Source organism: Streptomyces sp. DSM 110735 (genome assembly GCF_016482685.1).
In the GTDB taxonomy this organism is placed as follows: domain Bacteria; phylum Actinomycetota; class Actinomycetes; order Streptomycetales; family Streptomycetaceae; genus Streptomyces.
In genome coordinates, this window is the sequence record NZ_JACYHF010000005.1 from 345,452 (window position 1) to 391,701 (window position 46,250).

Below are 46,250 nucleotides of genomic sequence, written 5' to 3' on the forward strand. Positions count from 1 at the left end.
CAGCCGCCGGACGGTCGCCCGGGTGACCACGGTGAGCCGGGGATGGCCGAGCAGCGGCCGGAGATAGCCGTGCCAGGAGTTCCAGCGCCGCCCGTCACGGACGTTCATGCTGACCGGTCCCGCGCCGAGCGGCTCGGGAACGTTGATGTCGTCCAGGTACGGCATGCCGTAGGACAGGCAACTGTCGATCAGGGCGCCCGCGACGGGATGCAGGTCCCTGGCCCGCTCCACCCGGAGGGGTCCGCCCGCGCCGCGATGGGCGCTCGGTCCGTCCTCCCAGTCCTCGGACCCGGTGAAGTACGGCAGGACCGAGGCGTAGTCCCAGCCGGGGTTGCCCGCCGCCGCCCAGCCGTCGTAGTCCGCCGCCCGGCCACGCGCCCACACCAGCGCGTTGACGGCACCGGAGCCGCCGACGACCTTCCCCCGGGCCAGCGGCAGCGGGCGGTTCCCGGCGTGCGGGTTCGGGGCGTACCGGTAGTTCCAGTCGTAGTCCGAGCCGAAGTTCTCCACCCACCGCCGCGGACAGGTGAGGCTCGGGGCGTCGTCGCGCCCTCCGCCCGCCTCCAGGACCAGGACGCGTCCCTGGGTCCGGCCCAGCAGACGCGCCGCGACGACACAGCCCGCGGAACCGGCGCCCACCACGATGTGGTCGTACTCCCGCGCCCTCCTGCTCGCGCCCCCGGTCATGAGCCCAGCACCATCGTGAAGGCGGCGCGGTTCGCGCGCGCGCCGGACCGGTCGACGCTGATGAACTTGGACTCGGTGTAGGCGTCGAGGGCGCCCGGACCGCCCTCGCGTCCCAGACCGCTCTCCTTCATCCCGCCGAACGGATAGGCGGTCGGCGTCACGTGCCAGTCGTTGACGAACACCATCCCGGCGTCGATCCGCCGGGCGACGTCGAGCGCCCGCTCCTCGTCCCTGCCCCACACCCCGGCGGACAGCCCGTACGAGGTGTCGTTGGCGAGCGCGACCGCGTCCTCGACCGAGTCGTAGGCGAGGACCGTCAGGACCGGTCCGAACACCTCCTCGCGGGCGATGCGGGAGTCGTTCGTGACACCGGCGACGACGGTCGGCTCGATCCAGTTCCCCGTCCCGAACCGCTCGCCCTCGGGGACACCCCCGCCGCAGACGACGGTCGCGCCGTCGGCACGTGCCTTCTCGACGCGGGCCAGGACGTCGTCCCGCTGCTCCCGCGTGATCATGGGTCCGAGATCGGTCGCCGGGTCGAGCGGGTCACCCACGCGCAGGGAGCCCGCGCGGGCGGCGAGCGCGCTCAGGAAGTCGGCTTCGCGCTCCCGTGGCACCAGGAGGCGGCTGCCCGCCTCGCACGCCTGCCCGTTGTTGGCCATGACCGCGTACAGCGCGCCGTCCACCGCGAGATCGAGACCGGCGTCCGGCAGGACGATGTTCGGTCCCTTGCCGCCCAGCTCCAGCGTCACCCGCCGTACCGTGTCGGCGCTCTGCCGCAGGATCTCCTTGCCCACCTCGGTGGAGCCGGTGAAGGCGGTCTTGCGGACGCCCGGGTGCCCGCTGAGATGAGCGCCCACCGGTACGCCGTCCCCCGTGACCACGTTGAGCACACCGGGCGGCAGACCCGCCGCCTCGAACTCCCGGGCCAGCTCCAGAGCCAGCAGCGGGGTGTGCTCGTCCGGCTTGAGGACCACGGTGTTCCCGGCAGCCAGCGCGGGACCGACCTTCAGCGCCGTCACGGTCAGCGGAAGATTCCACGGCACGATCGCCGCGACCACACCGAGAGGTTCCCGGCGCAGAATTCCGGTGCTCTGGAACGGGTGCATGGCGGGACCGGGGATTTCGAAGGCGTACGACTCCGCCAGGTCCGCGAAATACCGCAGGTGCGCGATGCTCAGACCGAGATGCAGAATGCGGCTGGTGCGGATCGTCGCGCCGTTCTCCCGTGTCTGGAGGACGGCGAGTTCCTCCTGGCGGCGCTCCAGCGCGTCCGCGACCGTACGGATGATCCGGGCGCGTCGCTCGGGCGGAGTCCGGCGCCAGGAACCGTCCGCGTGCGCGGCGGAGGCGGCGGCGACCGCCCGGTCGACGTCGTCCGTGGTGCCGCGCGCGACGGTCGCCACCGGCTCGCCGGTGGCGGGGTCGGTGATCGTGCGATGATCCGCGCTGTCGGTCCATTCGCCATTCACGTACAGCGAATAGTAGGGAATCTTCATTTCTCCTCGCTTTCACGGGTCGGATGCGAATTCGCGGACCGGATTCGCGGACCGGATTCGCGGACCGGACCGGTCGGAAAAGGGAATCGCGATCAGCGTAGGTTTCACCCGCGTACACGGAACACCCAGTAAGCTGGGGAATCGGCCGCATGTCAGGGCGGGTGGATCATGAACGCTTCCCGGCTCCACCGGAGCCTTCGGAAACTGGCGGGACAGGGGCTGGGATCGTCCGCGTACCGGCACGAGTCCGCGGACCGGATCGCCGCGGCGGTCGGCGCCGACGCGTACTGCTTCGCCGAGACCGACCCGGAGTCGCTGCTCGCCACCACCTACGCGACCGGCAACCTCGACCGGTCCGGCGCCGCCCTGCTGCACTTCAACGAACTCGGCCAGCGCGACTTCCTGAAGCTGCGCGCCCTGGCCGGTAGCCCGGACCCCGCCGGTGCCCTGTCGGCGGTGACCGGCGGTCGGCTCGACCGCAGCGCGCGCCACCGGGAGCTGCTCGCCCCGCTGGGCTTCGGTGACGAGATCCGGGCCGTCGCGCGCACCGACGGGCGGGTCTGGGGATTCCTGCACCTCTTCCGCCGGGAGGACCGGTCCGCCTTCGACCCGGACGAGGTCGGTGTGGTCGCCGCGGCGGCGCCGCTGCTGGCCGCGGGCATCCGTGACGCCGCCCTCGGCTCGCCGGGGCTCGCCCACGACGTGCCGGGTCCCGTGCTGGCGCTGCTCGACGACACCGACCGCGTCGTGGAGTCGACGCCCGGTGCCGACGAGGTGCTGGCCGCACTGCGCGACCCGGACGAACGGCGGGCGGACACCCCGGACATCGCCGTCATGATGGCCGTCCTCGCCCGGGCGCCCGCCGCGGCGTCCGCTCCGGTCACCGTCCGGGTGCGGACGAGGGCGGGGCGCTGGTTCTCGCTGCACGTGGGCACGACCACCGCGGACGGGGGTGCCCGGCGGATCGCGCTGATCCTGGAACCCGTCGCGGCTCCGCTGACACCGGAGACCTGGCGCGCCCGCTTCGGACTGTCGGCGGGGGAGGCGGAGGTGGTCGAGAAGATGCTCGCCGGACGCTCCACGGCGCAGACGGCGGCCGAGCTGATGATCTCCCCGTGGACCGTGCAGGACCGGTTCACCAGCGTTTTCGCCAAGACGGGTGTACACAGCCGCCGTGAACTGACCGGTCTGCTGCGCCCCTGACCGGGACCGGGCTCTCGCATCGGAGGGGCGCTCACACGGGAGCCGTGCGGTGTCTCGGCGGCAGCTCTCTGGGCGGACCCGGTGGAGAACGGTCCACCGGGTCCGCGAGCCGGGTGGGCGAGGGGGTGGTGCCCGTCCGGATGGTGCTGGTCCTGCGGGTGGCGCGGCTTGTGGGGAGAGGCGGAGCCTCGCCGGGTGGGGCGGCGACAACGTTGTCTAGTGGGTCCGTACATGACTTTACCGCTTCAACGGACAACGATGTCAACCCAGTTGGGGGAACCGGACCCGCCCGGTGCGGGCGGTCTTCCGTGCGGCGGGCGGCGCACGTTACTGTCCCTGCGGCTTGTGCGACCCGTGGGGCGCGACCCGTCCGCAAGGAGGAAGGGCCGCGTCATGCGTTTCCGTCCGATGTCCCTGCTGCTCGCCGCCGCGCTCGCGCTCGGCGGCGGTGCCACCCCCGCCCTCGCGGCGACCCACGCACCACCGGCTCTCGTCAACGACCCGACGCCGTACGTCGATCCGCTGATCGGCACCAGCAACGGCGGCGACACCTTCCCCGGTGCCGTCGTGCCCTTCGGCATGTTCTCCTGGAGCCCGGAGAACACCAGAGGCGACGCCACCCGCACCGCCGCGCCCGCCGGTTACCACTACGACGCCACCCGGGTCCGAGGCTTCAGCCTCACCCACATGTCCGGCACCGGCTGCGCGGGCGGCAGCGGCGACATCCCGTTCTTCCCGTACGCGGGCGAGGTCACCTCCTCCCCGGCGAGCGACACCAAGGACGCCGTCTACGCCTCGGACTTCACGCACACCGACGAGACCGCCGAACCCGGCCACTACAAGCTCGCTCTCGCCTCCGGGGTCACCGCCGACCTCACCGCGACCGCCCGCACCGGAGCGGCAGAGTTCACCTACCCCGCCGACAAGCCTGCCTCGCTGCTGGTGCGCACCGCCAACTCCGAGGTGGGGTCGGAGGATTCGACGGTCAGCATCGACCCGGACAGCCGCACGATCACCGGCTCCGTCACCTCGGGGAACTTCTGCGGCTACCTCGACCCCGAGGGACAGCGCTCCTACTACACCCTCTACTTCACCGCCCATTTCGACCGCGCCTTCAAGGCGACCGGCACCTGGCAGGACGACAAGCTCACCCCCAACTCCACCAGCGCCTCCGGCGGCACCGGCGGCTTCTCCCACGGCGGCCGTCCCGTCGCGGGCAAGGGCGCCGGAGGGTACGTCGAGTTCGCGCCCGGCGACGGACCGGTGAACGTCAAGGTCGGCATCTCCTACGTCGGCAAGGCAGCCGCCGAAGCCAACCTCCGCGCGGAGAACGGCGGTCACCGCTCCTTCGACGCCGTGAAGAACGCCGCCCGCGCCGCCTGGCGCCAGCGCCTCGGCGCCATCAGGACCGGCGGCGGCACCGACGAGGAGCGCACCACCTTCTACACCGCGCTCTACCACGCCCTGCTGCACCCCAACGTCATCAGCGACGCCGACGGCCGCTACCGGGGCAGCGACGGCAAGGTCCACCGCACCGCACCCGGGCACCGCGCCCAGTACGGCACCTTCTCCGGCTGGGACGTCTACCGCGACCAGGTCCAGTTGCTCACCCTGCTCGACCCGCGCACCGGCTCCGACATCGCCCAGTCGCTCTACGAACTCAGCGAGCAGAACGGCGGCGTCTGGGACCGCTGGCTGCACGGCGCGAGCGGCACCCACGTCATGAACGGCGACCCCTCGCCCACCGCCCTGGCCGGCATCCACGCCTTCGGCGGCACCGGCTTCGACCTCAAGGGTGCCCTGAAATCCCTGGTCAAGGCTGCCACCGTACCCACCGAGCAGGACCTGTCCGCCTCCGGCAAGCCGGTGCTCTCCGTCGGCCAGCGCCCCTCGCTCGACAAGTACCTGAAGCTGCACTACATGCCGAGCGTCTCCAACGCCTGGGGCGGCGCCGCCGAGACCCTGGAGATGTCCACCGCCGACTTCTCCCTCTCCCAACTCGCCGCAGCGGCACGGCAGAAGAGCACCGCCAGGACCTTCGCCGACCGCTCCCAGTGGTGGCAGAACAACTTCAACATCGCCGCCGACTCCACCGGCGGCTACATCGCCAACCGCAAGGCGGACGGCAGTTGGGTCACCGGCTTCACCCCGGACACCGGCAACGGCTTCGTGGAAGGCAGCGCCGCCCAGTACACCTGGATGGTCCAGCACAACCCCGCAGGGCTCTTCGCCGCGCTCGGCGGCACCGACAAGGCGCTCGCGCGTCTCGACGACTTCTTCCACACCGCCGACGGCAAGTGGGCCCTGACCGGCAACGGCGGCGCCAAGTCCGAGCTGGACAACGAGCCCTCGATCAACGTGCCGTACCTCTACGACTACGCGGGCGCCCCGTACAAGGCGCAGGAGACCGTCCGCGCCGCGATGCGGCAGCTCTGGGCGCCCACGCCCGGCGGCATCCCCGGCAACGACGACCTCGGCGCCATGTCCGCCTGGTACGTCTTCTCCGCGATGGGCATGTACCCCCAGGTCCCCTCGCGCTCCGAACTCGTCCTCGCCTCACCGCTGTTCGAGCGGATCGAGATCAACCGCCCGCACGGCAACGACATCTCCGTCCGCGCCACCGGAGCGGCGGCCGACGCGCCCTACGTCCAGTCCCTGAAGGTCAACGGCCGCACCAGCGACCAGCCTTGGCTCCCCGCCTCCTTCGTCCGCGACGGCGGGCGGCTCGACTACACCCTCGGCACCACCGCCAACCGCGCCTGGGGCGCCCACAATCCGCCGCCGTCCTTCCGGCAGGGCGAGCAGCCGTACCAGATCGGCGTCGGACCCACCACGGCCACGCTCGCACCCGGCGACAGCGCGAAGATCGGCATCCGCGCGCTGTCCCTGAGCGGCGGTACCGGACCCGAGGTGCGCTACCGGGTCGAGACCCCGGCCGGGGTCACCGCCACGCCCGCCGAGGGCACGGTCACCGGCGGCTCCCAGGAGATCACCCTGACCGCCGCCCAGGACGCCGACCAGGGCTTCTACACCGCCAAGGTCACCGTGACCTCCGGCGACACCTCCTACGAGCAGCCCGTGGCCCTCACGGTCGCCGCCCCCGGCACCCTGCTCGCCGCCTACGACAACACCGGCGTCTCCGACGACCAGGGCGACCACGACGAAGCCGACTACGACGGCGGCGGCTGGTCCTACTCCCGCCAGGCGCTCACGGCGGCCGGACTCGACGCGGGCAAGCGGTACACCACCAACGGTCTCGCCTTCACCTGGCCCGACTCGCCCGCGGGCCGCCCGGACAACGCCACCGGCGCCGGACAGACCGTCCAACTCAAGGACGGAGTGACCCGGTTGGCGTTCGTGGGCAGCGCCGTCAACGGCAACCAGCAGTCCAAGGCCACCGTCACCTACACCGACGGCAGCACCGCCACCGCCGACCTCTCCTTCACCGACTGGACCGTCGGCGGCGGAGGCGGCACCGTCCAGTACGGCAACGAGGTCGTCGCCAAGACCGCGTACCGCAATGTCGCGGGCGCCGACAAGGACCCGGTCGCCACCTACGTCTTCGCCACCAAGCCGTTCACCGCGCCCGAGGGCAAGACGGTGAAGAGCGTCAAACTCCCCGACGACACCGACCTGCACGTGTTCACCATCGCCACCGGCTGACGCGCGGCGGTTCCGCCTCCTCGGTGCGGCACGGCGGCAGTAGCATCGTCCTCCGCGCTCACACTGACACGACAAGGCGGAACCGCCCGATGGCCGACGAGGCTTTCCTCTTCCTGCTCCCCGACCGTCACCCGAGTCTCGGCGCGGCCATGGCCGCCGTCGCCCCGCTGGAATGCGACCAGACCCCGGCCGTGCGCGGCTGGATCTCCGCCCACGACGTGCCCCCGTCCTCCGAGCAGTTGAGGATTCTGCCCGCCGGTTCGGAGATCCTCATCCCCGAGGGGGCCGAGCGGCTGCCGATCCCGCTGACCGAAGAGGAGGAGGTCCGGGTCCAGCAGGAGTGTGCGCCCCGGTCGGTCACCGACATGGAGCGCGAACTGCTGGACTTCCGGGACACCGCCCAGGGCTGGGAGTCCCTGGTGCACCGGGCGCTGACCGCGGGCGTCCCGGCCCCGCGCATCGCCCGGCTGACCGGGCTCGACCCCCGGGAGATCGGCCGGATGACCGGCGTGTGACGCGTCCTCAGCGGGGGGCGGTGTCCGGCTCCGGGCTCGGCTCGGTGAGTTCGGGCTCCAGCCCCTCGCCGACGTGCGCGGGCCGCATACCGGCGTCGGACCGCCACGCCTCGAAGGCCCGGCCGGTCAGCACGACGACGGCCAGCCCGAGCAGCCAGCCGCCCAGCACGTCGCTGAACCAGTGCACGCCGAGCGCGACCCTGGTGAAGCCGACCCCGAGCACCGACAGCACCGCCACGGCCCAGCACGCCACTCGGGCTCGCGAGGGCACCAGGGGCAGCAGGACCAGCAGGAACACCGCGAACGAGGTGGTGGCGGTCATCGCGTGCCCGGACGGGAAGGAGTAGCCCGGCGCGTGCGCGACGGGGTCCTCCAGCGCCGGGCGCGCCCGCTCGACCAGCGTCTTGACCCCGAGCCCGATCAGCCCCCCGGCCACCGCCGTCACCGCCGCCCACGCGGCCAGCCGCCGCGCACCGCGCCACAGCAGCCAGCCGGTCAGCAGCGCGACACCCACGCGCAGGGTGAGCGGGTCCCAGACGTAGTCGGAGAGCACGCGCAGGGTGCTCGTCCAGGCCGGATGGTCCACGGCGACCCGGTGCAGACCGTTCGCCGCGTCGTGGTCGAGGTCGCGCAGCGGCCGCCAGCGGCCCTCCACCAGGACCAGCAGCAGCGCGAACGGCACGGCGGCGGCCGCGGCGACCCCGGCCGCCGCCAGCAGCCGGACGCCGAACCGCCGGTCAGTGGCGCGCAGGGTCGTGGGTTTCGTCGGCATCAGACCCCCGGGTCGGGTTGGATCGGTTCGGGCCGCCGCCCGCGCGCCGCCTCCAGTTGGGCCGCGAAGGAGAGCCCGAGGAACAGGGCGAGCGAGGTCAGATACGCCCACAGCAGCAGGGACATGAAGGCGCTGAGCGGACCGTAGACGGTGTCGAAGGAGCCGCTCATGTCGAGATACAGGGTGAGCGCCCAGGTCAGGGCCATCCAGAGCACCAGGTACACCGCCGCGCCGAAGGCCAGCCAGGTGTAACCCGGCTGTTTGCGTCGCGGCGAGCGGCGGAAGATCGCGCTGGCGGAGATCAGGGCGAGCAGCAGCCCGAAGGGCCAGCGCACGATGTTCCACACCGTCTGCGCGGTCGGGCCCAGCCCGTAGACCGCCCCCGCGGCCGAGGCGAGGTCGTCACCGGCGACCATGACCACGAAGCCCAGACCGAGCGGGAACCCCGCGCACAGCGCCATGACCAGGCCGCGCGCGTACTTGAGGTGGAAGGGCCGGTCGCGTTCGTTGCCGTAGATGCGGTTGGCGCCGCGCTCTATCTGGCACATCGCCGTGGTGACGTTCACGAGCGAGAAGATCGCGCCGAACCAGAGGGCGACCTCCGCGCCGTCGCCCGCCTTGCGCCGGCTGCGGTCGAGCGCGTCGTCGACCACCTCGGCGCTGGGTCCCTGGGCGATCCGGTGGATCGTCAGCTCGGCCAGCCTGCCGACGTCCTCGGTGTGCAGGCTGGCGGAGAGCCCGACGAACGCCAGGGCCAGCGGTATCACCGACAGCACCGTCTGGAGGGCGAGCGCGCGGGAATGGCTGAACCCGTCGGCGTACCGGAAGCGGAGGAACGCGTCGCGCAGCAGCGGCCAGCCGCCGTAGCGGCGCAGGGTCGTCCACGCCTCGTCGGCGGAGAGTTCGTCCCCGCTCATGTCCCGGGTCTCCGGCACCTTGGTGGCGCTGCCCATGTCAGCCCTCCCGGTTCGGGGCCAGCACGGTCAGCGCGCCCGGCACGACCTCCACCGAGAGCCGGCGTCCGGTGCCGACGGGGTCGCCGTCGATCTCGCGGGGCTCCGGGGCGTCGAAGGTGAACTCGGCCCGCCGGAAGGTACGGAACTCCGGCTGCCCGTCGCCCCCGTGCGTGTCCCGCTTGCGGCGCAGCAGCAGCGCGCTCGCGGTGCGCAGCCAGCCGCCGGGGCCCCGCGGGTCGAGGATGAGGAGGTCCAGCACGCCGTCGTCGGGGCGGGCGTCGGGGATCAGGCGCAGGCCGCCCTGGAGTTCGCCGGTGTTGCCGACGAGCACCATGCGGGCCGTACGGCGCAGCGGCTGCCCGCCGTCCAGGCGGACGCTCAGGCTCATCCGGGGACCGCGCATCGCCCTGGGGGCCGCCAGCACGTACGCGGGCCAGCCCAGCATCGCCTTGGCCCGGTCGTGCTCCGCCGCGTACTCCATCATCGCGGCGTCCAGACCGACGCCGGACATGACGGCGAAGTGGGTGACGGCAAGGCCGTCGCCCTCGACCCGGGCCAGGTCGAGGGCGCGGGGCGCGCCGCCGAGGGCCGCGTCGAGCGCCTCGGCGGGGGAGAGCGGGAGACCGAGGTTGCGGGCGAGGAGGTTGCCCGTCCCGCAGGGCACGACTGCCAGCGGGACACCGCTTCCGGCCAGTCGGTCGGCGGCGGCGCGGACGGTGCCGTCGCCGCCGCAGACCACGACCAGCGCGGCGCCCTCGTCGAGCGCCCGGGCGGTCTGGCCACCGCCGGGGTCGGCGGCCGTCGTCTCGAGGAACACCGGCTCCTGACGGCCGTGTCGGGACAGGACCTCGCGCAGCTCGTCGCGGACGCTCTCGTCGACCGTGGTGGGGTTGACGACCACCGCGACCCGGCCCGGCAGCCGTTCCGCGCGGGCGGTCCCGGGGACGGCGGGCAGCGCGGCGGGCGCCGACACGCGGCCGTCACGCAGCAGTGCGTGCCCGACGACCAGCAGGGCGAGCGCGCCGTTGATCATGCCGCCCGCCACGTCGGTCGGGTGGTGCATGCCCCGGTACAGCCGGGAGACGCCCACCACGACCGGCAGCAGGAGCAGCACCGCCGCCGCCACGCGCCGCCAGGGGCTCCGTACGCGGGACAGCACGAGGACGGCGAGACCGCCGTAGAGGGCGGTGGCCGCGCCGGTGTGGCCGGAGGTGTAGCTGGAGGTCGGCAGGGAGCCGTCGAGCCGGTGCACAGCGGGGCGTTCGCGCTCCACCGCGACGGTCACGAGCAGGAAGACCAGGGACTGGAGCGCGACCCCGAGCGCGAGGAACGACGCCTGGCGCCACAGCGGCAGCCGGGGCATCAGGACCAGCACCAGGCAGGCCGCCAGCGTCACGGCGATGACGGTGAGCGTGTTGCCCGCCTCGGACCCGATGGCGGAGAGCGTGGTCAGGGTGGGGGTCCGCAGCCGCTCCAGGCTCCGGTTGACGCCGTCCTCGACCGTCAGGGGCCACAGATGCCGGGCGGGACCGGTGATGAGCAGACCCAGGCCGATCATCAGGGCGGCCTGGCACGCGGTCAGCGCGCCGATGGACGCGACCGCCCGCCCCAGCCCGCGCGGCATCCCGGTCGCGCGCGCCGGGGCGGCCGTCGCGGTGGTGCGGGGACGGGCGCCTTCCTCGGGCAGTCCGGCGGGTCTTTCCGGTACGGCGGTCGGCATCGCGGTGCTCCTCGGCTCGGTCGGCAGGACCGGGCCGGACCGCGCGGGTCCGACCCCTCGCACTCATGCCCCCTCACCGGCGGAGCAGGCGGCACGGTGAAGGGGCGGCCCGCCGGGACCGCCCCTTCACCGCCCGGCAGAAGCCGTCAGCCCAGCAACTCCACCTCCGCCAGCGTGGATTCGCCGTCCAGCACCAGCCGGTACTTCGGGTACGACCCCGGCTTCGCGATGCTGAACGCCCGCGTCTGCCGGTCCCATGCGAACGACTCGCCCGACCGCTTGTCCAGCGTCGTCCACGTGGTGCCGTCCGTGGACCCCTGGAGCGTCCAGCCGGTCGGCGCCTTCGTGTGGTCCGCCGGTGAAGTCAGCGTGTACTGGACGCCCTTGGCGGCGGCGCCCACCGGCAGGTCCACCGAGGTGACCGTCGCGCTCGTCGCCGAGGTGTTGTCGAACAGCGCGCCGTCACCCTTCAGCACGTCCGCGCGCGGGGTCGGCACCTTGTCGTCCTGGGTGATGGAGACCGGCGCCGCGTCCTTGCCGGCGCCCCACGACGACGGCTTGTCGCCCATCGAGAACTCCAGCACCCCGCCCTTGGAGAGCAGCGAGTGGGGGAGCGAAGTGGAGTTCCAGGAGCGGCCGTTGAAGCGCACGCCCTGCACATAGACGTTGCGGTCGCTGTTGCGCGGAGCCTTGATCACCAGGGACCGCCCGTTCTCCAGATGGACGGTGACCTTCTTGAACAGCGGGGAGCCGATGGAGTATTCGCCGCTGCCCATGACCAGCGGGTAGAAGCCGAGCGAGGAGAAGAGGTACCAGGCGGACTGCTCGCCGTTGTCCTCGTCGCCGTGGTAGCCCTGCCCGATCTCGCTGCCGGTGTACAGCCGGGACAGCGCCTGGCGCACGTTCGCCTGCGCCTTCCAGGGCTCGCCCGCCGCGTCGTACATGTAGATGACGTGGTGGGCGACCTGGTTGGAGTGGCCGTACATGCCCATCCGGACGTCCCGCGCCTCGGTCATCTCGTGGATGACACCGCCGTAGGAGCCGACGAACTCCGGGGATGCCGTCTCCGGGGTGGCGAAGTAGGTGTCCAGCTTGTCGCCGAGTGCCTTGCGGCCGCCGTAGAGGTTGGCCAGCCCGCGGCTGTCCTGCGGGGCGGTGAAGGCGTAGCCCCAGCCGTTGGTCTCCGTGTAGTCGTACCCCCACACGCGCGGGTCGTACTTGGCGGAGTCCACGCGCCAGGCGCCCTTGGCGGTGCGGCCCTGGAAGAAACCTGCCTTGTCGTCGAAGAGGTTCACGTAGTCGCGGGCCCGGTTGAGGAAGTACTGGGACTCCTCGTGGTACCGCTTCTCGCCGGTCTTCTTGTAGAGCGCCTCGCCCATCTTGGCGATGCCGTAGTCGTTGACGTAGCCCTCCATCGCCCAGGAGAAGCCCTCGCCGGTGTCGGTGCTGGTGTAGCCGAGGAAGGGCGAGGTGGCCATGCCCTTGCGTCCGACACCCGAACTCGGCGGCACCACGGTCGCGTTCTTCACCGCCGCGTCGTACGCCGCCTTGGCGTCGAACTTCACGCCCTTGACGTAGGCGTCCGCGAACGCCACGTCCGAGGAGGTGCCGGTCATCAGGTCGGCGTAGCCGGGGGAGGACCAGCGGGAGGTCCAGCCGCCGTCCTTGTACTGCTGCACGAACCCGTCGACCATCTCACCCGCCTGACTGGGCGTCAGCAGCGAGTACGCCGGCCAGGTCGTCCGATAGGTGTCCCAGAAACCGTTGTTGACGTACACCTTGCCGTCCACGATCTTGGCACCGGTGTGCGTCGGGGAGTCCGGGTTCGGCATCGGGGAGAACGGCGAGGCGTACTGGTACTTCGAACCCACCTTCTCGAAACCGGAGTTGGGGTAGAGGTACAGCCGGTACATGCTGGAGTACAGCGTGGTGAGCTGGTCCGGGGTCGCGCCCTCCACCTCGACCTTGCCGAAGAGCTTGTCCCAGGTGTGCTGGGCGCGCGCCTTCACGGTGTCGAAGGAGGTGCCGTCCGGGATCTCCTGGCGCAGGTTGTCCTTCGCCTGGTCGACGCTGATCAGCGAGGTCGCCAGGCGCAGCGTCACGGTGTGGTCGGAACCGGCGTCGAACCGCAGGTATCCCTTGACCCCGCTGGAGGACCCGTCCGTCACGGGCTTGTCGAAGGTGCCGTACACGAACAGCCGCGTCGCGCCCGTGGACAGCCCCGACTTGACGTCGGAGTAGCCGGTGACGATGCCGTGTTCCTTGTCCAGGGTGAGCCCCGCCTGCTCGGTGACGTTGTCGAAGAGCACGCTCGCGTCGTCGCCCGGGTAGGTGAAGCGGAGCGAGGCGGCGTGGTCGGTCGGGGTCATCTCCGCCTTGAGACCGTTCTCGAACGTCACGCCGTAGTAGTACGGCCGCGCGGTCTCGTTCTCGTGCCGGAAGGGCAGCTCGCGCGCCTCACGCCCGGTGTCCGGGGTGCCCTTCGCGGCGGACGGCATGAGCTGGAAGGTCTGCCGGTCGCCCATCCACGGGCTCGGCTCGTGGCTCGCGCTGAACGCCTGGACGGTGGGCAGGTTGTCGTCGTTGTTGGCCCGCGCGTACTCGTACAGCCAGCTCAGCGAGGACGCGTTGGTCACCGGGGTCCAGAAGTTGAACCCGTGCGGCAGCGCGGTCGCGGGGAAGTTGTTGCCGCGCGAGAAGCTGCCGCTGGAGTTGGTGCCGCGCGTGGTCAGCGCGTAGTCGGAGAGGTGCGCCTTGGGGCGCTCGGGCGCCACCCGCTTCAGCGCCACGTCGTCGAGCCAGCCCCGGAACTTCGCCGGTCCCTTGGGGGAGTCGTAGGCCAGCAGGATCCGGTCGACGGTCTTGCCCGCCGCGACCGAACCGATCCGCGAGGCGACGTTGTTCCACTGGTTGACGTAGAGCACCTTGGCGTCGCCCTGGCCGCGCGGGGTCAGCGGGAAGCCGTGCTGGTCGCTCGCGCCCAGACCGCTCAGATAGGTGCCGTCGGTGAAGGCCAGGTCCACGGAGACGTTGGTGGCGTCGTAGTCCCGGTCGCCGTCGGCCATCGACGGGAAGATCCGGTACGACAGTCGAGTGTCGCGCCCGACCTTCACATCGACGTCGAAGACCTTGTTGTACGAGTAGGCGCGGCCGTCGGCGGTGTGCCGTCCCGCGTAGCGCAGCGCGTGCTTGCCGGTGAAGCCCGCGCCCGCCTTGGCCGTGGGCGAGCCGCTGGGACCGCGGTCGACCAGGGAGAGCATGTCGTGCGGGACCGGTCCGTCGCTCCCGCCGGTGGAGAACTGGACGTCGGCGAGCTGGAGGGCGTCGGTGGCGCCGTTGTTCTTCGTCACCTCCAGGCGGAAGTGCTGGTACTCCGCCGGGGTCGCGAGGTCGTAGGACTTGGTCTGGAAGCGCTCGGAGAAGGACTCGCCCGTGCGGGAGTCCAGGTCCTTCCAGTCCTTGCCGTCCGTCGAGCCGAGCAGTTTCCAGTCCTTGGGGTCGCGCTCGTCGTGGTCGTTGGCCGAGGTGAGCGCGTAGGTGGCGAGCTTGACCGGCTTGTCGAGGTCGAACTCGACCCAGCCGGTGGGCTGGAAGGTCAGCCACTTGGTGGTCGGGTCGACGTCGGTCAGGTTCTCCTTGACCTCGCCCGCGCCCGTGTTCTCGCCGTTGGCGCGCAGATCGGTGACGTGGTCGGTGACATTGCCCGGGATGCCGTTGCTGAAGCCGCCGTCCACCCCCGAGGAGCGTTTCGAGCCGTCCGGCGCGGTGTCCACGGTGCTGAGCCAGTCGGGCGCCGGATCACCCGCCTCGAACGAGGAGGCGAACTCCGTTTCCGTGGCCTTGGGTTGGGACGGCAGGGCGATCGCCGCCCCTTGCGCCCCCACGGCCATGACAAAGGCGGCCGTGAGGACGACCGCCGGAGTCCCTCTGTGCCGAGTTCTCCGCTGCATCTACGGATTCCCCTCCTGCGCTCACTGCGGACAACGTTGTCAACTTGCTGCGCAAGAACCAGTAGGTGGTCAAGTGGCGCGCGATGTCAAGGGTGTTGGGTGTGGCATTCAGGGGGTTGTCGCACGCATTCGGCGCGGGAGCCGGGAGGCGCCGCACCGATATTTCCGGCAGGTCTCAACTCGGAAAAGTCCCGAGGTCCCGTTGTGCTCGATCTTGCCCCGTTGGCGGGAAGTGGACTATACCTATCGGCGTTTCCCGCACGAACCAGCACTACCCGACGCGGTGCCGGGGGGAGATCCGGTTCACCGCCTGAGTGGCGAGGACTTGCGCATGGGATCACTTCCGCAGCACGGTGGACAGGGCGTCGGTGGAGAGGGCGTCGGACGGCGCGATCTGATCAGGCGTTCGGCGGCGATCGGCTTGATCGCCGCCCCCGGAATGGGACTGCTGTCGGCCTGCGCGAGCAGCGGGGGCGACACGCAGGGCAAGGCGAAGGCGGGCGAGAAGACCAAGAAGAACCCGCTCGGTGTCAACAAGACCGCGGGGATGGAATTCGTCCTCTTCGACGGCGGTTTCGGCAAGGAGTACGCCGAGGACGCGGTCAAGCTCTACGAGAAGTCCTTCCCCGGCGCCAAGGTGAAGTTCTCGGCCACCCAGAAGATCCAGTCCACGCTCCAGCCCCGCTTCAACGGCGGCACCCCGCCGGACCTCATCGACAACTCCGGCGCCGAGCAGATGGACATGGGCGGTCTGGTCGGCAAGAAGCAGCTCGCCGACCTCACCCCGCTCCTCGACGCGCCGTCGTACGACGACCCGTCGAAGAAGGTCCGCGACACCCTGCGCCCCGGCATCGTGGAGATGGGCCAGTTCGACGGCGACCCGGTCTGGATCATGTACTACGCCTACACCGTGTACGGCGTCTGGTACTCGCAGAAGGCGCTGGACTCGCTCGACGAGAAGTACCCCGAGACCTGGGACGAGATGCTCAAGGTCTGCGCCAAGGCGAAGAAGAAGGGCATCGCGGGCTGGACGTACGCGGGCAAGTACCCGTACTACATCCCCTTCTCGCTCTACCCGATGATCGGCAAGGTCGGCGGCGTCGACGTCCTGAACGCCATCGACAACCTGGAGCCGAACGCCTGGAAGCACCCCGCGGTCAAGGCGTGTTTCGAGGCGTACTACGAGCTGTACAAGAAGGGGTACGTGCTGCGCGGCACCCCGGGTCTCGACCACATCCAGTCGCAGACCGCGTGGGCCAAGGGCGAGGCGCTCTTCATCCCCAACGGCTCCTGGGTGGAGAACGAGTCGGCGAACGTCATCCCCGCCGACTTCGACCTCGCGGTGGCGGCGCCCTCCGGCATCGACAGCTCGGACAAGATGCCCTTCGGCACCACCTGGGCGTCCGGCGGTGAGCCGTTCATCGTCCCGGCGAAGGCGGCCAACCCCGAGGGCGGCATGGAGCAGTTGCGCATCATGCTCTCCGAGGCGTCCTCGAAGAACTTCACCGCCAAGGTGAAGTCGCTGACCGCGTTCAACGGCGGCACCGACGGCATCACGCTGACCCCGGGTCTGAAGTCGGCCGTCGCGGTGCTGGAGAAGGCCGGGACGAACCTGGTGAACCCGCGCATCCCCGACTGGTACGTGCAATTGGAGAAGGAGAAGATCGGCGTCGGCGGTCTGGGCGAGATGATGGCCGGCCGGATCACCCCCGCCGAGGCGATCAAGCGTATCCAGGGCTATGCCGACCAGGCTGCCAAGGACTCGTCGATCAAGCATTACAAGCACCAGTAGCGCGGCTTTCGTCATCAGCGGCGGCATCTGACCGAAAGATCGGGGTCGGCAGCAATGCAGCACGGCAAGTACCGCTTCATCGTGGGGTTTCTGGCGCTCCCGCTCGGGCTCTACGCGCTCTTCGTCGTCTGGCCGTTCATCCAGTCCATCTACTACACGTTCACGGACTGGACCGGACTGAGCCCGGAATTCAGGACGGTCGGGTTCGACAACTACCGGCGGATGCTGCACGACGACATCTTCTGGAAGTCGCTCTGGCACAGTCTGCTGTTCGCGCTGGTGCTGCCGCTGGTGACGCTCGGCATGGCGCTGTTCTTCGCCTTCATGATCAATGTGGGCGGGCGGCGGCGCAGGGGAGGACCGGCGATCTCCGGGGTCCGGGGATCGGGGTTCTACAAGATCGTCTATTTCTTTCCGCAGGTGCTCTCGATCGCCATCGTGGCCCTGCTGTTCACCTTCGCCTACAACCCCGACACCGGGATGATCAATTCATTCCTGCGGGACATCGGGCTGGGCAGCATCCAGCCGCTGTGGCTGGGCGATCCGTCCCTCGCGCTGTGGTGCGTGATGGCGGTGCTCGTGTGGTCCACGACCGGCTTCTTCGTGGTGCTCTTCTCGGCGGGCATGGCATCGATCCCCGTCGAGCTGTACGAGGCGGCGCTCCTGGACGGCGCGAGCCGCTTCGCCACCTTCTTCCGCGTCACCCTGCCGCTGCTGTGGGACACCGTGCAGTCCGGCTGGGTCTACATGGGCATCCTCGCGCTCGGCGCCGAGTCGTTCGCGGTCGTCCAGATCATGACGACCGGTCCCGGCGGTCCCGACTACTCGACCACCGTGCTGGTCCTGTACGTGTACCAGAAGGCGTTCCGGGACGGTCAGGCCGCCTACGCCACCACCATCGGCGTCGCCCTCCTCGTCGTCACCCTCGCGTTCGCCGCGATCGTGATGCGGCTGGGCCGCCGCGAGCGGCTGGAGTACTGAGAGCGATGAAGACGACCGAGCCCCCCGCCCCGCTGCCCGCCGAACGCGGCCCGGCAGTCACCAAGTCGGACACGGCCGGGGCACGGACCGGGCGCCGCAAGGAGACCGAGGGCACCGTCCTCAACGTCTTCTCCCACGGCGTGCTGGTGATCTGGGCGATCATGGTGGTGCTGCCGCTGGTGTGGGCGGTGATGACCTCGTTCAAGGACGACAACGCGATCCTCACCTCGCCCTGGTCGCTGCCGGACAAGCTGCACTTCGACAACTGGTCGCGGGCCTGGACCGAGGCCAACATGAGCGACTACTTCCTCAACACCCTTCTGGTGGTGGGGGGTTCACTCATCGGCACGATGATCCTGGGCTCGATGGCGGCCTATGTGCTGGCCCGCTTCGACTTCCCCGGGAACCGGTTCGTCTACTACCTGTTCGTCGGCGGCATGAGCTTCCCGGTGATGCTCGCGCTGGTCCCGCTGTTCTACGTCGTGAACAACATGGGTCTGCTGAACACGATCCACGGGCTGATCCTGGTCTACATCGCCTACTCGCTGCCGTTCACGGTGTTCTTCCTGACGGCGTTCTTCCGCACGCTGCCGACCTCGGTCGCGGAAGCCGCCTTCGTCGACGGCGCCTCGCACAGCCGGACCTTCTTCCAGATCATGCTGCCCATGGCCAAGCCCGGTCTGATCAGCGTCGCGATCTTCAACTTCCTCGGTCAGTGGAACCAGTACATGCTCCCGACGGTCCTGAACACCGACCCGGACAAGAAGGTGCTCACCCAGGGGCTCGTGCAGCTCGCGGTCAGCCAGGGCTACAAGGGCGACTGGTCCGGACTGTTCGCCGGGCTGGTCATGGCGATGCTGCCGGTCCTGGCCGCGTACATCGTCTTCCAGCGGCAGGTCGTCTCCGGGCTCACGGCGGGAGCGCTCAAGTAGGATCACACACGGTGTGGAGTCGATCACTCACCCGATGTCGTAGCTTCTGACGGCGATTTCCGTCAAGGACTTGACTGCGGGAACCCCTTCGGCACAGCTTGGAGTTCATAACTTGTAAGTGGCCCGGTTCCGCGGATGTGACCTGGGCCACGGGCGGCGATGGGGCCGCCCGGCCGATGGCGGGAGTGAATGGGTCGATGGAGACTCCGGGGTCGCAGTCGTCGCTGCACCGAGCCAACCTGGAAAGAGTCGTACGGGCGGTGCGGCTCGCCGGGTCGCTCACACAGGCCGAGATCGCCCGCACGACCGGTCTGTCCGCCGCGACGGTCTCCAACATCGTGCGCGAGCTGAAGGACCACGGGACCGTGGAGGTCACGCCCACGTCGGCCGGTGGCCGGCGGGCCCGCAGCGTGTCGCTGAGCGGGGACGCGGGCATCGTGATCGGCATCGACTTCGGGCACACGCACCTGCGCGTCGCGATCGGCAACCTCGCGCACCAGGTGCTCGCCGAGGAGTCCGAGCCGCTGGATGTGGACGCCTCCTCCGCGCAGGGCTTCGACCGCGCCGAGGAGCTGGTGGACCGGCTGATCGCGGCGACCGGGGTGGACCGGTCCAAGATTGCCGGGGTGGGTCTCGGCGTACCGGGACCGATCGACGTGGAGTCGGGCACGCTCGGCTCGACCTCGATCCTGCCGGGCTGGGGCGGCACCAAACCCGCCGACGAGCTGCGCGAACGCCTCGGCGTCCCGGTCCACGTGGACAACGACGCCAATCTCGGCGCCCTCGGCGAGCTGGTCTGGGGCAGCGGCAAGGGCGTGCGCGACCTGGCGTACATCAAGGTGGCCAGCGGCGTCGGTGCCGGTCTGGTGATCGACGGCAAGATCTACCGGGGTCCGGGCGGGACGGCCGGTGAGATCGGGCACATCACCATCGACGAGTCGGGTCCGGTGTGCCGCTGCGGCAACCGCGGCTGCCTGGAGACCTTCACCGCCGCGCGGTACGTCCTGCCGCTGCTCCAGCCGAGCCACGGCAGCGCGCTGACGATGGAGGGCGTCGTGCGTCTCGCGCGGGACGGAGACCCCGGCTGCCGGCGTGTGATCGCCGACGTGGGGCGGCACGTGGGCAGCGGAGTGGCCAATCTCTGCAACCTGCTGAACCCCAGCCGGGTCGTCCTGGGCGGCGATCTGGCCGAGGCGGGCGAACTCGTCCTCGGACCCATCCGGGAGGCGGTGGGACGCTATGCGATTCCCAGTGCGAGCCGTCAACTGTCTATTCTTCCAGGGGCACTTGGCGGTCGAGCCGAGGTGCTCGGCGCCCTCGCCCTCGCGCTCAGCGAAATGGGCGATTCGACCCTTCTGGACGGTTCCGCGACAGCCGCCCTGCCTGTCGTCGCGCCTGCGTTCACTTAAACAACGATTGGCACCGTTGCCATCTCGTTAAGAATTTACTTCTTGACGCCGAACGCGTGGCCGAGTTGACTTCCAGCCACCTCGGCCGCAACGACGCGGCCTCGTCAGGGAGGTTTCTGAAGTGAACACGCGTATGCGTCGTGCGGCCTTCGCCGTTGCTGCTGGTGCCATGGCCGTCTCGCTCGCCGCTTGTGGCAGCGCCAAGGAGTCCAGCGGCGGCGCCTCGAAGTCCGCGGACACCAAGAAGGGCGACGCGATCAAGGTCGGTCTGCTCCTTCCGGAGAACCAGACCGCGCGTTACGAGAAGTTCGACCGTCCGCTGATCGAGAAGAAGGTCTCGGAGCTGACGAACGGCAAGGGCAAGGTCGTCTACGCCAACGCCAAGCAGGACGCGACGCTGCAGAGCCAGCAGGTCGAGACCATGATCACCAACAAGGTGGACGTCCTGGTCATCGACGCGGTGGACGCCGCGGCCATCAAGAACTCGGTGCAGAAGGCCAAGGACGCGGGCATCCCCGTGGTGGCCTACGACCGCCTGGCGCAGGGCCCGATCTCCGCCTACACCTCGTTCGACAACGAGACCGTCGGCAAGACCCAGGGCGAGGCGCTGCTCAAGGCGCTGGGCTCCAAGGCCAAGTCCGGCAAGATCGTCATGATGAACGGCTCCTCCACCGACCCGAACGCCGCGCAGTTCAAGAAGGGCGCCCACGAGGTGCTCGACGGCAAGGTCAAGGTCGGCAAGGAGTACGACACCAAGGAGTGGAAGCCGGAGAACGCCAACTCCAACATGGAGGGCGCGATCTCCGCTCTGGGCAAGAAGAACATCATCGGCGTCTACTCCGCCAACGACGGCATGGCCGGCGGTATCATCACCGCCCTCAAGCAGGCCGGCATCAACGTCCCGGTCACCGGCCAGGACGCGGAGCTGGCGGGCGTGCAGCGCATCGTCGCCGGTTCGCAGTTCATGAGCGTCTACAAGCCGTACGCCCCGGAGGCCGCCGCCGCCGCCGAGATGGCCGTGGACCTCGCCCAGGGCAAGTCCCTCGACTCCGTCGCCAAGGACAAGGTCGACAGCCCCACCACGAAGGGTGTCCCCTCGGTCCTCGTCGCCGTCACCTCGCTGACGAAGGACAACATCAAGGACACCGTCGTCAAGGACGGCGTGTACACCATCGCCGACATCTGCACGGCTCAGTACAAGGCCGCCTGCGCCAAGGCCGGCCTGAAGTAAGCGCCGCCGCCCCGCCCGGGGGCCGGACTCCGCCGTGAGTCCCGCCCCCGGTCGGCCCGCAGGCCGCACCAGGCTCCTCCGGCGCCCCGCGCCACACACAGCCCCGCAAGCTCGTCGCGGGGCGCCGGACGGAATTCCCCCAAACTTCTGCACAACCTCCCGCCGGGTCAGGCGGCGAAGGAGTTGGTTCACGTGTCCGCTACGCCCGTGCTGGCGTTGCGCGGAGTCTCCAAGCGATTCGGTGCCGTCCAGGCGCTCACCGATGTCACGCTGGAGGTCCACGCCGGTGAGGTGGTCGCCCTGGTGGGCGACAACGGTGCCGGAAAGTCCACGCTGGTGAAGACGATCGCCGGTGTGCACCCCATCGACGAGGGCGTCATCGAGTGGGAGGGCAAGACCGTCCAGGTCAACAAGCCCCACGACGCCCAGAACCTGGGCATCGCCACGGTGTACCAGGACCTCGCGCTGTGCGACAACATCGACGTCGTCGGCAACCTCTACCTCGGCCGTGAGCTGCGCCGCACCGGCGTGCTGGACGAGGTGGAGATGGAGCGGCGCTCGCGCGAGCTGCTGGACCAGCTCTCGATCCGCATCCCCAGCGTCCGCATCCCGATCGCCTCGCTCTCCGGCGGTCAGCGGCAGGTCGTGGCCATCGCCCGCTCCATGCTCGGCGAGCCCAAGCTGGTGATCCTCGACGAGCCCACCGCCGCGCTCGGCGTCGAGCAGACCGCCCAGGTCCTCGACCTGGTCGAGCGGCTGCGGGAGCGCGGCCACGCCGTGATCCTCATCAGCCACAACATGGCCGACGTCAAGGCGGTCGCCGACAAGGTGGCCGTTCTGCGACTGGGCCGCAACAACGGCGTCTTCGAGGTCAAGTCGACCTCTCAGGAAGAGATCATCTCCGCCATCACCGGCGCCACGGACAATGCCGTCACCCGTCGTGCGGCGCGCACCAATGGGGAGAGCACGAAGTGAGCATCGACAAGACCTCCACGTCCTCGGGGGGCGCGGCCGTGGCGAACCCGGAGGCCGCTCCCGGCGCCGGTGTCGCCGTCGACCCCCGGCTGCTGGTGCGCGAGCAGGGACTCGCGGGCTACGTCGGCGAGTTCAAGCGCAAGATGAAGGCAGGCGACCTGGGCTCGATGCCCGTCGTCGTCGGACTCATCGTCATCTGGATCATCTTCCAGAGCCTGAACTCCAACTTCCTCACCGCCGGCAACCTCTCCGACATCTCCGTCGCCATGGTCGGCACGGGCATGATCGCGGTCGGCATCGTGTTCGTCCTGCTGCTCGGTGAGATCGACCTCTCGGTCGGCTCCCTCTCCGGTGTCGCGGGCGCGACCTTCGCGGTGCTGAACATCACCAACGGCATGAACGAGGTGCTGGCCTTCGTGCTGGCGATCCTCACCGGCACCGTCGCCGGTGCCGTCCAGGGCTTCTTCTTCGCCAAGATCGGTGTGCCCGCCTTCGCGGTCACCCTGGCGGGTCTGCTGTTCTGGAACGGCCTGATGCTCAAGATCCTGGGCGACAACGGCACGATCAACCTCAACAGCGACGGCCTCGTGGCCAACCTGACGAGCTACTACTTCTCCGACGTGGCCGCCGCCTACGGCCTGGCCGCCGTGGTGACCGTGCTCTTCTTCCTCAACTCCTTCCTCGGCAACAAGCGCCGCGAGGCCGCCGGTGTGCCGTCGAAGCCGCTGAGCGAGACGATCCTGCGCACCGTGCTGCTCGGCGTCCTCTCCTTCGCCGTCGCGATCGTGTTCAACCAGTACAAGGGTCTGCCCCTGGCTGTCGTGATCTTCGTCGCGATCCTCTTCGTCACCGACTTCGTGCTGCGCCGCACGGCCTACGGCCGCAAGGTGTTCGCGCTCGGCGGCAGCGTCGAGGCGTCCCGCCGTGCCGGTATCAACGTGGACCTGGTCCGCATCTCGGTGTTCGCCATCTCCGGCACCTTCGCGGCGCTTGGCGGTCTGTTCATCGCCTCCAAGATCGCCTCCGCCAACCAGGGCGCCGGTGGCGGTGACCTGCTGATGAACGCCATCGCGGCGGCCGTCATCGGTGGCACGTCCCTCTTCGGCGGTCGCGGCCGCACCTGGAACGCGCTCCTCGGCGTGCTGGTCATCGTCTCGATCCAGTACGGTCTGGCCCTCCAGGGCATCCCCTCGCCGGTGCAGTACATGATCACCGGTGGCGTCCTGCTGGCGACCGTCGTCATCGACGCCGTCACCCGCAAGACCCAGAAGTCGGCCGGCCGCGCGTAAGCGAAGCTGGCACAGGGGCCCGGCGCAACGGAGCGCCGGGCCTCTTCGGCGTCTCCGGCCCCTTCGGGACCCACGGAGCCCCTGGTGAAACAACCATGGGCACGCCCGGACACCGGCGGCCGGAGCGGAACATTAGACTCATCAAGCCCGGCAACAGCTCGATCAGCTCTTATCTGCAAGGAGGCACGGGTGCCGCTGCTGACCCGCATCACGGGACCGCGCGATCTGGACCGGCTCAGCCTGGAGGAGCTGAACCTGCTGGCAGAGGAGATCCGGACCTTCCTCGTCGAGGCCGTCTCCAAGACCGGCGGCCACCTCGGTCCCAACCTCGGTGTGGTCGAGCTGACCATCGCCATGCACCGGGTGTTCCACTCGCCCAAGGACAAGGTGCTGTGGGACACCGGCCACCAGTCCTACGTGCACAAACTGCTCACGGGCCGCCAGGACTTCTCCCGCCTGAAGATGAAGGGCGGTCTGTCCGGCTACCCCGCGCAGAGCGAGTCCGAGCACGACGTCATCGAGAACAGCCACGCCTCCACCGTGCTCGGCTGGGCCGACGGCATCGCCAAGGCCAACGAGCTGAAGCAGCGCGACAGCCACGTCGTCGCCGTCATCGGTGACGGCGCGCTGACCGGCGGCATGGCCTGGGAGGCGCTGAACAACATCGCCGAGGCCAAGGACCGCCCGCTCGTCATCGTCGTCAACGACAACGAGCGCTCCTACGCGCCCACCATCGGCGGTCTCGCCAACCACCTGGCCACCCTGCGCACCACCGACGGCTACGAGCGCTTCCTCGCCCGCACCAAGGACCTGCTCGACCGCACCCCGGTCGTCGGCCGCCCGCTCTACGACACCCTGCACGGCGCCAAGAAGGGGCTGAAGGACTTCATCGCCCCGCAGGGCATGTTCGAGGACCTGGGACTGAAGTACGTCGGCCCCATCGACGGCCACGACATCGAGGCGCTGGAGTCCGCGCTCGCCCGCGCCAAGCGGTTCGGCGGTCCGGTCATCGTGCACTGCCTCACCGAGAAGGGCCGCGGCTACCAGCCCGCCCTCCAGGACGAGGCGGACCGCTTCCACGCCGTCGGCAAGATCCACCCCGACACCGGTCTGCCGATCGCCACCTCCGGCGCCGACTGGACCTCCGTCTTCGGCGAGGAGATGGTCAAGCTCGGCGAGGAGCGCGAGGACGTCGTCGCCATCACGGCGGCCATGCTCCAGCCGGTCGGTCTGGACAAGTTCGCCAAGCGCTTCCCCGACCGCGTCTACGACGTCGGCATCGCCGAGCAGCACGGCGCCGTCTCGGCCGCCGGTCTCGCCCACGGCGGCGTGCACCCCGTCTTCGCGGTCTACGCCACGTTCCTCAACCGCGCCTTCGACCAGGTCCTGATGGACGTGGCCCTGCACAAGTGCGGGGTCACCTTCGTCCTAGACCGCGCGGGCGTCACCGGCACCGACGGCGCCTCCCACAACGGCATGTGGGACATGTCCATCCTCCAGGTCGTCCCCGGGCTGCGGCTCGCCGCGCCGCGCGACGCCGACCAGGTGCGCGCCCAGTTGCGCGAGGCCGTCGCCGTCGAGGACGCCCCCACCGTGGTCCGCTTCTCCAAGGGCGCCGTCGGTCCCGCCGTACCCGCCCTGCGCAAGGTCGGCGGCATGGACGTGCTGCGCGAGCCCGGCGCCGACCGGCCCGACGTGCTCCTGGTCTCCGTCGGCGCGCTCGCCCCGATGTGCCTGGAGATCGCGGACCTGCTCGACAAGCAGGGCATCTCCACCACCGTCGTCGACCCCCGCTGGGTCAAGCCGGTCGACGAGGCGATGGCCCCGCTCGCCAACGAGCACCGCGTCGTCGTCACCGTCGAGGACAACAGCCGCGTCGGCGGTGTCGGCTCCGCGATCGCCCAGGCGCTGCGCGACGCGGGCGTGGACGTGCCGCTGCGCGACTTCGGCATCCCGCCGCGCTTCCTCGACCACGCCTCGCGCGCCGAGGTCATGGCAGAGATCGGGCTCACCGCTCCGGACATCGCCCGTCAGGTCACCGGCCTGGTCGCCAAGCTGGACGGTCGCTTCGAGGACAGTGCCGCCGCCGTGGAGTCCGCGCGCGACTAGTCGCGACAGGAGCGCGCGGGCGGACGCGCGCTCCAGGAACAACCCTTCGGGCCGGTTTCGCCGCCTCTCCAGGTGGCGGAACCGGCCCGCCTGCGTGAACCTGCCAGTGCCGGGCACACGAATCCCCGGCCCTCTCGATCATGTCGAGGTCGACGAGCGTGGGAGGTAGATAGGTGTGAGCACGCTCTTCCGGACGAAGAACGTCGAGCAGTCCATCCGGGACACGGAAGAACCGGAGCATTCCCTCAAGAAGTCCCTCTCCGCCCTCGACCTGACCGTCTTCGGCGTCGGTGTCATCATCGGCACCGGCATTTTCGTCCTCACCGGCCAGGTGGCGAAGAACAACGCGGGCCCCGCGGTCGCGCTGTCCTTCGTCGTGGCCGGCATCGTCTGCGGTCTGGCGGCGCTCTGCTACGCCGAGTTCGCCTCGACGGTCCCGGTCGCCGGGTCGGCGTACACCTTCTCGTACGCCTCCCTGGGCGAACTGCCCGCCTGGATCATCGGCTGGGACCTGGTCCTGGAGTTCGCGCTGGGCACGGCGGTGGTGGCGGTCGGCTGGTCCGGCTACATCCGCTCGCTCCTTGACAGTTGGGGTGCGACCCTGCCGCCGTACCTCTCCGGCCGGGACGGCGCCACCGGGTTCGGGTTCGACGTGCTCGCCGCGGCGCTGGTGCTGCTGCTGACCGTCGTGCTGGTCGTCGGCATGAAGCTCTCGGCGCGGATCACCTCCGTGGTCGTCGCCATCAAGGTGATCGTGGTGCTCATCGTGATCATCGGTGGCGCCTTCTTCGTCACGGGCTCCAACTACGACCCGTTCATCCCGCCGGCCCAACCCGCCAAGGCGGGCGGCGACCTGAGCGCCCCGCTGATCCAGCTCATGTTCGGCTGGGCACCGGCGAACTTCGGGGTGATGGGCATCTTCACCGCCGCCTCGGTGGTGTTCTTCGCGTTCATCGGCTTCGACATCGTCGCCACCGCCGCCGAGGAGACCCGCAACCCGCAGCGCGACATGCCGCGCGGCATCCTCGGCTCGCTGATCATCTGCACCCTGCTCTACGTCGCCGTGTCCATCGTGGTGACCGGGATGGTGAAGTACAGCAAGCTCTCCATCGAGGCACCGCTCGCGGACGCCTTCAAATCACTCGGGCATCCCTGGTTCGCGGGGGTCATCAGCTTCGGCGCGGTGATCGGTCTGACGACCGTGTGCATGATCCTGCTGCTCGGTCAGACCCGGGTGTTCTTCGCGATGAGCCGGGACGGACTGCTGCCCCGCTTCTTCTCCCGCGTCCACCCGCGCTTCCGCACCCCGCACCGGCCGACCATCCTGCTCGGCGTGATCATCGCGATCATCGCGGGATTCACCAGCCTGAGCGAGCTGGCGGAGCTGGTGAACATCGGCACGCTGTTCGCGTTCGTCGTCGTCGCGCTCAGCGTGATCATCCTGCGCAGGACCCGCCCCGACCTGCCCCGCGCGTTCCGCACCCCCTGGGTGCCGTTCCTGCCGATCCTGTCGGTGTGCGCCTCGCTGTGGCTGATGCTCAACCTGCCCGCCGAGACCTGGCTCCGCTTCGCCATCTGGATGGCGATCGGCTTCGTCGTCTACTTCGCCTACGGCCGCACGCACAGCCGCCTCGCGGTACGGCAGCGGGAGGAGGCGGAGGAGACGCCCTCGGAGGGCGGCGCCCGCTGAAGCCCGGACGAGCCCTGGCGGCGGGGCTCAGCCGAGAGCCGTACGGGGACCGGAGACGTCCGCGCCCAGGTCGCCCACCCGGCGCCGCAGTTCGCGGTCGGCCGTGACCACCAGACGGTCGCGGTCGCCCGCACCGGCGACCAGCTCCACGATCCAGTCGTCGCCGCTGCCGGGAGCGGACTCCACCCGCACCCCGGGCACCGACTCGACCCCGCGCGCCGCGCCCTCCACGACGAGCACGATCTCCACGTCGTCCGTGCGCCCGGGCAGTCCGTCGGCGGCCAGCCGGTCCCGCAGCCGCTCGGCGGCGCCCTTGCGGTCGCGCCACCAGCCGTCGGGGCGTGAACCGACGACGTTCGCGCAGTCCACGATCGCGAGGAGCGGGCCGTCCTGGTCAGCGTTGCCTTGCACGTCGTCCATGCCTCCAGCGTCCCACGCCCGTGCCGAGGGGGCGCGGGACAGCGCCCGGACCGGGCCGTTTATGGTGATTCTGTGAACGGCGACTGGCTCATATGCGGCCGCGACGGCCGGCTCAGTGTCTACCGGCTCTCGGGCGACGCCGTCCTGTGCCGGGCGGAACGCGGGTCCGGCGGCGGCTGGACCGCACCGCGCAAGGCGGGCGGCGAACAGCGACTGCACCCCGTCCTGGCCCTCGGCCAGGGCGCCGACGGCTATGCCCACCTCGTCTCCTGGCGCCCCACGGTGAAGGGCGAGGCGGGGCTGGTGCACTCGACCCACTTCCGCGCCCATCTCGCGCCGCTGGACTGGACCCCGATCGGCCACCCGGACAAGAAGGGTCCGCGCACCGGCACCCCCGCCGTCGCCGTGGACGCCCAGGGGCGCGCCCATGTCTTCGTGCGCAACGACGGCGGCGGGGTGAGCGCCGCCGTGCAGAAGGAGAAGGGCGGCTGGGAGCCCTGGAAGGACCTCAAGGGCCACGACGTCCAGGACGGTCTGGCGGCGGTGACGGGGGAGTCCGGTCTGATCGAGCTGTACGCGGCGGTGCCCGGCGGCATCCTGCACTGGCGCCAGGAGAAGGCGGGCGCCGAACCGGTCCTCAAGGAGGCGCTGGAGACCCCGGTCCGCCCCGGCACTCTGTACGCGCTCGCCACGTCCCCGGCGTACACGACCCTCTTCTACGCGGACGACTCCGGCACCCTGTACGCCTGGCGCCCCGGGTCCGAGCCCACCGCGCTGCTGTCCGCCGCCGGACCGGGACCCCTCGCCGCCGTCCGCTGCACCCTCGACGGGCACGACTGCACCCTGCTGGCCCAGCGCACCGCGAACTCCCGGGTGGCGTTCGCCGCGTACCCCACGGAGCTGGAGTCGGCCGGAGCCTGGTGGGCCGAGTCGGGTCCGAAGCTCGCCGAGGACGCCATGGTGTCGCTGGCGACGGACGAGCACGGCCGTACGGTCGCCGCCGCGCTGTCCCCCTCCAGCGGGCGGCTGCTGCTGACCCGCCGCAAGGACGAGCCGGGTCTCGCGCTAGAGGCATGGCGCGAGGTCTGAGCGGACCGGGGCTCCGCGGCGGCACGTGCCGTCAGGGAGCCCGCCGTGCTCAGGGGGTGTCGCCGCCCCGGGCCGGGGACTTCTTGGCGGACTCGGGGATCGTCGAGTCGGTGCGCAGCGCCTTCCACAGCTCCTTGGCCTGCGGCTCGGCGGCCACGACCCGGTTGGGGTCCTGGGTGTCGTAGCGCACCGGGAGCATGATCGTCTCCATGGTCTCGGGGTCGACGCCGTTCATGCTGCGGCTGAACTCCGCGAGCTTGGTGAGGGAGTCGAGCCCGGAGTCGGTCGTGAGCGACTGGGTGAGCTTGTCCGCGACCGTGTACGCCTTGGTGGGGCTGCCCAGCAGGTCCTGCTGCTTGATCTCGGAGAGCAGCGAGATCAGGAACTTCTGCTGGAGCCCGATGCGCCCGAGGTCGCTGCCGTCGCCGATGCCGTGCCGGGTGCGGACGAACTGCAGGGCCTGCTTGCCGGTCAGCCGGGTCGTGCCTGCCTTCAGGTCGAGTCCGCTGGAGGAGTCGTGGATGTCGCGGTCCACGGTGACGGGCACGCCGCCTATCGCGTCGACCAGACCCTGGAACCCGGCGAAGTCGATCTCCACGAAGTGGTCGAGGCGCACCCCCGACATCTGCTCCACGGTCTTGACCACACACGCCGGACCGGCCACCGAGTAGACCGAGTTGAACATGACGCGGTGCGCGGAGGGGAGCTGCTTGCCGCTCCGGGTCGTGCACTCGGGCCGGGTCACGAGGGTGTCGCGCGGAATGCTGATCGCGACGGCCTTCTTCCGGCCCTCGGGTATGTGGATCACCAGCGCGGTGTCGGAACGGGCGCCGGAGACATGACCGGTGTGCAGCGCCGCGTTGGCACCGGCGCGCGAGTCGGAGCCGAGCACGAGCAGGTTCTGCCCCGAGGTCGGCAGCTTCTCCGGGCGGTTGTCACCGATGGCCCGGTCGAGGTCGACGCCCTTGATGTTGGAGTCGAGGCTGTCGTAGAGCCAGTAGCCCGTGCCGCCCGCGGCGACCAGGACGACGGCGAGGGCGATGAGGATCTTCCGCCCGGTGCGGCGCTTGCGCTTCGGGGCGTTGCCGGTGCCGGGTCCGGCGGGCGTTCCGGACTCGCTGTGCTGGGGCGTCGAGACATGACTCATCGTGCGTCGGGTTCCTCGTGGGTCGTGCCCCGCGGGGCGAGTGGAAGTGGCGTGCTACGGCGGAAGATTGACTGATCCTGTAGGAAAAGTGAGGCATCTGTAAACATCCGGTAGCCGATGCGCTCACTGTGCTAGCGCCCTTGATCGCACATGATCAGTGCGCGAAGTGCCCCGAGTGAGCCCGGTCGGAGACGGCTTACGCAGACATGAGCACCGAAGTCGGCAAAAGGTTGTACGGAAGATCCTGTGATCAAGCTCGCCGTGTATGGAGGGTGATCACGCGTCGACACTTAGTTGAAGCATTGTTAAAGTTCACCATCTCATGTGATGGTTCTGTGAATCCGCAGGTACGTCCGTGAGTGATCCCGTCGGACGCCCTTCGCGCCACGGGAGAACTCTGTTTCGTCCGGTGCGTATCTGAGGGGTTATGGCCAAGCTGTCGCTGCGGGCGGTACAGAAGCTGACCTGTAAGAAGCGCGATGCCTGGTGGACCGTGTTCCTGGTCGACCCGCTGGCCACCCGGCTGCTGATGGTGCTGGCCCGCTTCCGGTTCATCACCCCCAACGGGGTCACCTGGGCCGCGCTCTTCGCCGGACTCGCCTCGGCGGGCTTCTTCTACCGGGGAGACACCACCTCCCTCGTCGTCGGCGCGCTGCTCTACCACTTCAGCTTCGTCCTCGACTGCATCGACGGAAAGCTCGCCCGCCTCAAGGGCAACGGCTCGGTCTTCGGCGGCTGGCTGGACTACGTCTTCGACCGCGTCCGCGTGCTGGCTTGCGCGCTCGCCCTGATGGGCGGTCAGTATCTGCGCACCGACGACGCGCGCTTCCTGCTCGCCGCGCTCGGCGTCGTCTTCCTCGACATGCTGCGCTACCTGGACGCCCTCCAGATCTACAAGATGCGCCAGTCCATGCGCGCCAAGCTCGAACGGACCGCCGCGGAGCGGGCCGAGGCGGAGCGAGCCCGGCGCGACGCCCGGGGCGAGGGGCGGCTGGTCTTCATGGAGGACCTGCTGCGCGACAACCCGGCCACCCCCGTGGAGACCCTGCGCGCCGAGGCCGAGGCGCCGGTCGTCGACCTGCACGAGCAGTTCCGCGACCAGTTCCCCTGGTACACCCGCGTCCGCCGCGCCATGCTGCGCACCCGGATACGCCCGCATCTGTTCAGCGGCATCGAGTTCCAGATGTTCGTGTTCATCGTGGGTCCGCTGCTCGGCCGCATCCTGTGGACCACAGCCGCCTCGGCCGCCCTGTTGCTCGCTTTCGAGCTGTTCATCATGTACAAGTTCTGGCTCTCCACACGGGACTTCAACCGGGTCGTACGGGACATGGCGACCGAGCGAAACGTTTCTGCTCCCGCTCCGGACCCCGCCCCGGACCCCACGCCCGCCGCGGACCCCGCCCCCGCCGCCTGGACCGAGGACGCCTGGCCGGTGCCCGACGCCCCGCTCGCCCCCGGCATCCCCAGCCAGCCGCGGCACGGTGCCGAGGACCAGGACCACTTCCCCTCCCGCGAGGAACGCCTCGGCTTCCCGCACCAGGAGCGGTACGAGCGGTACGACCCGTACCAGCAGCCCGAGCCCCAGCCGCAGTACGAGCAGTACGAGCAGTACCAGCAGTACGAGCCGTACCCGGACCCCGCGTCGTACGAGCCCTACGAGCAGCCCGCCGCGACCGCCCACGACTCCTGGTTCGAGCCGTACTCCGAGCCCGCCCCCGACCCGTACGCCCAGCCGTACCCCCAGCACACCCACACCCAGCACCCGTCCCCGCAGTACCCCGAGTACCAGACCCAGCCCCACGCCCAGCCTCAGCCCTGGACGGACGGGGGATTCGCGCGATGAACGAACCCAACGCAGCCACCGCACCCACCACGTTCCCCGCGCCCCCCGCCCGGGGCGCCCTCGCCGACGTGGACACGCTCACCTACGCCGACGCCTCCGCGTACACCGTCACGGTCGTGGTCGCCGCCTACAACGCGAGCGCCACCCTCGACCGGGCCCTGCGCTCGGCGCTCGGCCAGACCCACCGCAACCTCGAAGTGCTGGTCCTGGACGACGCGTCCACCGACGGCACCCTCGCGGTCGCCCACCGGTACGCCGAGAAGGACCCCCGGGTCCAGGTCGTGGTCCGCACCCGCAACAGCGGCGGCGTGGGCTCCCCGCGCAACCACGGCATCGAGATCGCCACCGGTCAGTACCTGCTGTTCCTCGACGCCGACGACGAACTCCCGCACCGCGCCTGCGAGACGCTGCTCGCCTCCGCGCTGGCCACCGGCGCCGACATCACCGCCGGGCGGGCGATCCGCGTCAACCTCGACAAGGGCGAGAACACCGTCTGGCAGCCGCAGCTCTACGGCGCCGACCGCACGGTGGAGGGCGGACTGGCCGCCATGCCCGAGCTGTTCGAGGACCCGATCGCGGCGGCGAAGCTGTACCGCACGGAGTTCCTGCACGAGCACGGCATCCGCTTCCCGCAGGGCGTCCACTTCGAGGACACCTACTTCTCCACGCTCGCCTACTGGTTCGCGGGCACGGTCAGTCTCCTCACCGCCCCGGTCTACCGGTGGATCTGGGAGCGCGAGTCGGACACTCCGTCGCTGACCAACCGGCGCGGAGAACTGCGCAGCATCCGCGACCGGGTGCTCGTCCACCAGTGGACCGACGACTTCCTCGCCCGCCAGGGCGCCGACGAACTGATCGCCCGCAAGGCGGCCAAGTTCCTCTCGCACGACCTCGGGCTCTACATGGGAGCCCTGCGCGCGGGCGACGACGCCTACCGCGAGGGCTTCCTGCGCGCCACCGGTCCCTATCTGCGCACGCTCCCCGAGGAGTGCTGGGACCTCACCGGACCGCTGGAGCGGGTGCGCGGCTTCGGGCTCATGCAGGGCAGACCCGATGTGGCGCTGAGCGCCGCCGACTTCACCCAGCGGCGCCCGGTGCTCAGCTCCGACCTGGTGGAGCGCGACGGGCGGGTCTTCTGGTCCGGCGCGCTGCTCGGCCGCCCGGACGCCGAGCGGTTCCTCGACGTCACCAACCTGGACCTCACCGGCGGCAGGCTCTCCGACGCGCGGCTGTTCAACCAGGCGACCCGGCTGGAGATCACCGGCGGCGAACTCCACCTCACCGGCTTCATCCGCAACCAGTTCGGGCGCGTCGGACCCAAGGACAAGCTCGAACTCGTCGCCGTCCTGCGCTGCCGCGGTCCGAAGACCGACCACACCTTCCCGGTCACCGGCATCGAGGTGGACGAGGAGTACATCCGCTACCACGCCACCATCTCCCTGGACACGACCCTCGGCGCCCTGGAGCGCCCGGCGGTGTGGAACCTCCTCGTGCAGATGCGGCACGCGGGCGAGCGCGCCACCACGGCGGTCTGCGTGCGCGGCGTCGACATCGAGGCGGAGCGCTACACCGGCGCCGGGACGACGTACGAGATGTACGAGACCGTCAGCGGCAACCTCGCGCTGCGCCCGGAGACCAGGGAGCAGCAGACCAGGACCGACCGGCGCGGCACGCCCTGGACCTGGTGGACCAAGGAGCGGATGCCGGAGCCGTTCGCCCGCCGCGAGCGCTACGGCGCGTCCGTGGTCGTCCACTGCCACAACGACGAGTACAACCTGCCCGAGTTCCTCGGCTCCCTCGACACCCAGCGCGACTTCGCGGGCACCCAGGTCATCCTGGTCGACGACGGCTCGACCGACGCCACCGCCCACCAGATCGAGGAGTTCGCGGCCCGCTGGCCCAACGTCACCGTCGTCTCCCAGATCGCCATGGGGATGCGCGCCGCGTTCGACCACGGACTGCGCCATGTCACCGCGCCGTACGTCATGTTCGCCCGCGCCCGCGACATCCTCGGCCAGGACAGCGTGCACCGGCTGCTGCACGCCGCCCGCGCCGCCAAGGCGGACGTCGCGGTGGGTCGCAGCGACAACTTCCCCCAGCCCAGCAGGGCGGGCGACGAGGCGTGGGCGCGCTACTTCGGACCGTCGCCCGCCAAGGTGGAGCGGCTGCGCGACGCGCCGTACCTGGTGTTCTCCACCAGCCTGAGCGCCAAGCTGCTGCGCACCAGCCTGGTCCGCGAGGAGCGGCTGCGCTGCGGACAGGGTCCCGGCTTCGAGGACGCCTGGCTGACCGTGCCCGCGCTGCTGCACGCCCGCCGGGTCACCATCGCGCCGGGCGCCACCGCCTACGAGCGCGACGGCGAGCAGCACGACTCGCTCTTCGACCTGCCGTGGAACGACCCGGTCAAGGCGCAGGAGCTGATCCGGCTGTGCCGCCATGTCCTGCGCCGGGCGGCGGAGCTGGACCCGCGCACCCTGCGCCTGGCGCAGCGGTTCGTGGTGCGCACCTTCCAGCCGTATCTGCGCAATCTGCACCGGATCATGAGCCGTGACGAACTGGCGGCCGTCTTCCCGGCGTTGTGCCAGGTCTACGCGGACATCCCCGACGACCTGGTGCTCCAGTACGCCACGGCCGCCCTCGCGCGCACCCAGCACCACGCGGTGCGCACGGCGAACCTCGACCTGTTCTGCGACCCGTACACCGCGCCCGAGTTCCGCCCGCATCTGTACCTGGACGACGAGGGGCTCTTCCGCAGGCTCACCGCGGACCGGACGGACACCGCGCTGCTGCGGGTGGACCGGCACCGGTTCGTGCTGGAGACCTGCCAGGTCGAGGCGGAGCAGATCGTCTTCGAGGGGCTCATGGTCCTCTCGGGCGTCGACATCGCCCACCTCTTCGACAACCGGCTCGAACTCGTCCTGTCCGACGGGCAGACCGAACGCGCCGTCCCCGTCGGACAGGTGTACCGGCGCGACCGCTGGCGCACCCGCAAGGAGCAGGACTGGTACAGCGGCTGGCGTGCCGTGGTGCGCCCGGAGGACTTCGCCTCGCTGAACAACCGGGACCTCACCCTCACCCTGCGCGTGCACGACGGCGACCGGCACCTGGACGCCCCGGTGGACCCGCGCCAGATGCTGCACCGCTTCAAGGGCGTGCACCGCGCGGGCAACGCCACCGTGATCCTGGACATCGACGCCGACGAGAAGATCACGCTGCGCCGGGTCGCGGGCGCGGTGAAGCGGCTCACCCACAAGACGAAACGTTTCTTCACGGCGTTCCGCATGGCGCTGCCCGGACGTCCCGGCTGGCGCACCCGGATGCTCTACTGGCTCTTCCACCCGTGGCTGCGCGGCAAGGACATCTGGATCATCGGCGAGCGCGAGGACACCGCGCAGGACAACTCGTACCACCTGTTCAAGTGGATACGGACCAACGAGCGCCGCCGCCGGGTGTACTACGCCATCAACGGCACCGCCGCCGACCGCGCCAAGGTGGCACCGCTCGGCCGTGTCATCGACCGGCTGTCCTGGAAGTACCGGGTCTATCTGCTGCACGCCAGCAGACTGATCAACGCCTACGACCTGGAGGCGTACCTCGGTTTCCCCGGGCTCTCCAAGCGCGCCTTCCTCACCGGCTACGGCGATCTGCTGCGCTACAAGCGGGTCTTCCTCCAGCACGGCGTGGTCTACAACGACGTGGCGCCCTCCATCCACGCCCAGGTCACCAACGTCGACATGGTGCTCACCACCGGACGCAGCGAGCGCGCCTACTACGCCGAGCACTGCGGCTACGGCTACGACCGCGTCGCCGCCACCGGGCTGCCGCGCTTCGACGCCCTGGAGCCGGTGCGCGGACCGCGCCGCGTGCTGATCATGCCCACCTGGCGGCGCGACATCGTGGCGCCCTCGTACAACAAGGCGGCCAAGCCGGAGATCCCGTTCGCCGCCTCCGAGTACTACCGCTTCTTCTCGGCGCTGCTGCGCGACGAGCGACTGCTCGCCGCGTGCCAACGCTACGACGTGCAGCTCGAGTTCATGCCGCACTACGAGATCCGTCCCTACCTCAAGCACTTCCGCATCGACCACCCGTCGATCACGGTCTCCACCACCGGACGCGACGTCCAGCTCGCCATGCGCGAGTGCTCGATGCTGGTCACCGACTACTCCTCGGTGTTCTTCGACGTCGCCTACATGGGCAAGCCGATCGTCTACACCAACTTCGACGACGAGAGCTTCTACAGCAAGCACTACAAGCGCGGCTACTTCGACCTGGGCCGGGACGGGTTCGGTCCCGCCTGCGCCACCGTCGACCACGCGGTCGAGGAGATCATCGCCTCCGTCGAGCGCGGCTTCGAGGTCGAACCGCGGTACCGGCGCCGCGCGGAGGAGTTCTTCGTCCTGCGCGACACCAACAACTGCCGCCGCGCCTACGACGTGATCGCCACCATGGACGCCGCCGTCGCGGGCGACCCCGGGCAGCCCTCCGCGCCGCTCGTCATGGGCCGCCCGGAGCCGCAGCGGGCGGGAAGGGGCTGACATGACGAGGATCTTCCTCACCGGCGACTCCGGCACCGCCGCCCGCCGCCGCGACGCCGCCCCGCTCGCCGGGTGGGGGCAGGCGCTGCCGCTGTTCCTCACCCGCGCCGAGGTGGTCAACTCCGCCCGTCCGGGCGCGAGTTCGCGCACCTTCGTGGAGTCCGGCGGACTCACGGCGGTTCTCGACCGGATCGCCCCCGGCGATCTGCTCCTCGCCTGCTTCGGGCTCAACGACGTCCACACCGACGACCCGCGCGGCACCGAGCCCTTCGGCGACTACCAGCGCGCCCTGCGCGCCCACGTCCACGGCGCCCGCGACCGGGGCGCCCACCCCGTGCTGGTGACCAGCTACGAACGCCGCCTCTTCGACGACCAGGGCAATCTGCTCCGCCCGCTCGGGATGTACCACGCCGCCGTGCGCGAACTGGGCGCGAGCCTGTGCGTGCCCGTGGTGGACCTGGGGGAGTGGAGCGCCGTCCAGTGGCGCCGCGCGGGCGAGAAGGGCAGCCGCGCCCTCTTCGCCCACCTCGACCCCGGCGAACACCCGGCCCACCCCGACGGGCTGCGCGACAACACCCACCTCAGGGAGCGCGGCGCCGTCGAGTGCGCCCGCTTCGTGGCGGCCGAACTGCACCGGCAGGGGCTGCTCACCCCGGAGCACTTCCGCGACCTGGACGCCCCGGTGCCCCTGGAGGCGGTGCCCTACGCGGAGAGCCCGGACGACCTAGGACTCCGATGAACGACCACCATCCCCTGGCCTTCGCGCACGTCACCCACCCCGGCGCCGCCGAGTCCCCCGGCACCCTGCACCTCGTCGCGGACGCGGACCCCGCGCTGCCCGTCACCCCGGGCCAGGAGATCACCCTCTCCCTGACCCTCACCCCCGTCGAGGGCGCCTACCGCACCTACGGCTACCTCATCGACGACTCCCTCGCCCCGGGCGCCGCGATGCTCCGCCACCCGGGGCTGAGCCTGCTGGCCAACGGCAGATACGCCACCTACGTCACCGAGGGCGACGAGCCGCGTACCGTGAGCTGCGTGATCCGCATCGACCCCGACGCACCCGACGGCGCCACGGTGCTGCCCCGGATCGTCGTCGGCGTGATGGCGGCGGAGGGGGACCGGCTGGTGCCCTCGGCGGCTGTGTGCGACACCGGCTTCCGGGTGCGCCGCCACTGGCTGCCCGGTCAGTGCGTCACCCTGCGCCCCGGCGGACGCGCCCTGCTCCCGCCCGGTCACACCCCGGTCCCCGGTCTGCGCCTGGTCGCCGTCGGCCGCGCCCGGCGCGGACTGCTGACCTACGCGCCCGACGGCGGCGTCAGCTACCAGGCGCACCCCGAACACCTCGGCTACGACCGCTTCGAGCTTGCCTTCGAGGGCGAGGACGGGCACCGGGTGTGGTCCGAGGTGACCGTGCACGTCGGAGACCTCGGGGACTCGCCGGGCGCGCTGGCCGTGCATGGCTAGCGCCTGCCGCGGCACTAGCGTCCGGCGGCTGCGGGGCGCGGTCCTGGCCGTCGCGCTCGCGGTGACGCCGGTGGGCTGCTCGGCGCCGACGGCGGTGTCGTCGGGGCGGGCGACTCCGGTGCCTTCGGGCTCGCCGGGCGCATCGGGCTCGTCGGCTTCGGCTTCGGTTCCGGCGGATCCCGGTGCCGCCGCTCTGCCCGCGGGATTCCGCTTCCGGCAGCTCACCCGGAGTCTCGGTCCCGGCGCGCCCGTGCGGCTGACCGTGCTCAGCGTCGCCCCCGACGCCCGGGTGCGCGTCACCGGTGTGCACGGCGCCGACATGACCCGCTCGGACACCGTGCGCACCCTGGCCAACCGCTCCGACGCGCTCGCCGCGATCAACGGCACCTACTTCGACATCCGCACCGGCCACCACCATTCCGGCTACGAGGGCGACCCCATCGGGCTGTACGCCGAACACGGCCGGGTGCTCAGCGAAGCCCTCGACGGCCGCCCCGCCCTCGTCCTCGGCTACACCGGCGGACGCCTCGAAGCCCGCGTCGCCGAGGTCGCCACCAGCGGCGGACTGCGCGCGGCCGACGGCGCGGTCCGCGAACTCGACGGCGTGGACCGGGTCCCCGGACGCATACTCGGCTGCGGCGGAACCGGCGGCGACCGCCTCGCCACCACCGGGCGCCTTCAGGAGAAGCCGTTCGAGGGGCTGTGCACCGACCCGGACGAGGTGGTCTCCTTCGCCCCCGAGTGGGGCGGCGACACCCCGCCCGGCACCGAGGGCAGCACCGAGGCGCTGCTCGCCGCCGACGGGAGAGTCCTCCGGCTGCGCACCCCGGCGGGCGGTCCGCTGCCCGAGGGCGGCAGCACGCTCTACGGCATCGGCACGGGCGCCGCGTGGCTGCGTGCGCACGCGGTGCCGGGCACCCGCATGACCGTCTCTGAGCGGATCACCGCCCCGGCGGGGCTGCCGCTGCCCGGACCCGTCGAGACCGCCGTGGGCGGCAGCGCCCGGCTGCTGCGCGCCGGGGCGTTCGACCCGGCGGCGACCGCGCTCCTCGGGCGGCGGCGGGAACCGCGCACCGTGGCCGGAGTCACGGCCGACGGCACCCTGCTGCTCATCGCCGTCGACGGCCGCGCCGCCCACGAGAGCGTCGGCGCGACCCCGGCCGAGGCGGCACGGCTCGCCCGGTCGCTCGGCGCGGTGGACGCGGTCAACCTGGACGGCGGCGGCTCCACCTCGGTGGTGCTGCGCGGGCACCTGCGCAACCGCCCCCGCGACACCGAGAACGGTCCCGTGCGCGAACGCCCGGTCGCGGACGGGCTCGCCATCCTGCCGGACGAGCCCGCGAAGTGACGAGCCGTCACCTCATGACCTGACATATCGTCAGATCGTGATCGACCCGGCCGACGCCGAGAACAGCGCCCCGCCCGTGCTCATCGAGATGTACATCTCGTACTCGCCGGACGCCGACTCCGGCAGCGTGACGCCCTTGTACCCGGAGCTGGCGAAGTAGCCGTAGTCGTAGGTGCCGTAGTCGCCGCGGCGCACGTGCGGGCGGACGGCGTTCGGGCGGTGGGACTTGCCCAGCCGGAAGGAGTGCGTGGACTTCGCGCCGCGCAGCACCAGGTAGTACACGGCGTGCTGGTGGGAGTCCGCCTCCACGCCGTGCACGAAGAACACGCCCTCCACGTGCAGCGCGCGCTCCTCCAGCCAGCTCTTCTCCAGCGAGAAGACGGTCTCCTGGGAGAAATGGCCGATGACCGCGCGGCGCATGACCCGCACCCGCTTCTCGTCACCGGTGAGCACGATCTCCAGACCGCCGTAGGGGCGCCGGATGTCGAAGGGGCGCCGGGCCACCAGCGGGGTGCGGCGGTCGATGCCCTCCGAGGGGCTGGAGACGCGCACCGAGAGGTCGTAGACCCCGCTCGGTACGCCCCGCAGCGGGATGCCGGCGGGTGCCTCGGGCGCGAAGCCGCCGTCCGCGTAGTCCCGCGCGAAGCCGTCGAACCAGCGGCTGTAGGTGTACTTCGCCTCGGTCGTCGCCAGCGGGAACTCCCACTGCCTGCCGCCGCTTTCGAGGACCAGGGACTTGGTCTCCCGGAACTCGCCGTACGGCGACTCACCGGGTATGAACGCCTCGCCGCTCAGCAGCAGATGGCTGCCGCGCACCTCCTGTTGGGTGAGGACGGCGGTCAGCGCGTCCGAGGTGCGCAGACCGGCCAGATGGCGCCGCCGCTCCTCCTCGTCCACGTGCGGGTCGCCGTTCTCCAGGAAGCCCAGGCGCGGCTCGCCGCCCTCGGCCAGCGCCGCCAGCACCCCCAGGATCAACTGGAGGTTGTAGGCGGAGACTTCACCGTGCTGGCGGACCAGTTCCGAACGGGTCTTGATCAGGTTGAAGTTGTCGCAGGCCCAGAAGTGGTCGAGGTGGGGCGCGATCTCCGTCTCGTACTGCTCGTCCGCCTCGGAGGTGAACAGATAGACGTTGTGCCCCTGGCCGCCGCGCACGCGCAGCATCTCCGGGATCGCCTCGTCCAGGGTGTCGACGTGCTCCTGCGGCATGTCCTCGCCGAGCATGTACCGCCCGGTCACGGCGCGCTCGCGCACGTAACTGCCCACCAGGAACTGGGGAACGACCGTCACGATGTTGCGGTAGCCGTACTTCAGACCGTAGTAGAGCGCCGCGCTGCCGCCCTTGGAGACGCCGAGCAGACTGACCTGATCGCGCGTCAGTCCCCGGCGGGCCATGGTGGATTCGATGAGCCGGTGGACGGAGTCCTCGATGCCGAAGTCCATCGAGCGGCACATGTAGTAGCTGTAGTGGCCGTCGAAGTCGTCCTTGATCCACAGGACGTCGGCGCGCAGCGCGTTCAGCGAACGGCCCGCGAAATGGTAGCCGTTGGGGGCGCCGAGGCCGGAGAAGACCACGACCAGATGACGGACGTCGGCGTCGGCGGCGCGGAAGCGGTACTCGACCGGAACGGCACCCCAGGTGTCGGTCTCGGTGACGACCTTCCGCCGGTCCACGGTGGCGAGATTCGGCGAAAGTTCCGGAAGTGCCGTGTCCATGAAGTGCCTTGCTCGCTTCTGTGAGGAGTGAACCGACTTCCTTACGGAAGCTTGCAAGATTCTAACCAGCCATATCGCCAACATGAACAACTGGTGGGGGAGTTGTGAACGATCGTGAACATCGGGCAAGAGGGGCGGAACCAGGAGGGACGGAACGCGAAAGGGTCCCCGCGTCGCTGCGGGGACCCTTCGTGCTGCTTCGTGCTGCTTCGTGCTGCGGGGAGCGTTACGCGGGCACGCTCGCCACGCCCGGCTCCAGGAACCGCTTGCCGTTCACCCGCTCGGAGACACCCTCACGGTCCAGGTACGGCGTGATGCCGCCCAGGTGGAAGGGCCAGCCGGCGCCGGTGATCAGGCACAGGTCGATGTCCTGCGCCTCGGCGACCACGCCCTCGTCCAGCATGAGGCCGATCTCCTCGGCGACCGCGTCCAGGACACGGGCGCGGACCTGCTCCTCGGTCAGGGCGGTGTCGCCCTGCTTGAGCAGCGCGGCGACCTCGGGGTCCAGCTCCGGCTTGCCGGAGTCGTAGACGTAGAAGCCGCGCTTGCCCGCCTCGACGACCGCCTTGAGGTTCGGGGAGACCGTGAAGCGGTCCGGGTAGGCCCGGTTGAGGGTCTCCGAGACGTGCAGACCGATCGCGGGACCGACCAGCTCCAGGAGCACCAGCGGGGACATCGGCAGACCGAGCGGCTCGACTGCCTTCTCCGCGACCTCGACCGGGGTGCCCTCGTCGATGACGTTCTGGATCTCGCCCATGAAGCGGGTCAGGATGCGGTTGACGACGAACGCCGGGGCGTCCTTCACCAGCACCGCGGTCTTCTTCAGCTTCTTGGCCACCGCGAACGCGGTCGCCAGCGAGGCGTCGTCCGTCTGCTCGCCGCGCACGATCTCAAGGAGCGGCAGGATCGCGACCGGGTTGAAGAAGTGGAAGCCGACGACCCGCTCGGGGTGCTTCAGCTTCGACGCCATCTCCGACACCGACAGCGAGGAGGTGTTGGTGGCGAGGATCGCGTGCGCCGGGGCGACCGCCTCGACCTCCGCGAACACCTTCTGCTTGACGCCCATCTCCTCGAACACGGCTTCAATGATGAAGTCGGCGTCCGCGAAGCCCTCGGCCTTGTCCAGGACACCGGTCACCAGCGCCTTGAGGCGGTTGGCCTTGTCCTGGTGGATACGGCCCTTGCCGAGCAGCTTGTCGATCTCGGCGTGGACGTAGCCCACACCCTTGTCGACGCGCTCCTGGTCGATGTCGGTCAGCACGACCGGCACCTCCAGGCGGCGCAGGAAGAGCAGCGCGAGCTGGGAAGCCATCAGACCGGCGCCCACGACACCGACCTTGGTGACCGGACGCGCCAGCGCCTTGTCCGGCGCACCGGCCGGGCGCTTGCCGCGCTTCTGCACCAGGTTGAACGAGTAGATGCCCGCACGCAGTTCGCCGCCCATGATGAGGTCGGCGAGCGCCTGGTCCTCGGCGTCGAAGCCCTTGTCCAGGTCGCCGTCCTTGGCACCCTCGATGATGTCGAGAGCGCGGTAGGCGGCCGGGGCGGCGCCGTGCACCTTGGAGTCCGCGATGAAGCGGCCCTTGGCGACCGCCTGGTCCCACGCCTCGCCCCGGTCGATCTCCGGGCGCTCGACGACGAGGTCGCCCTTGAGGACCTGCGCGGTCCAGATCAGCGACTGCTCCAGGAAGTCCGCGCCCTCGAACAGCGCGTCCGCGATGCCGAGTTCGAAGACCTGCTTGCCCTTGAGCTGGCGGTTCTGGTTGAGGCTGTTCTCGATGATGACCGAGACGGCCTTGTCGGCGCCGATCAGGTTCGGCAGCAGGGCGCAGCCGCCCCAGCCGGGCACCAGACCGAGGAAGACCTCGGGCAGCGAGAACGCCGGGAGGGACTTGGAGACGGTCCGGTAGGCGCAGTGCAGACCGACCTCGACGCCGCCGCCCATCGCCGCGCCGTTGTAGTACGCGAAGGTCGGCACGGCGAGCGAGGACAGGCGCTTGAAGACCGCGTGGCCGCCCTTGCCGATGGCGAGCGCGTCCTCGTGCTTCTTCAGCAGCTCGACGCCCTTGAGGTCGGCGCCGACCGCGAAGATGAACGGCTTGCCGGTGACGCCGACGCCGACGATCTCGCCGTCCGCCGCCTCCTTCTCGACCTGGTCGATGGCGGTGTTCAGGTTCGCCAGCGACGCCGGACCGAAGGTGGTCGGCTTGGTGTGGTCGAAGCCGTTGTCCAGCGTGATGAGCGCGAAGCGCCCGGCGCCGAACGGCAGCTCGAAGTGGCGTACGTGCGCCGAGGTGACGACCTCGTCAGGGAACAGCTCGGCCGCACCCTTCAACAGCTCGGTGGTGGTGCTCACTTGTCCCCCTCGAAGTTCGGGTTCTCCCAGATGACCGTCGCGCCCATGCCGAAGCCGACGCACATGGTCGTCAGGCCGTAGCGGACCTCGGGGTGCTCCTCGAACTGGCGGGCCAACTGCGTCATCAGACGCACGCCGGAGGAGGCCAGCGGGTGGCCGAAGGCGATGGCGCCGCCGTACTGGTTGACGCGCTCGTCGTCGTCCGCGATGCCGTAGTGCTCCAGGAAGGCGAGCACCTGGACGGCGAACGCCTCGTTGATCTCGAACAGACCGATGTCGGAGATCGACAGACCCGCCTTGGCGAGCGCCTTCTCCGTCGCCGGGATCGGGCCGTAGCCCATGACCTCGGGCTCGACGCCCGCGAAGGCGTACGACACCAGGCGCATCTTGACCGGCAGACCGTGCTCGCGGGCGAACTCCTCGCTCGCGATGAGGGAGGCGGTGGCGCCGTCGTTCAGACCGGCCGCGTTGCCCGCGGTGACCCGGCCGTGCACACGGAACGGCGTCTTCAGACCCGCCAGGTTCTCCAGCGTGGTGCCCGGGCGCATCGGCTCGTCGGCCGTGACCAGACCCCAACCGGTCTCGCCGGCTTCCTCGTTGGTGCGGCGCACCGAGATCGGCACCAGGTCCTGCTGGATCTTGCCGTTGGCGTACGCCTTGGCGGCCTTCTCCTGCGAGCGCACCGCGTACTCGTCGGCGCGCTGCTTGGTGATCGTCGGGTAGCGGTCGTGCAGGTTCTCGGCGGTCATGCCCATGAACAGGGCGGACTCGTCGACCAGCTTCTCGCTCACGAAGCGCGGGTTCGGGTCCACGCCCTCGCCCATGGGGTGGCGGCCCATGTGCTCGACGCCGCCCGCGATCGCCACGTCGTACGCGCCGAAGGCGACCGAGCCGGAGACCGAGGTCACGGCGGTCAGGGCGCCCGCGCACATGCGGTCGATGGAGTAGCCGGGGACCGACTGCGGCAGACCGGCGAGGATGCCCGCCGTCCGGCCCAGGGTCAGACCCTGGTCGCCGATCTGGGTGGTCGCGGCGATCGCGACCTCGTCGATCTTCTGCGGGTCCAGACCGGGGTTGCGGCGCAGCAGCTCCCGGATCGCCTTCACGACCAGGTCGTCCGCGCGGGTCTCGTGGTAGATGCCCTTCGGGCCCGCCTTGCCGAACGGGGTACGGACGCCGTCGACGAAGACGACGTCCCTGACGGTACGAGGCACGATGGCTCTCCTCCAGGGTGCGGGACGCTGAGCGCTTGCTTAAGCCCATGCTACTTATGAGTAACGTAGCTGCACAGCCCGCCCCCGGCTAGCGGTGAACGTCACACCGCCGCTTTCGGTGGACGGCGGTAGCAGGCGAGGGTGAGGTTCTGTCTTTCAGGGGCGCGGGGAACTGCGCGAACGGCCACGGGCGCCCCGCACCCGCCCCACCCGTTACGGCGACTACGCGTCGTTGGTCGACAGCGCCGTCACCAGGACCGGCGTCACCTGCGCGACCTGCCACTCCCGCGCACCGAACCTCCGCAGGACCGCGGAAACGGACTCCTCGCCGACAACCACCGGAGGTTCCCAGCAAAGGCGCCGCACCGTGTCCGGAGAGATCAGGTTCTCCTGGGGCATGTCGAGCCGCTCCGCCAGCGCGGTGACCCCCGCGCGGGCGGCGGAGAGGCGGGCAGCCGCCGCCGGGTCCTTGTCGGCCCAGGCGCGCGGCGGCGGCGGACCGGTCATCTGCTGCCCCTGCTGAGGCAGTTCGGACTCGGAAAGCGCCTTCGCGCGGTCGACCGCCGCCTGCCACTGTTCGAGCTGGCGCCGTCCCATCCGGTGTCCGAAACCGTTCAGCGCGGCGAGCGCGTGCACGTTGGACGGCACCGCCAGCGCCGCCTCCACGATCGCCGCGTCGCTCAGCACCTTGCCCGGCGAGACGTCCCGCCGCTGGGCGATCCGGTCCCGGGTCTCCCACAGCTCGCGGACGACACCGAGCTGACGCCGCCTGCGCACCTTGTGCATGCCGGACGTACGCCGCCAGGGGTCCTTGCGCGGCTCGGCGGGCGGCGCGGCAGCGATCGCGGCGAACTCCTCGAGCGCCCACTCCAGCTTGCCCTGCCGGTCCAGCTCCTTCTCCAGGGCGTCCCGCAGATCCACCAGGAGTTCCACGTCGAGCGCGGCGTAGCGCAGCCAGGGCTCGGGCAGCGGGCGGGTGGACCAGTCGACGGCGGAGTGGCCCTTCTCCAGGACGAAGCCGAGCACGTTCTCGACCATGGCGCCGAGACCCACGCGGGGGAACCCGGCGAGCCGTCCGGCCAGCTCGGTGTCGAAGAGCCGGGTGGGCAGCATGCCTATCTCGCGCAGACAGGGCAGGTCCTGGGTGGCGGCGTGCAGCACCCACTCGACGCCGGACAGCGCCTCGCCGAGCGAGGACAGGTCGGGGCAGCCGACCGGGTCGATCAGCGCGGTGCCCGCGCCCTGGCGGCGCAACTGCACGAGGTAGGCGCGCTGGCCGTAGCGGTAGCCGGAGGCGCGCTCGGCGTCGACGGCGACCGGTCCGGAACCGGCGGCGAACGCGGCGACGACCTCGGCGAGCCCGGCCGCGTCGGCGATCACCGGCGGGATGCCCTCACGGGGCTCCAGGAGCGGGATCGGGGCCCCGGCCAGGGCGGACGCCCCCGTCGCAGAAGATCCGGCGTCGTCCGGAGGGGTGCCTCCGGTGATGCGCAGGGAACTGTCTGCTGCGGTGTCTTGGGCGTCGGTCACATGCCCAGGGTATCCGTATGGCCGCGCCGCTGGCCTGCGCGTTCGGCCGGGCGGCGTGCGGACCGTACAAATCCGGCCGCCGTGTGCGCGCTCCCCGGGCCCGCGCACGCGCCGGCGCCCCCCGGGGGGGGCGGGCGCCCCCCGGGGGCCGGGGGGGGGGGGGGGCGGGGGGGGGGGGGGGGGGGGGGGGGGGGGGGGGGGGGGGGGGGGCGGGG

General features: G+C 70.5%; 30 protein-coding genes (1 of these 30 cut by a window edge). 18 read left to right on the plus strand and 12 right to left on the minus strand.

The window, feature by feature from the left end; genetic code table 11:
• On the minus strand, positions 1-687 hold the 5' portion of the coding sequence (locus IF655_RS11550; RefSeq protein ID WP_199584160.1) for a GMC family oxidoreductase. It extends 912 nt beyond the left edge of the window; the window shows 687 of its 1,599 coding nt (coding positions 1-687); its start codon is at positions 685-687; its stop codon lies off the left edge, out of view.
• Entirely contained in the window at positions 684-2,186 is a 1,503-nt protein-coding gene (locus tag IF655_RS11555; protein WP_199584161.1) for an aldehyde dehydrogenase, read from the minus strand. Before IF655_RS11555 ends, IF655_RS11550 begins: the two co-directional genes overlap by 4 nt.
• Positions 2,187-2,354: 168 nt before the next feature.
• On the opposite strand from IF655_RS11555, the gene IF655_RS11560 reads away from it, so the two are divergent.
• The 3 genes from IF655_RS11560 (at position 2,355) to IF655_RS11570 (ending at position 7,567) form a co-directional block, all read left to right on the plus strand.
• Positions 2,355-3,389, plus strand: coding sequence for a LuxR C-terminal-related transcriptional regulator (locus IF655_RS11560; RefSeq protein ID WP_199584162.1), 1,035 nt, complete (start codon positions 2,355-2,357; stop codon positions 3,387-3,389).
• A 393-nt stretch (positions 3,390-3,782) separates the two neighbouring features.
• Positions 3,783-7,052, plus strand: a complete 3,270-nt coding sequence (locus IF655_RS11565; RefSeq protein WP_199584164.1) for a GH92 family glycosyl hydrolase — start codon at positions 3,783-3,785, stop codon at positions 7,050-7,052.
• A gap of 89 nt (positions 7,053-7,141) precedes the next feature.
• Positions 7,142-7,567 (plus strand): DUF6003 family protein, encoded by a 426-nt coding sequence (locus IF655_RS11570; protein ID WP_199584166.1) that lies wholly within the window; start codon positions 7,142-7,144, stop codon positions 7,565-7,567.
• 7 nt (positions 7,568-7,574) lie between these two features.
• Here the strand turns inward: IF655_RS11570 and IF655_RS11575 are convergent, their stop codons facing one another.
• The 4 genes from IF655_RS11575 to IF655_RS11590 form a co-directional block, all read right to left on the minus strand.
• Positions 7,575-8,339: a phosphatase PAP2 family protein gene (locus tag IF655_RS11575; RefSeq protein WP_199584167.1), complete on the minus strand. Its 765-nt coding sequence runs from the start codon at positions 8,337-8,339 to the stop codon at positions 7,575-7,577.
• Positions 8,339-9,292 (minus strand): YihY/virulence factor BrkB family protein, encoded by a 954-nt coding sequence (locus tag IF655_RS11580; RefSeq protein WP_199584168.1) that lies wholly within the window; start codon positions 9,290-9,292, stop codon positions 8,339-8,341. The genes IF655_RS11575 and IF655_RS11580 overlap by 1 nt, the downstream gene beginning before the upstream one ends.
• Before the next feature lies 1 nt (position 9,293).
• Positions 9,294-11,015: a diacylglycerol kinase family protein gene (locus tag IF655_RS11585; protein ID WP_199584172.1), complete on the minus strand. Its 1,722-nt coding sequence runs from the start codon at positions 11,013-11,015 to the stop codon at positions 9,294-9,296.
• Positions 11,016-11,161: 146 nt separating this feature from the next.
• Positions 11,162-14,965: a GH92 family glycosyl hydrolase gene (locus IF655_RS11590; RefSeq protein WP_199584187.1), complete on the minus strand. Its 3,804-nt coding sequence runs from the start codon at positions 14,963-14,965 to the stop codon at positions 11,162-11,164.
• Between the two features lie 331 nt (positions 14,966-15,296).
• Here IF655_RS11590 and ngcE point away from each other — a divergent pair, with 331 nt between their 5' ends.
• The 9 genes from ngcE (at position 15,297) to IF655_RS11635 (ending at position 27,373) form a co-directional block, all read left to right on the plus strand.
• A complete protein-coding gene (gene ngcE / locus IF655_RS11595) occupies positions 15,297-16,757 on the plus strand; it encodes an N-acetylglucosamine/diacetylchitobiose ABC transporter substrate-binding protein (RefSeq protein ID WP_199584190.1) in 1,461 nt (486 codons plus the stop codon).
• A 54-nt stretch (positions 16,758-16,811) separates the two neighbouring features.
• A complete protein-coding gene (locus tag IF655_RS11600) occupies positions 16,812-17,738 on the plus strand; it encodes a carbohydrate ABC transporter permease (RefSeq protein ID WP_199584191.1) in 927 nt (308 codons plus the stop codon).
• 5 nt (positions 17,739-17,743) lie between these two features.
• Complete coding sequence (locus IF655_RS11605; protein ID WP_199584192.1) at positions 17,744-18,670, plus strand: carbohydrate ABC transporter permease; 927 nt, start codon at positions 17,744-17,746, stop codon at positions 18,668-18,670.
• 197 nt (positions 18,671-18,867) lie between these two features.
• Positions 18,868-20,079, plus strand: coding sequence for an ROK family transcriptional regulator (locus IF655_RS11610; protein WP_161180595.1), 1,212 nt, complete (start codon positions 18,868-18,870; stop codon positions 20,077-20,079).
• 133 nt (positions 20,080-20,212) lie between these two features.
• Positions 20,213-21,310 (plus strand): substrate-binding domain-containing protein, encoded by a 1,098-nt coding sequence (locus IF655_RS11615; protein WP_199584304.1) that lies wholly within the window; start codon positions 20,213-20,215, stop codon positions 21,308-21,310.
• A 183-nt stretch (positions 21,311-21,493) separates the two neighbouring features.
• Positions 21,494-22,285 (plus strand): ATP-binding cassette domain-containing protein, encoded by a 792-nt coding sequence (locus tag IF655_RS11620; protein ID WP_199584193.1) that lies wholly within the window; start codon positions 21,494-21,496, stop codon positions 22,283-22,285.
• Entirely contained in the window at positions 22,282-23,574 is a 1,293-nt protein-coding gene (locus IF655_RS11625) for a sugar ABC transporter permease (RefSeq protein ID WP_199584194.1), read from the plus strand. Before IF655_RS11620 ends, IF655_RS11625 begins: the two co-directional genes overlap by 4 nt.
• Before the next feature lie 189 nt (positions 23,575-23,763).
• Entirely contained in the window at positions 23,764-25,683 is a 1,920-nt protein-coding gene (gene dxs, locus IF655_RS11630; protein WP_199584195.1) for a 1-deoxy-D-xylulose-5-phosphate synthase, read from the plus strand.
• A 175-nt stretch (positions 25,684-25,858) separates the two neighbouring features.
• The gene (locus tag IF655_RS11635; protein WP_199584196.1) at positions 25,859-27,373 is read left to right on the plus strand and encodes an amino acid permease; all 1,515 of its coding nucleotides are present in this window, start codon (positions 25,859-25,861) and stop codon (positions 27,371-27,373) included.
• Between the two features lie 27 nt (positions 27,374-27,400).
• Here the strand turns inward: IF655_RS11635 and IF655_RS11640 are convergent, their stop codons facing one another.
• Positions 27,401-27,793 (minus strand): hypothetical protein, encoded by a 393-nt coding sequence (locus tag IF655_RS11640; protein WP_018547208.1) that lies wholly within the window; start codon positions 27,791-27,793, stop codon positions 27,401-27,403.
• Between the two features lie 72 nt (positions 27,794-27,865).
• On the opposite strand from IF655_RS11640, the gene IF655_RS11645 reads away from it, so the two are divergent.
• On the plus strand, positions 27,866-28,882 hold the full coding sequence (locus IF655_RS11645) for a hypothetical protein (RefSeq protein WP_199584198.1): 1,017 nt from the start codon (positions 27,866-27,868) through the stop codon (positions 28,880-28,882).
• Positions 28,883-28,931: 49 nt separating this feature from the next.
• Here IF655_RS11645 and IF655_RS11650 read toward each other — a convergent pair whose 3' ends face one another.
• Positions 28,932-30,029, minus strand: coding sequence for an LCP family protein (locus IF655_RS11650; protein WP_199584200.1), 1,098 nt, complete (start codon positions 30,027-30,029; stop codon positions 28,932-28,934).
• A gap of 427 nt (positions 30,030-30,456) precedes the next feature.
• Here IF655_RS11650 and IF655_RS11655 point away from each other — a divergent pair, with 427 nt between their 5' ends.
• Genes IF655_RS11655 through IF655_RS11675 form a run of 5 tightly spaced genes read left to right on the plus strand, consistent with a single transcriptional unit; the run spans position 30,457 to position 39,222 of the window.
• Positions 30,457-31,872 carry a CDP-alcohol phosphatidyltransferase family protein gene (locus tag IF655_RS11655; RefSeq protein ID WP_199584202.1) on the plus strand — a complete coding sequence of 472 codons (1,416 nt, stop codon included), beginning with the start codon at positions 30,457-30,459 and terminating at the stop codon, positions 31,870-31,872.
• Entirely contained in the window at positions 31,869-36,407 is a 4,539-nt protein-coding gene (locus IF655_RS11660) for a glycosyltransferase (protein WP_199584204.1), read from the plus strand. Before IF655_RS11655 ends, IF655_RS11660 begins: the two co-directional genes overlap by 4 nt.
• A gap of 1 nt (position 36,408) precedes the next feature.
• Positions 36,409-37,146 (plus strand): rhamnogalacturonan acetylesterase, encoded by a 738-nt coding sequence (locus IF655_RS11665; protein WP_199584210.1) that lies wholly within the window; start codon positions 36,409-36,411, stop codon positions 37,144-37,146.
• Entirely contained in the window at positions 37,143-37,874 is a 732-nt protein-coding gene (locus tag IF655_RS11670; RefSeq protein ID WP_199584211.1) for a hypothetical protein, read from the plus strand. The genes IF655_RS11665 and IF655_RS11670 overlap by 4 nt, the downstream gene beginning before the upstream one ends.
• On the plus strand, positions 37,867-39,222 hold the full coding sequence (locus IF655_RS11675) for a phosphodiester glycosidase family protein (RefSeq protein ID WP_242488670.1): 1,356 nt from the start codon (positions 37,867-37,869) through the stop codon (positions 39,220-39,222). Before IF655_RS11670 ends, IF655_RS11675 begins: the two co-directional genes overlap by 8 nt.
• Positions 39,223-39,252: 30 nt before the next feature.
• Here the strand turns inward: IF655_RS11675 and IF655_RS11680 are convergent, their stop codons facing one another.
• The 4 genes from IF655_RS11680 to IF655_RS11695 form a co-directional block, all read right to left on the minus strand.
• On the minus strand, positions 39,253-40,935 hold the full coding sequence (locus IF655_RS11680; RefSeq protein ID WP_206775708.1) for a hypothetical protein: 1,683 nt from the start codon (positions 40,933-40,935) through the stop codon (positions 39,253-39,255).
• 226 nt (positions 40,936-41,161) lie between these two features.
• Complete coding sequence (locus IF655_RS11685) at positions 41,162-43,291, minus strand: 3-hydroxyacyl-CoA dehydrogenase NAD-binding domain-containing protein (RefSeq protein ID WP_199584214.1); 2,130 nt, start codon at positions 43,289-43,291, stop codon at positions 41,162-41,164.
• Positions 43,288-44,505 (minus strand): acetyl-CoA C-acyltransferase, encoded by a 1,218-nt coding sequence (locus IF655_RS11690; protein WP_199584216.1) that lies wholly within the window; start codon positions 44,503-44,505, stop codon positions 43,288-43,290. The genes IF655_RS11685 and IF655_RS11690 overlap by 4 nt, the downstream gene beginning before the upstream one ends.
• 222 nt (positions 44,506-44,727) lie before the next feature.
• Complete coding sequence (locus IF655_RS11695; RefSeq protein WP_199584220.1) at positions 44,728-46,035, minus strand: ribonuclease D; 1,308 nt, start codon at positions 46,033-46,035, stop codon at positions 44,728-44,730.
• Positions 46,036-46,250 lie beyond the last annotated feature (215 nt).

Excerpts from the sequence above, each read along its gene's own strand:
- IF655_RS11555 (WP_199584161.1), bottom strand. The coding sequence starts at position 2,186 with ATGAAGATTCCCTACTATTCGCTGTACGTGAATGGCGAATGGACCGAC.
- IF655_RS11560 (WP_199584162.1), top strand. The coding sequence starts at position 2,355 with ATGAACGCTTCCCGGCTCCACCGGAGCCTTCGGAAACTGGCGGGACAG.
- IF655_RS11565 (WP_199584164.1), top strand. The coding sequence starts at position 3,783 with ATGCGTTTCCGTCCGATGTCCCTGCTGCTCGCCGCCGCGCTCGCGCTC.
- IF655_RS11570 (WP_199584166.1), top strand. The coding sequence starts at position 7,142 with ATGGCCGACGAGGCTTTCCTCTTCCTGCTCCCCGACCGTCACCCGAGT.
- IF655_RS11575 (WP_199584167.1), bottom strand. The coding sequence starts at position 8,339 with ATGCCGACGAAACCCACGACCCTGCGCGCCACTGACCGGCGGTTCGGC.
- IF655_RS11580 (WP_199584168.1), bottom strand. The coding sequence starts at position 9,292 with ATGGGCAGCGCCACCAAGGTGCCGGAGACCCGGGACATGAGCGGGGAC.
- IF655_RS11585 (WP_199584172.1), bottom strand. The coding sequence starts at position 11,015 with ATGCCGACCGCCGTACCGGAAAGACCCGCCGGACTGCCCGAGGAAGGC.
- IF655_RS11590 (WP_199584187.1), bottom strand. The coding sequence starts at position 14,965 with ATGCAGCGGAGAACTCGGCACAGAGGGACTCCGGCGGTCGTCCTCACG.
- ngcE (WP_199584190.1), top strand. The coding sequence starts at position 15,297 with ATGGGATCACTTCCGCAGCACGGTGGACAGGGCGTCGGTGGAGAGGGC.
- IF655_RS11600 (WP_199584191.1), top strand. The coding sequence starts at position 16,812 with ATGCAGCACGGCAAGTACCGCTTCATCGTGGGGTTTCTGGCGCTCCCG.
- IF655_RS11605 (WP_199584192.1), top strand. The coding sequence starts at position 17,744 with ATGAAGACGACCGAGCCCCCCGCCCCGCTGCCCGCCGAACGCGGCCCG.
- IF655_RS11610 (WP_161180595.1), top strand. The coding sequence starts at position 18,868 with ATGGAGACTCCGGGGTCGCAGTCGTCGCTGCACCGAGCCAACCTGGAA.
- IF655_RS11615 (WP_199584304.1), top strand. The coding sequence starts at position 20,213 with ATGCGTCGTGCGGCCTTCGCCGTTGCTGCTGGTGCCATGGCCGTCTCG.
- IF655_RS11640 (WP_018547208.1), bottom strand. The coding sequence starts at position 27,793 with ATGGACGACGTGCAAGGCAACGCTGACCAGGACGGCCCGCTCCTCGCG.
- IF655_RS11650 (WP_199584200.1), bottom strand. The coding sequence starts at position 30,029 with ATGAGTCATGTCTCGACGCCCCAGCACAGCGAGTCCGGAACGCCCGCC.
- IF655_RS11655 (WP_199584202.1), top strand. The coding sequence starts at position 30,457 with ATGGCCAAGCTGTCGCTGCGGGCGGTACAGAAGCTGACCTGTAAGAAG.
- IF655_RS11660 (WP_199584204.1), top strand. The coding sequence starts at position 31,869 with ATGAACGAACCCAACGCAGCCACCGCACCCACCACGTTCCCCGCGCCC.
- IF655_RS11665 (WP_199584210.1), top strand. The coding sequence starts at position 36,409 with ATGACGAGGATCTTCCTCACCGGCGACTCCGGCACCGCCGCCCGCCGC.
- IF655_RS11670 (WP_199584211.1), top strand. The coding sequence starts at position 37,143 with ATGAACGACCACCATCCCCTGGCCTTCGCGCACGTCACCCACCCCGGC.
- IF655_RS11675 (WP_242488670.1), top strand. The coding sequence starts at position 37,867 with ATGGCTAGCGCCTGCCGCGGCACTAGCGTCCGGCGGCTGCGGGGCGCG.
- IF655_RS11680 (WP_206775708.1), bottom strand. The coding sequence starts at position 40,935 with ATGGACACGGCACTTCCGGAACTTTCGCCGAATCTCGCCACCGTGGAC.